Raw genomic sequence first — 57,671 nt, forward strand, 5'->3', positions numbered from 1 at the left:
TTGATATCTTTATTTAACTCCTCATCTTAATCCCATCCATATAAATTTTTCCTATGGTTTTATATTCCTATTGCCTGAGCCACAGCGTATTGTCTACAGTGAGATATAGATAACTCTATCTTTGTTATTCCCTTTTCATTAGATATTCGTCTAGCTTTTTCATGTAAAGTTACAATAGGTTTTCCCAGTTTATCTCTAACTATTTCTATATCCAACCACTTAAATCCTCTAACTCCCGTTCCCAAAGCCTTTACAACGGCTTCTTTAGCAGCAAAACTTCCTGCAATAGTATATATATTATTGTTTATGGTTTTAAAGTACTCTATTTCATTTTTTGTGAAAATTCTTTTTATAAATTTTTCATTTTCCACTGCCCTTTGTATTCTTTCTATCTCTATAATATCTATTCCTGTTCCTTTAATCATTTTTTGTCACCTCGTACTTATCAATTATTTAAATTATACCCAATTATCTGAATAAAAAAAACCTTCAACAACTGTGGTCATTGAAGTTTCCCGCTATGTATTATAAAAACTGTTTATCTAATTTGTCTGTTTCTTCATGTCCCAATGTTCCATGTAAATATAAATAAAGATCATTCAGCCTTTTTTCCTTTGTGAATTTTTCTTCCCACATTTTCCCTAGGTCTCTTCTTATTTTCACTATCTCTTTGTCCAAATAACTAACTCTTTCTCTTCCTTCACTAATGTCTTCATATGAAATTGCTACTGTTTCTTTAAGCAACTCAAAATTGGTGTCATAAATCTCCCTAGGAAGCATTTCTAATCTGAATTGTAATTCATCGATTTTATCATTAACATCTAATATCTTATCCTTGGTATTTTCTAATTCATCTAAGGCGGCGGTATTATTATTAGAATTAGCTTCATCAGAAAGCTTCAAAACCTTATTCATTAATATCCTTTTTTCTTTGTTAACTTTTTTAAGCTCTTTAGTAGTTTCCTTTTCTTCATCGATTAATTCTTCTAGTTCATGGGTTAATCTTCTTATGGTCTTTGTAGGTCTCTCATTGAATAATTTTAGCCATCCATTATCTTTAATCAAAATTGGTATTTTATTTTTTTTTATGATTTTTTCATCAATATCTATTTCTTTAAACATATATATTATCTCTCCTAGGATTTTGTAAATTCATATTTTACTTTAATAGGTTCCCATTACTCCCTATATATATTCTCGTCAAAGATTATAAATATCTTTAGCCCTTTCTCAAATAATATTAATACCTTTGAAATTGTTTATGAATATATCATGAATATTAGCAAAGATTATTAAAAAGAACAAATATATAGATTTACCCTAAACTCTCTATAGGAATTTTGAAAATTAATAAAAAAGGAGTTTTTATTATGAAGCCTTGGATACCTGATAGAGTATATTTTGAACCAGCTTCCCTCGAATATCCTTTGGGTAAAAGGATATTTAAGTTTTGTGAGCAAAATGCTATTGAAATCCTAACAACCACTTCCCATAATCAAGTTAGGGGCATCCCCGGTGAAGATGAAAAAGCTAAGTTTGCCGCTTCAAAAAAAACCTTAGTAGTAGGAACCAAAAAAAGTTTGAAGCTAGATGTTTGCAGACCCTCTGCCCACTATCAATTTTCACTTATGACTAACTGTCCTGGTAATTGTGAATACTGTTATCTTTTTTCTACTCAAGGTAAAAAGCCCTATGTAAGGGTTTATGTGAATACGGAAGATCTCTATGAAACAATAGAAAAATACATAGAGGAAAGACTTCCAGAAATAACAGTGTTCGAGGCTGCAAGTGCTGGCGATCCCTTGGCAGTTGAACATATAACCGGTACTCTAAAAGAAACTATAGAATTTTTTGGAAAGCTAACTAAGGGAAGATTAAGGGTAGTAACCAAATTCTCTAATGTTGAATCCATATTAAATGCAGATCATAGGGGACATACTAGGTTTAGGTTCTCCATTAACTCAAATTATGTTATAAATAGCTTTGAACATAATACAGATAGTCTTGAAAACAGACTAATAGCAGCCAAAAAAATAGGTCAAGCAGGCTATCCTTTAGGATTTATAATCGCACCAATAATACGTCATGAAAATTGGAAAATGGAGTATAAGGATTTGGTTGAAAGGCTTCACACCCACATAGCCTTTGCTAAAATGGAGGATATAAGCTTCGAACTTATTCAACATAGATTTACTAGCAATGCCAAAAAAGTTATAATTGAAAGATTTCCTAATACTAAGCTTGATATGGATGAAAGTATTAGAAAGAAAAAATATGGTAAATATGGAAGAGTTAAATATGTTTATACCAAAGAAGAAGCTAAAGAGATAAAGGAATATGTCAGTAATTTGATCATGGAAAATTTTCCAAATGCAAACATAGAATACTTTACATAAAACAAAGCGTCATAGGACGCTTCAGATTGTTGACAAAATGGCAGACTTCCTAAAAACGTGAATTCCTTCGTTGCTACCTATGCTAAGAGCCCTTAGGATATCTTAAAGCATTGCTTCAATCAGTCTTCTTGTATATTCATGATTGGGGGTATTTAGGATTTGATTTTTATCTCCAATCTCAACAATTTTACCCTTATACATTACAGCTATTCTATTACATATATGCTTAATCACCTTTAAATCATGGGAAATAAATAAGTAGGTTAGATTTAATTCATCCTTCAACTTTAATAATAGATTTAATATTTGACCTTGTACCGATACATCTAAGGCCGACACTGGTTCATCACATACTATAAGTTTAGGCCTTGTAGCTATAGCACGTGCTATCCCTACCCTCTGTCGTTGACCTCCACTTAACTGATGTGGAAATTTTTCTTTATCACTGCCAGATAAACCTACCATTTGTAATAATCTTGTTACCTCATAATCCCTTTCTTTAAATGGAACTATATTATGTATTTTTAATGGCTCCATCACTAATTCCCCGATAGTCATTTTAGGATCCAAGGTTCCATGGGTATGCTGAAAGATTATCTGAATATCTTTTCTAATTTTTCTCATTTTTTTTTCTTCTATATCAGTAATATTAATGCCATTGAAAAATAACTTACCCCTATCGCTTTGCAAAAGCTTTAATATTAAACTGCCTGTAGTACTTTTCCCACTACCACTCTCTCCTATTAAACCTAGAATTTCACCTTCTTTAATTTCAAAGGAAATATTATCTACAGCTCTTATAACGGTCTTGGGAGCAAAAACACTTTTTTTGATTATGAAATGCTTCGAAAGGTTCTCTACTTCAAGGATATTTTCGCCCATTCCTCCACCTTCTTTCCCCATTCTAAGGTTCAAAATTAACACATCTTATCTTTCTATTTTCAAGCTCTATTATTCCAGGAATGGATTTTTTACACATATCATTTCCCATCCCGCATCTGTCATAGAATGGGCATTCATCCTTGAATTCAAAGGGACTTGGCGGTCTCCCTTCTAGTGTGAACAATACATCCTCCATCTCATCCAATGAATTTACACATTCTAATAAAGCTTTGGTATAGGGATGTAATGGTTTTTCTAGTATATCTCTTATGCCCCCTTGCTCCATAACCAATCCACCATACATAATTGCAACCTTGTCACATAAGAATCTCGCCACATCAAAATCATGGGTGATTATTATTATGGAGGTGCCATACTTAACATTAATGCTTTTCAATAATCTAAGAACTTTTTTTCTCAATGATGCATCAATAGAACTTGTTGGTTCATCGGCAATTAACAGCTCTGGTTTGCATATGACCCCTATGGTTATCATCACCCTCTGACACTGGCCTCCGCTGAGCTGAAAAGGATACATATTATATATTAAGTCAGGATCATCTATTCCTACATTCTCCATTACTCCTAATACTATATCTTTAGAACACTGTAATCCATGGACTTTTAAGGCCTCTTCAATTTGCTTCCCCACCCTCCTATAAGGATTAAGGGATTGGGCAGGATTTTGGAATATATATGATATATTCTTTCCCCGAATCTTTCTAAATTCTTTTTCAGTAAGGGCTAAAAGATTTTTACCATTAAAGTAGATTTCACCTTCATCGATTCTTTCTTCCTCACTATCTATAAGTCCCATAATAGAATTTGACGAGACTGTTTTCCCACTACCGGATTCTCCAAGTATGCCAACTATTTCTCCCCTGTTCACTTCTAAATCAATGCCTCTGACTACTTGCAAGTAATTTTTACCATTGCGAAAGGATAACTTTAAATTATCTATTTTCAATAAACACCTACCATCCATAATCAGCCCCCCTATCTTGAAACTGGAGCAAGTTTAAATAAAATCAAAGGTTTTCTGAGAGTTATTCATAGCATCCGTAGATTCTTTCAATGCTTTACTGGAATCATATGTAGTTGTTTTAGTATTTTCTATCCCACCTTGGATTTCATTTATAATAACTTCTATCTCTTTTGTGGAATTAGATTTTTTTGCTAATATATTTATACTATTTAGTAATTATCCTGCCAATGTATCGGTTATGTTAAATTTTGTAGTTAACTGCGACATGGATTCGATGGCTTCTTTATTTACCTCATGGGTTTTATTAGAATAATGATAATATTTTTGGGTTTCTCCCCATACTAAAAATCTTCCAATTTTGTGGGTTGCTTTCTATATTTTTCATACTCATTATAACATATCCCAAGTCTAGAATATAAAAAATATGGTCAAAGACTTGAAAATTTCAATATTCACCAGAAATTTCATACTAATTTTTTATAAAGCTAAAAAAACAATATGGAGGGATAGATCATTGAAAATAAGATTTTTAAATTGGTATTCATCCCAAAAGAACACTTACATCCACCTAAGCCACAAACCATGTGATGGAGGATAATTTTTTATGCATTTTGTAGTATAGAATTTATTTGTTTGATATAATATTATAAAATAGAGGAAATTGCATAACTCTTACTTGGCTAAGTTGCATATACGAATATCATCCTTGATTTAATTACTTAAGATATAAGCATATTTGATGGTATAGCTTTTAGGATTTTGAAACTACCTGTGGTAGATAGTTTTTGCAGAAGGTAATTATGCAATTTGCTCAATAGTTAATTGTGCGAATCCCATAATTACTTTATATAAATACCATTTAATATATATACCCTATTATTTAGCAGAGGTGGTGTTTTGTATTAACAGTATTGGAAACAAAATAAGATTTCTGAGAAAAGAACAGAATATGACACAGGAAGAGCTTGCCGGTGATAATTTCACCAAAAGCTATATCAGCCTTATTGAAAGGGGAAAAATAAACCCTTCTATGAAGGCATTAAATTATATCTCAAAAAAGCTGAATAAACCGGTTTCCCTTCTACTTGATACTGAAGGTAGTATAGTGGATTCCAATAATCTGTATAAAATCTCTCATATTATTGAAAAAGGCAAGAAACTAGTAAATAACTCAGAGCTTGATTTAGCATTTATAGAGTTCAATCGTTTATTTGAAAATCTTGATAATCTTACAAACTTCCATAAGGGTTTAATTTACTATTATTTAGGCTATATTTACTTTAAAAAAGAAACCAACAATGAATGCTTTGATTTTATTAGTAAATCTATTGATTTCTTCAAAAAAGCTTTAAAAAACTTTGAAGACAATGATCCAAAGGATAACTTTGATATATATATTAAATTAGCGGAAAGTGAATACATACTTAACAATAAAAATAAATCCCTAAAATATTTCTTAAAAGCTAAGGATTTTGAAGAAGAATATAGAATTAATCTCGACGATTATTTCTATGTTATGCGTAATATAACTATCCTCTATACTCAAAAAGGAAATTATTCCATTGCCATCGATTATCTTAGGAAAATAATAGACTTATCAAAAAAAGAAAACATTATTAATGAACACGTCCTAGGGTCATATATCACTTTATCTACCTGTTATTTTTCCTTAGAACAATATGATGATTCCTTAGAAATGTTAAAAAAAGTACTTCCCATATATGAAAACTTACTTGACGATCCCAGACTTCACTCCCGTATATATTTTAGGATGGCAAAAATATATGTAGAAAAAAATGAATATGATCTTGCATTGAATAATATCAGTAACTCGGTAGAAATAGCAGAAAAAATAAAGGAAAATAGTATTAAAGTCGTTACCCTCCTATCTAATAGTCTTTTAAAAGCTAAAATACATTTTTACATAAATGAATATGATATAGCATTTAATGAAACGAATTCTATTATGAAGGAAATCGAATCCATAAATCGTACTGATAATGAATATATCTCCTTAAAAGCAGATGTTAATACTTTAATCGGTGAGATTTATCTTAAGAAAAAGAATTATGAAGAATCAGTAAGCTATTTTGATAAAGCCATAGGGCTTTATTTAAAGATTAAGGTTGGTTTTAAGCTACCTGTTATTTACAAGCTCCTTGGCAAGGCATACTTGGGACTAAATAATACTGATCTGGCTCAAGAATATTATGATAAAGCCTTTGAATTGCTTGCAAAAAATAGGATTTAATAAAGGGGTGGTCTTTGGGCCAACCCCTTTATTTTATTTACTTTATATATTGACTTAAGGGTTCTTGGTAGAAGCAGCAGGGAAAAAATTCGGATTTTTAGGAAGCCTGAATGTAACAAAGGTTACATTTCTACACTGGATAGGTTTTTTCTTCATCATTTACCAAATCCTTATCTATGCTGTACTTTTGAGCTTCACGATATTTAAAATACTCCATGGCTACCTGTGGAAATAGCCCATAGGACAATACATCCTCCTCTTGTTCCATATATTCCTTTATTTCTTCCTTCATAGCCGCCAGTTGGGGCTTAATTAAATCTCCGGGTCTACATGTGATAGTCTCTTCATCCCCAATAATTTTTCTAACAATTTCTTCTTTCAATTTAATTGTGGGCTTTCCATACATCCCCTTTACATATGCTTTTACTTCCTTAGGTACTATTTTATACCTTTCTCCGGTTATTACATTGAATACAGCTTGAGTTCCAATAATCTGGCTTGTTGGTGTAACTAAAGGGGGATAACCTAGATCTTCCCTTACTCTTGGAACCTCTTTAAGAACCTCATCAAACCTATCAAGGGCATTCTGCATTTGTAATTGATTAACTAGATTGGATAGCATTCCTCCGGGCACCTGATAAATTAATGTATTTATATTTACACCTAGGACTTTAGGATTTAACAAACCACTAGCCATATACTTTTCTCTTATAGGGCCAAAATACTCGGCTACTATATTTAGTTTATTCATATCGAGTTCCGTATCAAATTCTGTTCCCCTAAGTGTTGCCACTATTGGTTCCGTAGGGGGCTGAGAGGTCCCTAAGGCAAAGGGGGAAATAGCTGTATCGATTATATCTGCCCCGGCTTCTATTCCCTTTAAATATGTCATACTTGCTAGGCCACTTGTGGCATGGGAATGAAGCTCTAGTGGTATACTAATAGCATTTTTTATGGCAGCTACAAGTTCAAAAGTAAAATATGGCGTAAGAAGTCCCGACATATCCTTGATACAAATAGAATCTGCTCCTAGGTTCTCCATTTCTACAGCCAAATCAACGTAGGTCTTTATAGTATGTACTGGACTTATTGTATAGGCTATTGCCCCTTGAGCATGGCATCCTTCCTTCTTAGCAGTTTTCAATGCAACTCTGAGATTTCTTGTATCATTAAGGGCATCAAAAATCCTTATGATATCAATACCATTATAAACCGCCTTCTTTACAAATTCTATCACTACATCATCGGCATAATGCTTATATCCGAGAATATTTTGACCCCTTAGGAGCATTTGGAGCTTAGTTTTTTTCACAAATTTTCTTATGGCTTTTAATCTCATCCAAGGGTCTTCATTTAGAAATCTTAAGCATGTATCGAATGTAGCTCCTCCCCACATTTCTAAAGCATTATACCCTACTTCATCTAGCCTTTCCAAAATAGGTAATATTTCTTCAATTCTAAGTCTTGTGGCTATTAAGGATTGGTGGGCATCCCTTAAAACAGTCTCAGTTATTTTAACCGCTGACATTGTTATCCTCCTTATGTACAAAGTAACTAAGTCACTTTGTTGTTTTAAATTCTAAGTCTTTAAGTGTCTCTATTAAATGAATAAATAGCATAATTACTTTGTATAAAAATCATCTATTATATATGGGTTTCAAAAGCTTCAAATCTATGGCATATATTATGTAACTTAGGCAAATCAGAGTTATGCAATTTCCTCAATTATATTTATACCTTGATATAAGTATTCATATTTGAGAATTAAACAAACCCAAAGTATATATTAAAATTCTTTGAATTAAATAGGTTATTTATACAAAAAGAACTCTGCTTTATTTTACAGAGTCCTTCTACTAACTATTTTGAACTTATTTATGCTAAACCTTTTCGTATTTTGTTTTTTAGGAGTAAGAATATAAGAATCGTCAGCCCTAGTATCCAAGCCACATAAATTCCTAGTTGATGCCAGGTTATGGTTTTTAGAAGTATTCCCTTCAATCCTACAAATGACCAATAGGTAGGTGCCCAATATAATAAGAATTGTTTACCCTCTGGTAATAGTATTGCTCCCATAATTGATATGCCAACAACTATAAACAGCATCTTCATATTGGCTATACCTGCAATTTGATTTGGACTGGTTAAACCTATTAGGAAACCAATTACAATCCCAATAAGTGAACTTACTAGGGTCATAATAATCATCATGCCTAGATTAATATTGAGCATATTTAGTATCCATAATATAAGAAAAACATCGATTACCGGTACTACTATACCAATTATACTTTTTCCCAATATAAATTCAAATCTATTCATGGGGGATACATTAAGGGCCCTGATTGTTCCCGATTCCTTTTCCTCTATAATATTAAGTCCTATCAATATACCTCCTATGGTAATTGCCATTATTATTATAGATATCCCACCTATCCAAGCTACAGGAGCCATTAGTACACCTATATCACTGACAAAATAGTTTACTTCAATCACATTGTCCCCAACTATGCTTCTAATTATCTTTTTAGGAATTTCCTTAGTATCATGGGATTCATTACCCTCTAAAATCACTATAAATTTGCCTTCATCATTCTTAGTAATTCCAGCTATATCGTCGATTTTATTAACCCTATTTTCTATTTCTTTCAATGAAGAATACATCTCTACTTTTCCATATTTTTCAAATTCTTCTATTACTTTATTCCCTACCCTATCGTCTACAGCAAATTGCAGTGAAGCGGAAGTGGCACTTGGTATAAATAACCGTAACCCTATGGCCAATAATATAGGGGCAATAATCATATATACAATCAAAAAATCCCTTATACTACTGGAAGCATCTCTTTTAAAAATAGAAACTATTCTCTTCAATATCTACACCTCCCTAATTTCGTGTCAAATTACGTGTATAGGCAAATATCGCGATGACATAACTTATTATAGAAAGCATAATAAAAGTAATTGCTGTAGAATATATTAGATCCATATTACCAGTTGGAAATACAGCCTCACGTAATGCAAATTGCAATGAATAGGTAGGTAATATTTTAATATATAATGGGGCAAAGCTTGGAATAAAATAAGAAATAAATGGTAGTGAGAAAATTATGCTAATAAATATAATCCATATTATTGACTGTGAAATATTTTCAAAGAAGCTAGCAATTATTAATCCCAGTGCCGAAGCAAAAATACTTGCCGCAGTTACAATAATGAACAGACTTAAATAATCTGCACTTAGTCCAACAACTAAAAAAGTACTGAGAATCGTAGATATCCACCCCAAAATGATCATCAAGGTCATTTTCGAAGCAAGATATTCGGGTATTTTCCCCGGTGAAACTCTATAGGCCCTAATAGTACCTTCATCTTTTTCCATGAATATGAAGGCCGCAATCAGTACAAGTCCAAGGAGGGATGGTTCCATTGTTAAAAATATAGGGAGTACATTTTTGTTTAGGGGTATCTTCCCATGCTCCACTTGATTTTTAAGAAATACGGTATCTATATCCATATCTTCCCTGACTCTTTTATCTATATCATCCTTCATAGATAAAATCAAAGTATTAATAACCTCTTTATTCTCGTATCCCTGTATAACAAATTCTACACTTGGCCTATTATTAATTTCTTTTATAATCATTCCTAAGCTGTTAAAATTCCTTTTCATACCTTGAATCATTTCTTCTTTTGTATTTGCTCTATGGATATTACTATGCTTTGCCTCGGATTCTTTAATTACCTCATCTAAAATGGCTTCATACTCTCCATCATACTCAAAATAATAGTAAACCATAGGCTTTATTTCTGCATTCTCTGGAATAACGAAATTGATTATACCTACAAAAATTAAAGCAACGGCAATAACTGCTAAGAAAAAATGATTTCTAAAACCCGTTATTATATCCTTTTTTAATAGGCCAAAATATCTTCTTAACATCTACTCAAGCCCCCTGCCTGTGACCTTAATAAATATTTCTTCGAGGGTTGCTTCTTGGGAATGCATAGTTTCAATCTTTCCACTATTTATTATATTATTTAACTTCAATTTATCATTAGGATCTATCATAGAAAGACTTTCCTTTTTAAGCCTTCCATCTTCCCTATACTCTATCTTTACTAACTTTTCTCCATACCTTAATTTTAAATTTCTTGGAGAATCTATAAGCTCTATCTTGCCTTCATTGATTAGGGCAATTCTGTCACATAGCTCCTCGGCGATATACATATTGTGGGTGGTTAAGAATATAGTAGTGCCTTCATGTTTTTTCTTTGTTATGATTTTTTTTATATGACTGGCTGTATTGGGGTCTAGTCCAGATGTGGGTTCATCCAAGAACCATATCTTAGGATTATTTAACATTGATCTGGCAAAAACAAGTCTCTGAAGCATACCCTTTGAATAGCCGGAGGCTTTCTTATAAGCAGCATCTTCAAGCCCTACCATTCTTAATAGCTCAATTGGCTCTTCGGTTTTTACACTAAACATTTTTCTATAAAACTCTAGATTTTCAAGACCGCTTAATTTTTTATATACATTTGGATGTTCAAAGGATACACCTAGTAAGTTAAATAATTCCTCCTTTGGCTTCCTTATATTATATCCATGAATACTTGCTTCCCCATTTTGAAGTGGTAAGAGTCCTATAAGTATTTGTTGAGTTGTTGACTTCCCCGCTCCACTAGGGCCTAAAAAGCCAAATATCTCACCTTTTTCTATTTGGAAGCTAATATCCTCAACGGCATAATCCCCATCATTACTATAGGAATGGTAAAGATTTCTTACTTCTATCACTCTACTCCCTCCTTCTATTAATCTAATATCCTATTCAGTATTTGAATGCTATTAGTACTATTATGCACTCTAAATCTTTAATTATATATCAGTGGAGTTGTTTAAATAATTGGTTGATTCCATGCATTCTTATTTCACACTTTATTCTTTATGTCATATTTTAGAGTATCCAGCTTTCATGGAACTCCATGGATTTTAATGATCCTAAAGTTCTTCTTCAATGTACTTAAAAGGCACAGGTTTAGTAAACTAACCCTGTGCCTTAGGCTTTGTAAAAGCCTGTCATTTTTTAGACTTATTTTCTTTTAACTTTTGCTTTTCTATTTTTTTCCCTAGAAGGTTTTTTATCCATGCTTTTTTTCTTTTTATTCCCCTTTGATTTAGTCCCCTTCGCAGGTTCAATATTTATCTGATTACCCTTAATAGTATTTTTACTCATTATGGAAAGAACTTCATCCGCATATTCCTCAGGAATTTCTACAAAGGTATAATTTTCAAAGATATCTATACCCCCTATATTTTTACCAGAAATACTAGTTTCTCCAGCTATTGCCCCAACTACATCCTGTGGTCTTATTTTTTTATCCTTACCAATGTTTATAAACATTCTAACCATGCCTTCTTCGGCACCAGTTCTTTTATTGCCACGGTTGCTTCTGTCGGAACCCTTTCTATTGTATTTCTTTTCCGGTCTAGTATCTATTTCCTTTGCATCCTTCATTTCCAGTTCCATTTTAAGAAGAGCTGCTGCAATTTCAATAGAAGAAAAATCATTTTCTATTAAGTCTTCTAATACTTTTATGTATTTTTCAAGCTTACCTTCATTAATTTTCTTCTTAATTTTTTCTAAGAAAATACTTGTTTTTATGGTTTCTATATCACTAATAGTAGGTATAGGATGCTTCTTGATTTTCTTTTTTGTATATTTCATAACGTTTCTTAACAAATAAAAGTCTCTTCCAGTTACAAAAGTAAATGCACTTCCAGTTCTTCCTGCACGTCCTGTTCTTCCTATTCGGTGAACATAGTATTCCTCGTGGGTAGGCATGTCGAAATTGAATACGGATTCCACATCGTCAATATCCAATCCTCTAGCGGCAACATCAGTAGCAACTAAAACTTCAATATCGCCTCGTTTAAATTTATTCATAACATTTATTCTTAGGGACTGCTTCATATCCCCATGAATTTTATCACTAGCATAACCCCTAGACTGTAGAAGGTCTGTAACCTCGTCAACTTTTCTTTTTGTATTACAGAATACTAAAGACAGCTTAGGGCTATACATATCTATAAGTCTAGTCAATGCTTCAAGCTTATCCTTTTCCTTAACCTCAAGGTATAGCTGATCAATATTTGGAGTAGTAAGTTCCTTATGAACTACCTTTACCACCTCAGGATTTTGTTGATATTTATGTATTATTTCCATTATTACCTTAGGCATTGTTGCCGAGAATAAAAGTGTTTGTCTATCCTCACCTATACTTTCCAGTATAGTTTCAATATCCTCTCTAAATCCCATATTAAGCATTTCATCGGCTTCATCTAGTATCATCATTTTAAGATTTTCTAATTTCAAAGTTCCCCTTCTCATATGGTCCATAACTCTACCTGGAGTACCAATCACAATCTGCGCTCCATTTCTAAGTCCCTTAATCTGTCTATCAATAGGCTGTCCACCAAACACCGGCAGAGTCCTAATACCCCTTTTGTACCTTGCTATTTTTGCTAACTCCTCTGCCACCTGAACAGCCAACTCCCTAGTAGGACAAAGTATTAGTGCTTGGGTTGCCTTTTTTTTAGCATCCACCATGTCTATAGCCGGTATTCCAAAGGCCGCTGTTTTTCCCGTTCCCGTTTGTGCTTGTCCAACCACATCTTTTCCTTCTAAAACCAATGGTATTGCCAATGTTTGTATGGGAGTAGCTTCTTCAAACCCCATATCCTTTACCGCTCTTTTAATTTCCTGCGAACAATTAAGTTCCTCAAATCTAATCTTATCCATATTAATCATTCCTTTTCTTAGTATTTTGCTTTTCTACTCATATGTGATTATTAATCTTCACATAGTTATAGTAATGCTACTTTAAAGATTAATAATTTTCACTAAAAAATGTAGAAGCATTCATTATTTCAGTAAAATTTATCTTAAGTTTTAGTGTAGCATGACTATACTAGAAATAAATGAAAAAGATAAGGAAATGCTTTTGAACAATTTCGTATAGAAAACTTGCTAAATACAATAAAAAAATCTTCCCTAAATCATGGGTGATTTATGGCAATAAAATTTTACGATTTTAAATTTTTTATTGAGTAAGGCTTAGTTCTCTCAAAATACATAGGAAATTATTCATCATAGGACCTTTATCTATAATTTCCACAATGTATTGGGCCAAAATCTAAATCCAAGTCTATCAATCAAAGATTTTGTTCAAATTTTTATATGTATAAATCGCATCTATCAATAAAAATACAAAAGATTTATTACGATTCTATACACATAATGCAAGAATTTATTGCATTTAATCTCATTTACGCTCTTTTTCATTTATTAAGCTCTTAATTTATATTGCTGCTTAAATAAAACAACTTTTTCTATTATACTATTTATTTTATACTTTTACTATTTTTTTTTATTAATCTTGATCATATTTATTTTTTCCCTTTGTAAAAATTTAATACTTTACAAACTATAATCATATGCTATAATGAATAATTGATAAGTGTTTTCTTGGTACCCACTTCAAAAAAAACAAGAGCAAAATGTTTTATTTTTGTCTCTTAAGTGGCTCCGGGAAACATAGAAATATGTTGAAGGGAGTTTTTTTAATGAAAAACATTTCAATTAACACTTTAGTAAAAACCGCAATTGTCGCTGCTATCTATGCGGCAATCACCATAGCTTTAGCTCCTATTAGCTATGGCGAGCTTCAGTTTCGTCTTTCAGAAGTACTGGTATTATTAGCTTTTATAGATCCACTTTATATACCTGGACTTGTACTTGGATGTATTTTGGCCAATCTGGGTAGCCCATTAGGTCCTATCGATGTTTTTGCTGGTTCCTTTGCTACTCTATTATCAGTTATAGCAATTTATCAAACTCGAAAAGCTTGTGGTAATAGTTTTAAAGCATTAATCCTAGCTGGCCTATGGCCTGTAATATTTAATGGACTAATAGTTGGCTGGATGCTAAATTATGTACTTAAACTGCCTTTCTGGGCATCTGCAGCATATGTAGCCCTAGGTGAATTTGTTGTAGTCAGCATTGTAGGTGTAGTAGTATTTAGAAATATTCTTACCAGAGAAAATTTCGTTAATATTCTTCGATTAAGTAAAGACATTAAATAGTAAATAAAAGCCTTAACACAAAAGCAATGATGTTAAGGCTTTTATTATATTATTCACTTAGGGCTTCTTTGTTCTCACCTAACAATTTTTTATAATAATTAGCCGTTTCACTATAATTATCCAATGCCTTCTTCCCCTGTGGATGAAGCCCATATATTCCCCTATCAACTTTTTCAAACCATCCATAGAAATTTTTAGAAAGAATACTTTGAGTTTTAGCACTTGTACCAAGTTCTCTTAGTTTTTTAGGTGAAAGCTCTCCATGCTTTTCCAAGCAGCAGGCTATATGTATTGCATTTTCTCTATAGGCAGTCATGACCTTTTCTCTAACTGTTCCTCCTACATTATAGCTACCGGAACGTCCATTAATTTCTCTAATAATACTTTCCTTCATCCTATTACTCTTTTTATATTTATAAGCGGATGGATGAAAGACTATCTCAACCTCTGTAGTAGTTTCTAGAAATGAAACCATGATAAGTCCAAGTTCTAGTCTCTTTAATAGATTGCATGTATCCCTCCAATGTTTATTTCTTTTAAAGCCCTTTGGTCTAGGTATGGCTACATACACTCCATTAGTTATCCTTTGCCGTTTTGTCGCTTGTATGAGAAGTTTTAAATTAATGCTCCTCTTAAGCTCAATTATTATTATTTCTTCTGCCTTAACCCCGACAATATCGCAGTCCTTAACTTCGCTTTGAACCTCATAACCTTGATTACTTAGATAGTTATTGATGGGATCATACAAATCCTTCTCTAGTATATTATTTAAAATTTTATTAGTCATTAGTCCTCCAAAACATACCTAATCCCAGATCATATTCTTTACTATGATTTTATTATAAACCAAATAATTTCTCAAGTTCTGTAAACTTCTTATCATGAACCCCTACGACCCTTAGGCTTTCCTAAAATTTCTGAATAGATAATTCCTGCAAGTACTTTGTCCGGTGTAAAAGAAAGAATCCCTTTCTTTTTAGAACTTACTTTATTTCTTTTTATTGATGTCATGCCTATTTTACCTTGAAGAATTTTATTTTCTTTCTTTTTTTCATTCATAGGATATCAGCTCCTATTCATCCTGCATATCTATATTATCTTCATTATTCATATTTGAAATGGCTTCCCTCATACTTGTATCTGCTACTACATTTTTCATATTATAATAGTCCATAACTCCTAATTTCCCTTCTCTTAGGGCTGTAGCCATAGCCTTTGGTACTTCCGCTTCGGCTTCTACAACCTTAGCCTTCATTTCTTGAACAGCTGCTACCATTTCCTGTTCCTTAGCTATAGCCATTGCCCTTCTAACCTCCGCCTTAGCTTGGGCTATTCGCTTATCAGCCTCAGCTTGATCGGTTTGAAGCTTGGCTCCAACATTTCTTCCCACATCTACATCTGCAATATCAATTGATAATATTTCAAAGGCAGTTCCTGAGTCTAACCCTTTCTCTAAGACATTTTTGGAAATAAGATCTGGATTTTCTAAGACTGCCTTGTGGGTCTCAACAGATCCAACTGTAGTTACAATACCTTCACCTACACGGGCAATTATGGTTTCTTCACCGGCACCACCCACAAGTCTATCGATATCTGCCCTTACAGTTACCCTAGCCTTAGCCTTCAACTCTATTCCATTTTTTGCAATTGCTACTACAATTGGGGTCTCAATAACCTTTGGCTTAACACTCATCTGAACAGCTTCAAAAACATTACGTCCTGCTAAATCTATAGCAGTAGCTTTTTCAAATTCCAAACTAATATTTGCCCTTTCCGCTGCAATTAAAGCATTAATAACACTATCTACGTTACCACCAGCCAAATAATGTGCCTCTAATTGATCACTTGATATATTTAATCCTGCCTTTCTTCCTTTTATAAGAGGTTTTATAATTCTATCTGGTTTTACTCTTCTGAGCTTCATTCCTATCAAAGTAAAAATACTAACCTTTACATTTGATGCTAATGCTGATATCCATAGCCCCAATGGCACAAAACTAAAGAACATAGCCAATAGTACTACAATAACTGCTATAATTATAATTGTTGGAAAAATAGCGGTCATAATTATTCCTCCCCAGGATTTATATTTTGTTTTTCCTTGACTTTGCGTACAACTATACGTCTACCCTCTACCTTTATAACTTCAACCTTTGTCCCCTTAGAAATGAATTCCCCTTCCGATACAACATCAAGCTTAACTCCATCAAAATCCACTGTACCAGCTGGTCTTAATATAGTCAATGAAATACCCTGTTTCTTCAAAAAATACTGCATGTCATTGGTGCTTATATATCCGTCTTCTTTTTTCATGGATGTCTCTAAAACCATGCTCTTTGGAAGCTTGCCTTTGCTAATAGAATGTAGAATAACTGTAAATATTATACCTAAAATAGCTAGAAGGATCATCATCAAAAGCAATGCTTCTAGTAATGTATCCGCCGTTACTATGATCCCTATTATAAAACATGTTATGCCTGCTATTCCCCATATACCAAACCCCGGGGCATACACCTCTATTAAGGTAAGAACTAATCCTAGCCCAAAGAAAATTGCCGACAAAAGACCTAAACCATCAACCAGCTCAGCAAATACCATATACTATTCCCCTCCTTTCACCATTAAATCCATTAATAACTATATAGTCTAAAGCCATAGTTTATTACAATTATTTGGGCATTACAATCGTATATCCTATAATATTTACTATAACCAATAATAGATATATAAGATTTATGGGATCTCGTATTCTGCCATGATTTCTTGTTGTTTTCCTGTCTTTAGCATATATTTTTTCTAGAAAAGATCCCGTAAAATGGGGTAAAGAATTTTTAGTACCTAAAGACATCATTGACAAATCACATTTAACATTAAAAATATTATAAAGAAGAAATGCCATGGCAATTAATCCCCAAATCATAAAAAACATTTCTAAGTCCTTTGGTTTATACTTAAAATAGAAGTAAGCTTCTATTCCAGCAAAAATAATCATTCCCAAAGACCTTTTGATTATTCTACCCATATAACCTCCTCCTAGTACATAATGAAAATTAATATTTAAATTTATTTTTTCTTCATAATCTCATTAACCCCATTTATGTCACATTATCCAGTGGGCAAATTGCATAATTACCTTCTATAAAAGTCATCTACTATATAGAGTTTTAAAATCCCCAAAGCTATACCACCAAATATGCTATATCTTAAATATTCAAATTAAGGATGATATCCCCATATGCAATTTCCTCTAGTATTTATATTTTCTACATATCATTAATAAATACCTTTGTTCCTATTAAATTTTTCATTTTATATACTAGGAATGCTATACTATTATATATAATTGAACTATAGGTTAGGAGGAGTAAAATGCTTGATTTGAGTTTAGCTTTGGAAAGAGTGAAAAAATGGGCTAGAGAGGTTGGAGATATTCAAAAAGAATATTTTAAAAGCAGTAATTTATTAATAAATACTAAATCAACGGGTATAGATTTAGTAACAGAAGTGGATGAGCTTTCGGAAAAACATATATTGAATTGTATAAAGGAAAACTATCCTCTCCATGGAGTCCTATCTGAAGAATCTGGTCAAGACCATGTAGATTCCGATTATTTGTGGATTGTCGATCCCCTTGACGGTACAACAAATTTCGCCCAAGGATTACCTATATTTGCCATATCAATAGCACTGAAATATAAAGAAGAAACTATGCTAGGGGTTGTATATGCTCCCCTGGTTGATCAGCTGTTTGAAGCTGTTAAGGGTAAAGGTGCATATCTAAATGGAGAGGATATCTTTGTGGGTAATAAAAAGGATTTAAGCAAATGTGTTTTAGGAACTGGCTTTCCCTATGATAGAGCTATACACAAAGATAATAATGCCAATTATTTTGCCCATTTTGTTCCTAAAGTAAGGGGGCTTCGAAGGATGGGAGCGGCAGCCTATGATTTAGCTAATGTAGCCGCAGGAAGCCTTGATGGTTTTTGGGAAATCAACCTAAGCCCCTGGGATATAGCAGCCGGTGAACTCATCATAAAAGAAGCGGGTGGAAAGATAGTCTATCTTAAGGATAAAAGAGGCATTTCCTTATTAGCTGGCAATGAAAATATTTGTCAAAAACTCATTAATGAAATAGAATATATTGATAATCTATTATAAATCAATTTTATGAATACTTCTATATGGTAAAAAGCCCCTTGATAAAAAAGATTATCAAGGGGCTTTATTTATTTAGCCAAAGCTATTTCTTCAGTTTTTGAACCATAGTACTCTTCTAGAAGCACAGGCACTCTATATCTCAAGGATTTTTTCATATCAAGTATTCTCTGATTTTCTGAACCCCTGAACTTAAGTAACAAATTCTTTTTTTCAAGTACAAAACGACCATCTATAAGAACATCTATTTGCTTCAAAAATTCAATCCATCCGTCCCTATACATTTTACCTCGTTTATTTAATAGTTCCTCAAAGGTATAACCTGTATAGCACCATATATCTAATCCCATCTTTTTGGCAGCACATGCTATTTCAAAACATTCTTCGGGCTGCTCAAAGGGATCTCCTCCAGAAAATGTAACTCCCCTATGGAGCTTCAATTCCTTAAGTTCTTTAATGATATCTTCAGTATCCATTAAAAATCCACCATTAAAATCATGGGTACCAGGATTATGACACCCCCTACAATTATGCCTACAGCCCTGAGTCCAGATTACAGCCCTAAGCCCTGGGCCGTCTACAATGCTATCCCTTGTGATCCCATGTGATAGCCTAATAAGCATAAAAACACATCTCCTTACTATCTCATTCCATGTTTTCTTCTATCCTTAACCTCCGCAAGCTTAGCATCATTAAATCTATCTATAGTACCAACTAGATATCCAGTAATTCTTCTAATTCTCTCAAATTTTATTCCATCGGCTTCAGTTCTTCCACAACCCGGGCAAACATTATGTATAACTCCATTGTATCCACAAACTGGATCTCTATCCACTGGATGATTTATACTACCATAGCCTATACCCGCTTCATGCATTGCCCTTACAACCGTTTCAAAGGCCTCAAGATTATCGGAAGGATTTCCATCAAGTTCAATATATGTAATATGTCCTGCATTAGTCAGCTCATGATAAGGAGCTTCTAATCTTATCTTATCGAATGCACTAATTTCATGATAAACAGGAACGTGAAAGGAATTAGTATAATAGTCTCTGCTATTAATCCCTTCTATTTCTCCAAACTGCTCCTTATCGAGTCTTGTAAATCTCCCTGACAATCCTTCAGCAGGAGTTGCAATTAATGAGAAATTAAGCTTATATTTTTGTGAAGTAGCATCTAGCTTATCCTTCATAAACTTAACTATCCTAAGTCCCATTTCCTGTGCTTCTTTACTTTCTCCGTGGTGCTTACCTATTAGAGCCTTTAAACATTCTGCCAGTCCTATAAATCCTACAGTTAAAGTTCCATGTTTTATTATCTCGCTTAAGCTATCTTCCCAAGATAATTTGTCTGAATCAATCCAGACACCTTGCCCCATAAGGAATGGAAAGTTTTTAACCTTTTTAGTTTGCTGTACCTGTAATCTTTCAATAAGCTGATCTATCAATAAGTCTACCTTAGAATCCAGATCATTGAAAAATCCTTCAATATCCGGGGTATCATTAGTAGAACAACCATATTTTATTCCAAGTCTTGGTAAGTTTATTGATGAGAAAGAAATATTACCCCTTCCAGTAACTATCTCTCTCGATTCATCGTATACATTTCCAACAACTCTAGTTCTACAGCCCATGTAGGTTGCTTCGGTTTCTGGTCGTCCGGGAACATAGTATTGAGCATTAAATGGAGCATCTATAAAACTAAAGTTAGGGAATAATCTTTTTGCTGAAACTCTACAACCCAGTTTAAATAAATCGTAGTTAATATCTCCTTCGTTATAATTTACCCCTTCTTTAACCTTAAATATTAGTATTGGGAATATAGGAGTTTCTCCATTACCAAGGCCAGCTTCTGTAGCAAGAAGTAGATTCTTTATAACCATTCTACCCTCTTCAGATGTATCTGTACCAAAGTTAACACTGCTGAATGGCACTTGGGCCCCTGCCCTTGAATGCATAGTGTTTAAATTATGTATAAAGGCCTCCATGGCTTGATAAGTTCTTCTATCGGTCTCTTTATATGTATGTTTTTTAGTGAACTTTTGTATTTTTAAGGCCTCTTCATCATTTATTTTTAATCTATCCCTTAAGATAGCTATTTCTTCAGTATTATATTTTTCATTTTCCTTAAGTCTTAATTCCTCACCCGAGGATTTTTCACATTTTTCAATTATTTCATCAGCTATATCCTTTGCTTCTTTATCATCCAAATCAAGATTAAATGATAAAGCCTTCATCATGTTCCGAGCATAAAGCTTCTTATAGGTCTTCTTCACTCCAGGTGCCAAACCAAAATCAAAGGTTGGTATACTTTGTCCACCATGCTGATCATTTTGATTTGACTGTATAGCTATAGCTGCTAGTGCAGCATAGCTCATAATATCTTGGGGTTCTCTTAAGAAACCATGTCCAGTTGAAAATCCATTTTTAAAAAGCTTTAATATATCTATTTGAGTACATGTCAATGTCCCCATATTTAAAAAATCTAAGTCGTGAATATGTATATCTCCATTATCATGGGCAAAGGCATGATCCGGCTTTAACATATGTGATTTACAAAACTCTTTAGAAACAGTGCTTCCATATTGAAGCATGGTTCCCATAGCAGTATTCCCATCAATATTGGCATTTTCTCTCTTTGTATCACTCTCCGTAGCATCCTTTAATGTAATTGTTTCAATGGTTTTCATAAGTCTGGTTTTTGTTTCTCTAATTCTTGTTCTTTCCGCTCTATAAATTATGTATTCTTGACTTGTTTTTGCATGCCCATTTTCTATTAGAACCTTAACAACTGAATCCTGTACCTGCTCCACTGTTGGAATTTCATTTCCATATTCTTTATTTAGAAGAGCTACTGCTTTTTCAGTTAATCTTTCTGCTTTATCATAGGACGCATCTATTCCCTCATTTTCAGCAATAACCTTTGCGGCTTTATAAATGGCAGCAGTAATTTTTTCTGGAATGAAGTTAATTATTCTTCCATCCCTCTTCTTAATCTTTTCGCTCATATAATTCTTCCTTTCTTCTATATATTGTGTACATCATATCTATATATACTATATATAGGACGGCAAGCAACAAAAAATACCCTCTACGCTAAAAAAAGGGCCAATAAATTTATGTCATTTGCTATTTGTTACTTAAATTTTATCAAAACAAAATCCAAATCTCAATAAGAAAAAAGACCCATAATCCACAGTAATTTCACTCTATTTTTCATATATCTCTTTTTTCCTCCATAATCCTCTCATTTTTATATTAGTTGCAACCATAAAAAGCAAAAAAGCGTGTCTACACGCTTTTTCACCACATTTCTTATTGTTTATTTATAACTAATATATATTTTTATAATTATAGATATTCCAGTTAAACAGTTAATTTATACACATCAAAAATCCCTAGAAACATTGGATATTTTGAGATGTATAAATTAAGTTTAGCTTTAGGAAATCTATATAGATAAACAACATTAACATTTAAAATAAATTTCAAAGAAAATAATGAACACTTCTACATTTTTTCTTTGAAATCTATTCAACCTTGAAGCTGTTTATCTCTAATACCCATTGATATTTTAATTATTTAGAATTGTCTATATATGTATATCCAAAGAACCAGTTTCCTAAAGACTCTTTTTGCCAGTCTACAACTCGCTTATTAACTAAAAACTTATCTGTATAATAGAAAATTGGCATAATGACCTGTTGATCAAATAGTATTTTTTCAGCAGCATATAGTGCTTCGTCTCTTTTCTCAGGATCATTTTCATTCCTTGCATTAAGAAGAAGATTGTTGTATTCTTCGTCCATCCATTGAGCTGAATTATTTGTATCCTGTCCTTCTAAAATTTCTAGCATTGACATGGCATCGGCATAGTCCACAAACCATCCGAATCTAGCCGCTCCTGTATATTCTCCATACCTCCTAGAACTAGCAAAAACAGGCCATTCCTGATTAGTTATGGTTACTTCTATATTCAAGTTTTTCTTCCACATTTCTTGAATAGCCTCTGCTATAATTTTATGGGTTTCCGATGTATTATATAAAATTTCTATTTGAGGAAAACCTTCCCCATTTGGGAATCCGGCTTTAGCTAAATATTCCTTTGCTTTTTCAACATCTGCCTCTACTTTAACACCATAATCCCCCATTGAAGAGAATTCATTTCCTCTTGTATCCTTTAATCCAGGTGGCACATATGTAGTAGCAGGTACTTCAGCACCCTTTGTCACATTCTCACATATTTGTTTTCTATCGATTGCTAGGTTAAGAGCTTTTCTAACATTCACATCATTGGTTGGAGCTTTGCTGTTATTGAATACATAGAAATATGTTCCTATTTTAGGCTTAATATAAAACTCATCACTTTCACTACTTAATATAGGAATTTCTTGAGTTGGAATATTACTCATTATATCAATATCACCGGATTGATATGCCATTAATGCCGTAGATTCATTTACTAGAATATTTGCATTAATTCTATCTAGTTTTACTTTATCCATATTCCAGTAATTTTCATTTTTCTCTAAAACAAAGGTATCTCCACTGGCATATTTAGTAAGCTTAAAAGGTCCATTGGTTACAAGTATATCCGTATTGGTAGCCCAACCTTCAGGATCCTTTTCAACTATATCCTGTCTTACTGGTAGATAAGTATAGAAGGAAGTAAGGTTTAAAAAGTATGGTGTAGGTGATTGCAATTCAACTTCTAAGGTTAAATTATCAATGGCATTAATTGCTACATCTTCCCTTTTACCTTCTCCACTAAAGAATTCATGTCCACCCTTGATGTAAAACAATAGCATAGCATAATCTGAAGCGGTTTCGGGATCCAGAGCCCTTAACCAAGTATATTTAAAATCATTGGCAGTAAGTGGCTTTCCATCAGACCATTTTGTGTCCTTTAAGTGAAACGTATACTTTAAACCATCATCGCTTACTTCATAGTTTTCTGCTATGGCAGGAACTAGTTTTCCATCTACTTCTCGCATTAAACCTTCATAAATATTGTTTATAATATTCCCTGCTACTGCCTGGGAATTCAAAGTAGGATCAAGGGTTCTTGGCTCATCTGGTAAACAAAAATTCAATACCATCTCTTCTTTGCTTTCTTGGGAATCTGTTTTTTCTTCTGGTTCTTTAGTAGTTTCCTTACTAGTATCGTCTAGGCTTGCCTCTTTTCCCTTAGATGAACATCCAGTAAACAAGCTTAGAATCAATACAAAAACTAGAGATATAGCTATTAATTGTTTCTTCAATGTATTTCCCCCTATTAATTTATTTATATAATCAACAGCTGTGAAACTGCTGAAAATAATTTAGCCCTATTTTTATAAAAAGTTTATTTCTGCCTATTCAATAGTATTTTATTAATGAATAGCTGAAATATATTTTTATGTTCACTATATACATCAACCATCATTTCAGGATGCCATTGCACTCCTATTAAACATGTATAGTCACCATGCTCAATACCTTCTATTATGCCATCATCAGACCAAGCAGTCTCTATAAGACCTTCTCCCAACAGCTCAATAGCTTGATGATGTAAGCTGTTAACATCTATAGTTTTTTCTCCAAAGGCTTCATATAGACTACTTTCTTCCTTTATTGTTACCCTATGGCACTTGCCATACTTAGGAAGCATTAATCCCATATGCTCTTGCTTAGTTATATTTGATTGATATATATCTTGATATATTGTCCCACCAAAAAATACATTAATCAATTGAAGTCCTCTACATATCCCTAAAACTGGCTTATCCATATCTAATGCTTTTTTCAATAGTTTGATTTCAAATTCATCTCTCTCTGATACTATTTTTCCAAGCCCCTTCTTTATTGATTGCCCATATAAATAGGGATAAATATCGGAGCCTCCTGTAAACAGGATACCCTCTAGGCTTTCAACTAACTGCGAGATATATTTTTCATCATTTATGACTGGTATTGCTAATGGTACCCCTCCTGCATCCTTAATGCATCTAGAATAGTCCATTGTTGACATTAACATATCTTGACCATTTCTACCTCTACATCTTTTGTCATCCAATTCCCTATCCATTACAAAATAAGTTGTAACCCCAATTAAAGGCTGCATTTAATATCCCCCCTATTGCCCTATGAGAATTATGTCATGATCCTTGCCATCGTTTTTTCTAATGCTACTAGTATTAACTTAATACCTTAGCTCCCCCAAGATCAATATTTAAAGATTTTACTTCCCATTTATTATTTAAAGTACTTAAGAATTTTTCAATGTCAGCATAAAACTCTGAATTGCTGTCATCAGTCAAAGCCATTAAAGTAGGTCCTGCCCCACTTAAAAACATTGCCAATGAACCTAGGTCTTCACATTTGTCCTTTATTCTATCAAACCCATTTATAAGCTTTCCTCTATATATTTGATGTAACTTATCATCACAAGAGACTTTTAAGAGATGAAACTCTCCATTGGTTAAGGCCGTTATAAGTAAGGAAACTCTACCTACATTAAACACCCCATCCTTGTAGGGAATTTGTTTAGGCAAAACGCTTCTTGATTCCTTAGTAGAAAGTTTAAAATCTGGAATCATTGCATAAAATTTCAAGCCTCTTGCTACATTTACTTTGCTATAGTGTATATTATTACCATCTTGTATGGCTACAGTCATACCTCCAAGAAGAGCAGGAGCCACGTTATCGGGATGTCCTTCAATCTCAGTTGCAAGATTTAGAATCTCTTTTTGGGATAAAACACCGCCCGCAATCTCATTGGCCCCAATTACGCCTCCTACTATACATGCCGCACTACTACCTAGTCCCCTCGATACAGGAATATCATCTTCGATTACTATTCTAATTCCCCTAGGCTTGTATCCCAATTTTTCAAAGCACTTCATCATAGAGACATATATCAAATTATCTTCATTGGAGAATTCTTGACAGCATCCTTCTATGACCAATCCCCTTTCAATTTCTTCAAAGTAAAATGTATTATACAGGTTCAAGGCCACCCCAAGACAATCAAAGCCCGGCCCTATGTTGGCACTTGTTGCTGGTACTCTTACTTTTATCATTTAGATCACCTATTTCCTTAGTATGTCACATATAACTGTTTTGATTTCTTCTTTCCTGCATCTTTTATCATGAATGACTTCTTTGTTTTCTAAACCCTTTATTCCCTTTGGTATAGCCAGACCAGTGATCTTTGAAATTTCTTTAACAAGCTCAAAGTCACTTTGATTGTCTAATGGCTTGCCTATTGATTCCATTACACTTCTAGTAAACTTATATGGGCTCGCCGTAGAAGCTATTATAGTCTTTGTTTCATCACCCGTCTCCTTCTTATATCCCTTATATACAGCGTAGGCCACAGCCGTATGGGTATCCATAAGATAATCAGCTTTATCATAAACCTCTTTTATGGCCCCATAGGTCTTTTCATCATCTATGTAGCCGCCATAAAAGTCCTTAAGTCCTTCCTTCATTCCATGGGATATTTCATATATTCCATTTTCCTTAAGCTTCATCATTAAATCACTAATTAATTCATCATCGTGTCCACTTAGTTCATAAATAAACCTCTCTAAATTACTTGAAATAAGTATATCCATAGACGGTGAAGCAGTTTTCTTAAATTTTCTTCTTATGTCGTATATTCCTGTGTTTATGAAATCATATAGGACATTATTTTCATTAGATGCACAGATGAATTTATTCACTGGCAATCCCATTTTTTGAGCATAATAAGCAGCTAAAATATTCCCAAAATTTCCAGTGGGTACAACCACATTTATGCTTTCATTTTTTGATATCTTTTTTTCTCTAAGTAGGTTCAAATAGCCATAAAAATAATAAACTATCTGTGGTACCAATCTTCCTATATTTATAGAGTTTGCCGAAGAAAACATATATCCAGCTTTATTTATTTCTTCATTAAAGTCCTTGTCACCAAAAACTTCCTTAACACCTCTTTGGGCATCATCGAAATTCCCTTCTATACCCACTACAAAGGTGTTTTCTCCCCCCTGGGTTACCATTTGTCTCTTTTGTATCTCACTTACTCCATCCTGAGGATAGAACACTATGATCCTTGTTCCTTCCACATCGGCAAATCCTTCAAGGGCTGCTTTTCCTGTATCCCCTGAAGTAGCTGTTAGTATTACTATTTCCTTCGTAATATTTAATTTTTTACTAGCCGTCTTCAACAGATGGGGAAGTATAGAAAGAGCCATATCCTTAAATGCTAGAGTAGCACCATGAAACAGTTCTAGAAAATGTACTCCTTGCTTTTCCACTAATGGAACAATATCCTTTTCTTGAAATTTTTCATCATAAGCTTTATCTATACATTCCAGTAACTCATCATCATCAAAATCTGTAAAATACTTTTTCATTATATAGAATGCTAATTCCCTATAATCCATTTCCATTAACTCTTCAAATGACTTTTCAACCCTAGGAAATTCTATAGGAACATATAACCCTCCATCATGGGCTAAACCCTTGATTATAGCTTGTGAAGACATAATCTTCATACCTTTATCTCTAGTACTTTTATAGAAACAAGCCGTCATTTCATCACCTCAAGTTATTAAATAAATGTAACTTGTTATATTTTACAACATATTTGTAAATGATACAACAACAAATGTCATTTATATTCAAACAATTTTATTCACAGTTCCTCTTAAAGTTACAAGTTCCATGTCATAAGCTACAAATTTTAAAATCATTATTTTGAATATTAATAAAACCGAAAGGATATTTATTCCTTACGGTTCTATTTAAGGTCATTTATCAAAGAAAAATCTGCTCAAGAACAAAGGAAGTGCATATCCCTAGGTTTTTATATACAGTTTTTTATGAAAAACGACTTTAATTTTCAATACCCTTCCTTGCCATTACTCCTTTGGTATAATAATGTTTTATTTCCTTCATCTCCGTGACTAAATCCGCAATTTCCACTAGCTGCTGGGGAGCATAGCGGCCTGTGAGAATGATTTCTATATTAGGGGCTCTTTTTTCTAACATTTCTAAAACATCTTCAATGGAGAATAATTTAAAATATAGTGCTATATTTATTTCGTCTAGAATAACTACATCATATTCTCCCTTAGAAATAATCCCACTGCACTTTTCAAGCCCACTCTTAGCTGCGTCTATATCCTCCTGCTCCGGTACTCTATCTATAAAGCAGCTTCTTCCCAGCTGCTCAATCTTGAAATTAGGAAGATACTCTTCGGCTTTTACCTCACTATACTTCATACCCTTGACAAACTGTCCCATATAAACCTTTTTTCCTGCACATGCTGCCCTCAATGCCAATCCCAATGCAGCAGTTGTTTTTCCTTTACCATTACCTGTATATATATGTATATATCCTTTTTCCATATTAACCCTCCCAACTATATATATATCATTATTATTATTTTTCTATATTATTATTATAATTCCTTCTATATATGTTTATCTTTTATAACATGTTATTTTACAAAAAAAAACCGTCTATTTCCCGGGAAATCCGCAGAAAATGACGATTTTTATTATATCCTAATCTAATTTTGACAATTCTAAGGCTAGTTTCGCCCCAACCCGTGCATTATTATACACAAGCTGTATATTTGATTCAAGACTTTTTCCAGATGTGATATTTTTTATTTTAGAGAGTAGAAATGGAGTAGTTTCCTTACCCTTTATCCCAAGTTTTTCTGCTTCTTCAAGGGCATTTTCAATAGCTTTATTAATAGTATCATAATCCATTTCATATTCCTCTGGGATCGGATTACCTATAACAAATCCTCCCTTTAGGTTCAAGTCCCATTTTGCTTTAAGGGCAGCTGCCAATTCCATTGGAGAGTCCACCCTATAGTCTACACTAAACCCACTTCTTTTAGTGTAAAAGGCTGGAAATTCTTCAGTACCAAACCCAACTACAGGAACTCCGTGGGTTTCAAGATATTCCAACGTCAATCCTATGTCTAGTATAGACTTTGCTCCTGCACATACAACTGCTACATCGGTGTTGGCAAGTTCTTCAAGGTCGGCAGAAACATCAAAGGTCTTTTCAGCACCCCTATGAACTCCTCCAATACCCCCTGTCACAAAAACCTTTATTCCCGCTAAACCAGCTGCTATCATGGTTCCAGCTACGGTTGTAGCTCCATCAAGTTTTTTGGAGATAACAAAGGGAATGTCCCTTCTACTAACCTTGGCTACATTCTTACTTTTTGCCATGTGTTCTATTTCTTCTCTGCTTAATCCAACCTTTATTTTCCCATCCATGATTCCTATTGTAGCTGGAACCCCTCCATTTTCCCTAATTATTTCTTCTACTTTTAAAGCCGTTTCTACATTTTGTGGATATGGCATGCCATGGGAAATAATAGTTGATTCTAGGGCCACAACGGGTTTATTTTCTTTTAAAGCTTTATCCACCTCTGGATGTATCTCTAAATATTTTTTAAGCATCATTTCATCTCCTCACTTATCCCAGATTATTCATAGGGATTTTCAAACTCCCTATGAATAATCTGGAATCATCATCTCTTTTATTTTTTTTATGGATATGTTTGGATTTATGGTATTTTCATGACTCAGTGCAATTATTGACGCAGCCATGGCAAAGCTAGCACTATCATATATCTTAAAATCATTAAGATAGCTGTATACAAGTCCTGCAATAAATGCATCCCCTGCTCCCGTTGCATTAATCATTTTAATTTTTTGTGGTGGAAGATATCCTGTATTCTCCCTGTCACCATAGTATACTCCATCCTTCCCCAAACTAATAAATACTCTTTTAACTCCTGAATCCAAAAAATATTTTATGGCCTTTTCTACATCTCCATTGTTATTAATCTTTATGCCAGTTAATTCTTCAGCTTCAATTCTATTTGGCTTTATGGTATGAAATGCTCCAATAAAATCCTTTACTTTTCTTCCCTTTACAGTGGATACTGTATCTAAGAAAAAATCTACTTCCTTAAAGTTTGTAACTAAATATTCTATAACTTCCTTCTTAATATTTGTATCAACGACTACGCATCTAGAATTTTTAACAACATATGATTTTTTTCTAATAAAATCGATATTTATTTCGTCAATAATATCCATATGGGATATGGCAACCTTCATATCTCCATTTTCATCTAATACCGACAAATATGTTGAAGAAGGCATGTTTTTCATTGTCAGGGAATTCTCCATATCAACTCCCGACAGCTTGCACTCATCTAATATCTTTCTACCGTACAAATCATCGCCTATAGCGGTTATAAGCTTTGTAGATATATCCATCTTTGCAAGGTTTTCAGATATATTTCTACCTACCCCACCAAGGGAAATCTTGACTTTACCAGGATTTGAATCTCCCATATTAAGTACACCAGTAGGAAACCCTACTAAGTCAATATTTGCTCCTCCAATGACTGTAACATAATCCTTTTCCTTTAATATATATCCTTTTCCCTTAATATAACCTTTTTTCATAAGATTTGTTATATGGACAGCTACAGAGGAACGAGCAATCCCTAAGGTATCAGCAATCTCTTGTTGAGAAACCATCGGATTATTACCTATTAAATTTAATATCTCCTTTTCTCTACTGGTCAAATTACTCACCTATCTCCAATTAAACTTTTGTTTATATTCTAAACCTATGTTTATAATACTATTATTTTATCATTCCGTCAAGCCCCAAAATATTTCTACTCATATCCCCATTCATTTAGTTCTTTCTTCTATTTCCTTAAGCCTTTTCTTTAATTCATTGATCTCTTTTTCAAGCCAAAGATTCTCAAACTCCACTTGAAATACAGCTAGAAAGAGAAAAGTCATGATCAATTGACTAAAGGTCACAGCAGGCTTACCATCTACAAAGCTATACAGAAGAAATAATCCTCCTAATATAATAAAGGGCAATCCCAACTTTTTAATCACAACAAGCAGTTCTATTATTCCCTCTTTAGTTAATCTATTAAACCTTTTATAATTCATTATATTCCCTCCCCAAGTACATTATTGATTCTATAAAATTCTGAAAATTCCTCTTTCAACAATAGGAATACTATAAAGTTGCAAAAAATAAAATATCGTCGACCTTATATGGATATTCCTAACATAGGTCAACAACATTTATTAAAACAATCTTTTAATAATCCCATCGGGTATTTTGATTTTCCTTCTCTTTTGTATTTCAATAAATTCCTTATTTATTTCTTTTTTTAGTAATTCACTATTATATCCAAACTCTTTAGTCAATATTTCTATGGCCTGCTTTGCGGCTTTAACCTTCCACCTAGTAAGGGAAGGAAAATATGTTAATAGAAAAGCACAAAACCTGCCTCCATCCCTTTCCTTATATGCTCCATAGTGACAATCCTCTAAATCTATTCCATAGATTTTATCACTGACAATGAAATTCCTAAAATTTATATCTTCAAAAATATATCCTTTTCCTATAGTTTCCTTTGTGAGACTATAGAATTTTTGAAGCCATGTAAATAATTCAAAAAAGGCTTCATAGTTTTTTTCATTACCTATATTTTCACCTTGATTATTTTCCAAATCAACAAGTGTATCTAAGAAAGTATCCCCGTCTATATATTCCAATAGTATATAATCAGCACCTTCAAAATAAATTTTCGGAACACTTAAGCCATTTTCAAGAGATACCCTCAAAAGAAAGGTTTCCTTTGATTTATTTTCATTAGAATTAATATATTTCTTTAACACACTAGGTATCACCAGTCCATTTGATTTCCTTAGTTCTACTAGATACACTTCATTTTTTCTACTTTGAAATTTCCTTTTTATTATATATGAATCTATATCCTTAGGCATAATAATCTCATCTTTACTTAGCATCTTCCTTACCTATTTCAATCCTAATTTTTGAGCCTCTCTCATAGCCATCAAGCTCACTAACTATTCCCTGTATAGTATTTGATAGTATGCTTTGCACAAAGGGTACAATATCAATTTTTTTATCATTAATAAATAGGCTCACATTGCTTTCTGACAGTATACAATCGCTTCGCTTTGCTTCCCCTTTAAGAATCTTAATACCTAGGGTTCTACAATCATAACCACAAGCACTACAACATTTAGACTCAAAATCGGGAAGCTTGACAAATACTTTTTCCTCAATCGTATCAACCAATTCATCCAGATTGTCCAAACTATTTATTACGGGTATACCCTTGTAGGAATCAATATCATTGGAAATTCTACCTGATATAGCAAAAACACTTTCATCTAATTTTTCCTCTATTTCATCTATGCTTTTTGCAGTAAGAATTTTGGGTAAATTATAGTCAGTAACTCCTTCTAATACCACATATTCCTGATCATAAAAGCTCAGCATCTTTTCTACAGAAATTTTCTTTGGGAAAAGAACATCGGTTTCAAAATATCCTCTAGCTGTTACAAGCTCTGCTCCAGCCATCCTATGCCTATATGTGTTACTGCCTACCATATCTATGGCAAAGTCTTCGTAGTGTATTTCCTTTACCGACCCAACTGAATATTTTCTCATTTTTAATTCCCTAATTATATTTTCTATAGTAGTTGTTTTCCCAGAACCTGTAAATCCAAACACTGAAAATACTTTCATCTTTTCATCCCCTTTTTTACTTTTGCCTTTATAGGGTCACATATAAATAAGCTATAAAGGCCGATGTCATTATACTGGCTATGGATATTAAGTAATCCCTTTTATTCATCTTTAGTCTTATATAGCTGGTTCTTTTATTAAAAGCTCGAAAACCCCTACATTCCATAGCTATAGAAAGCTTCTTAGATTTTACAATTGCTCCTGCAACTACAGGTATAAATATATGGGAATAGAGTTTTATTTTTTCATTTATTGATAGCTTATCCATATCTATTCCTCTAAGTTGAATTGCTATAAGGGTATCTTCAAGTTCTTCCCTTAGTAAGGGTAAAAACCGTATGGCTATGGATACCATAAAGGCAATTTCATAGGGTATCTTCCACTCAACAAGACCTTGAAGTATCTCCCGGGATGTAGAAGTCATGAGTATAGCTGCAGATATCAATATAATGGATATTCGAAGAAGAAATTCTAAGGCCCTAAAGATTCCCATATCCGTCAATAAAGTAAATCTTCCTAGGGCTAGTATTGGAGTCCCACCCTTTATAAATAAACTTTGAATAATGATCATAGCAATGAATACACCTAAAATTTTTCTTAATTTCTTAAATACTATAAAAACCTCACTCTTTAAAATCTGGCTGACCACAAGGGATATTCCAAATATCAATATTAGATACTTCAAGTCCCCTATAAGCACGGATAACGATGATATGGATATGACAATGATTAACTTAGTTCTGGGATCCAGTAGTTTATCTTCCATCATCAATTATTTCACCTCTTGCCATTTCAATTCTTCGTGTGGCATGTGATTTTACAAAATCAAAATCATGGCTAATGATTATCATACCTACTCCATCACCTATAAGCTCCATAAGATATTTAGAAAGCTTTTCCTTTCTAATTTTATCTAGTCCAGTTGTAGGCTCATCAAGTATCAAAAATTTAGGTTTATTCATAAGTATTGCTGCCAAAGCTAATCTTTGCTTTTCACCATAACTCAAATTAAAGGTAACATCATGTCTTTTCGGGCTTAGATCAAAGAAATCCAAAAGTTTTTCCATTTTATCATAGGACTGATGGATGTCTCTTCCCTTAAGCTTATCCACAAATAGCAGCTCTTCAGTGACTGTTGAGGTAAAAAGCTGACGGCTAGGATTTTGAAACAAATATCCTATTTTATTGCCAATTTGTCCTAGATTTAATTTTCTTGTGTTATTGCCACAAATAAAAACATCTCCATCCATGGGTTTTAATATTCCTGCCAACAACTTCCCTAGAGTCGTCTTTCCTCCTCCATTGTGTCCAGTTATAGCTGTAATATCCTCTTTAAATATATTTAAGGAAATGTCGTTAATAACTTTTTTTCTTCTTGGATATCCGAAGACAATATTCTTTGCATCAATATAAGTCATCTACTACAATTCTCCTTTAAATTCATTTAATTTTCCGTTTTTTAATAAAATCACTCTATCTGCCACATCTAGGTTATTAAAATCATGTTCTATCATTACTATGGTTTTTCCATCATCCTTCAATCTTCTTATAACCCTTTTTATTATTCCTTTTCCCCTATCATCTATTTGTGCCATGGCTTCATCGAAAACTAAAATATTGGGTTCTAGGCTCAATACTCCTGCAAGGGCGATGAGTTGCTTCTCTCCTCCTGAAAGATTATTAGGATTATGGTACCTATATTTCTCCATTCCCGTAAGCTTTAGAACCTCATCAATCCTTACTGCAATCTCTTCCCTTGGAATACAGAGATTCTCTGGCCCAAAGGCAATCTCATCCTCAACAGTGGGAGAAAACAATTGGGTATCAGGGTCTTGAAAAACTACACCAATTATGGTTGCAAGCTTTGCCATATTCATATCCCTAACATTTTCTCCAAAAATTTTAACATTCCCCTGTAGATTCCCTTTGAATGTATTTGGAATGATACCGTTTAATGTGTAGCATAATGTGCTTTTACCATTGCCACTTAATCCCACTATAGCTAGAACTTCTCCCCTTTGTATATTAAGATTAATGCCATTAAGTATGTAGTCACTTTGTCCCTTATATTTAAAGTAAAGATTATCTATTTCAATAGCGGGTATCACTTAACATCTGCCTCCACTGCAAACTTGCACCAATGTTGACTAATTTTATCCTTGCTTATAATCATTTGATAGGGTCCCTTTCCACCATCTTCCCTATTCCCTATGGATTTACCTTCTCTCATATAAGCTAAATACACATTATCGTCCTCAAGTATTTTATCAATTTCAACTGCAACCGTATAACCATCAATAGCTGTTACAACCAAAGTAGATTTTTCCTTAATGTCTACACCATACTTTTCAAATAAGTTCTTAAGTGGAACCCCAGTATAAGTATAACGGATAGGCTCTTTTCCATTTGTCTTAAGATTTGCACTGAATTCCGTTTCTCCAAGTGTTCTTATTTCCTTCATATTTAGTTTTGCTATCTCCTTACCATTTTCCTTAATAACAAACTCAGCGTTTTCCTGCAATTCCTTTTTAACTTCTACGGTTTTTAGATTCATATATGCTGTACTGCCAACTATTACAGCTAAAATTATAATTACCAAGGTTATTTTTCTATTCATCATTCCCCGCCTCCCTCAAGATCAAAATAAGGTACAGTCATATCTTCATATCTGAACATTCCATGGGTTCCTCCCTTGGGTGTGGAGTGCATTCCATGGTCAGAGGTTATTATTATCCTCCCATTCCACCTAGTAGATAATTCTCTCACATATTCATCAACTATTTTTAGGGTATCCATTGTTTCCTTTGCAAAGTCCCCCTTTTCATGGCCCATATCGTCTATACTGTGAAAATGAACTAATGCTAAATCAAGCTCTTCCTTCAATTCCTTTAATGAAGTCTCAAATACTTCGTCGTCCTTTGTTCCGTTTTTATTTCTATCGATATTTAAAATTGGTTCTATTTCCGTATTTAAAATCTTTATATCCGCTTCAATAAGTACTGCTTTCTTATCCTTCTTCTGTGCAAACCCGAATATGGATTCTGTTTTCAGCTCCTTATACTTTCTATCATATACTCCATTTATATTTGGAGGTTGTCCAGTGATCATTGCGGCAAACCCTGCATTTGTAACTGGCTTAAATACCGTTGTTGCCATCTTAGGCTTCTCTAGGCTTCCCATAAAGGGGATGTAGCCCTTTGATAAAGCATATTCATATTGATGGTACCCAAAACCGTCTAAGAAAAGTATTAAAACCTTTTCCCCATTTTCAATATAATGTAGGGCATCATAATAGGTATTCATTATACTATCCGCTGGTATCTCAGTCATGATACCCTTTATGCCATGAATTTGTTTTCTATTATCTGGATCAATATAATGAATCCTATTACCAATTAATTCAAGGTATCCTTCACTATCAATCCTTTCATAAGCACCGTTTTCTCCCATCATTAAAAATGGCCCCTCATTTGAATTGACAATTTCTTTTATTGGAAGCAGTTTTTTCTGCTTATATAGTCTTACATCATATTCTCTTCCGCCTTCGGCTTTAGTTGACTTGCCATCAAAGTATGGATATAAAGTAAGCTCTTTAAGATATAACTGTCCCGGAGTAATATTTATAAGATTTTCTCTTGTGGTAATGACATTGAACCCATAATCCCAAGAATTATCCTTTGAAACAACTACTATTTCTTTCATTCCCTTTATTCTACTGTTAATTGGATGATTTTCTGTTATAGATTCCCAACCATTTTTATCAGAAAACTTCAGGTAACAATCATCCATATTTTTACTTGCTATTTGGGCAAATAAACCATCCTCACCCACCAAAAGTATATCGTAGCTTTTAGCAGCAGGCTTTGCCATATATATAAGCTCCTTAAGGGGAATAAGCCTTTGATTTAAAGCCTCTTCCTTTGCCCCTGTGGATTTGAAATCCGCTACTGAAACCACCTCGTTTACATCCCCTATTACGGCAAGCCCAGGAATATATGTAGATACTTCTTCTAAGCTAGGTGTTGTCATTCTTCCAATTAAAGCCCCTAATATCAAGGAAGCCGCACCTATGATTAGCAGCATCGTAAAAGGAATAGATGGTTTTAAATTTTTATTCATGGGTCTACCTCCCTATCCTTCTATTTCCAACAAATTAAATTTTCCAAGTCCCTTAATAATGTTGTAGGCAATTATACCTCCAATTCCCCCCGATAGTGCTGCACTGCTTAATGACAATATTAAAGGAATAAGTGGAAGTCTAAAAAAAACTATGTTTGACAAAAAGGTTCCACTAATGTTGGCAGCTATTCCAGCTAGAAAGCAGTCTAATATTCTATTTCCTTTACCTCTTATAATAAATAGTAAGATATCTACCATAAAGCCCGGTAATGTATAGGTTGCTATACTCAATATTCCATGGGTACCATAAAGCCCAGTTACTATTATCATTATGGCTTGAACAAATGCTATCAAAGTGGCACTGCCTCTTTTCCCTACAAGCCCAGCCCCAAGTACTATCCACATCATGTAAAATCCTCCGGCAATGGCTCCTCCAGGTATATATAATGGTCCCGTTATAATATGAGCCAGTGGTACAACCACTGGCTTTGTTGCTATTCCTAATGCCGCCATCATAGCTATTATGATGAGTTCAAATACAGAGAAACCACTAAGAAATTTACCCATAGTTTTTATCTCCTCTATTATTTAATAACTTTTATTTTAGCGACTCCCTTTATCCACCAATTTGAACCTTTACCGTTAATAACTAATTGAACCCTATTATCCTCTTTTAGCGCTTCCCCATCTACCATTACCCCTAGAATAGTACCTTCACTAATTACTAAATCCTTTGTTAATTCCTTACCATATCCATCTACAGCTTCAACTGTAACTGAATTATATTCTCCAGCCCCTAATTGCTCTAGTACTTCCTTAAGTCCATATCCCTTCCATGTTTGTTCCTTTTCACTTCCATCTTTTTTCTTCATCGTAGCTTTAATCTCTTTGACTCCAATTTCCTCTGCATCTAGATCGGTAAAGCTTATTGCTTCATCCTTAATGCCTGCTACACTTATAGTCCACACCGCTTCCTGAGTCGTAGCATTCTCCTCCACCTTACATCCTACAAAAACAGTTAACATTAAAGCTAGAATTAAAACAAAACCCATTATTTTTTTCATTTTCATCTTAAGTCCCCCTAATTATAGAATATGATCTATTTCTTAGCTTCTATTTTAATAATTCCTTTTATTTTAGTATTTTTAGGCATTCCCTCAAACATTAAAGTAAATCCACCCTTATTTCTTGGATATACTAACCCCTTTTCTATATGGTCAGCGGATATTTCAGTCTCATATCCATCCTCAGCTATACATAAATACTTGTCTCCACTATTAAGTCCTGCTTCTTTAAATAGGCTTTTTAGTGATACTCCTTTTTTATCTTCAACTGCTTTGTTTTCAAATGCATTTAATGCTTGAGTCAGTGAAACATATATAGTATCTCCATATGTTAAAAGGAGAATATTTTTTACATGCATTCCCTTGGGAAGCTCCGGTGATAGAAATAAGGGAATATCTTTACCAGTTACTTTAATATATCCAGACTTTAATACCTCTATGTCTTCATGCTTTTCTAATCCATCTACAGCCTTTAAGGATGCTCCTTTTTTATCAGTAACCCCACTGAATGCATTAAATAAGTCAACCACTTTTATAGCTTTGTCCGTACTTTCATAATAGGTATAATCCTCTTGCTGTAAACTAGAAGCTGCTGTCTCTATAAATACTATCTTATTTATAGTACTTTGTTCTTCCTCAAGAAGCTCGATTCCAACAAGATTTTTTACCCAATACATGGATCTTTCATCGGGTATAGCCGACATTAATGGTAAGGCTTTTTCATCTAAGGGTTTATCCTCCACTTCATAGGCTAAAACCACATCTCTTTTTTGGAGTATTTCCTTAGGAACTACTATGGAATAACTATCACCAGCTATAAACCGAATGCCCCCATAATTTTTTTGAGAGGCTCCATAAAGCTCCAGCAACCCCTCAAGAGAAATCCCCGTTACCTTTTTCTTTTTGATTTCTCCACTCGATGTGATAGACTCCATTTCCTCTATTACTGGGGCTAGCTCCTTGAGTTTTTCAACGCTTATCTTCTTATCTCCATCCTTAAATCCTTTAATAGATATTTCTACTACTTCCTTCATTTCATTATTTTGATTACCTTCACTGGTTTTTATGGCCTTATTAGTGCATGATACGGAAAATATTAGTAAAAGAATGAGCGTAAGTAGTCCCACTTTTTTTATCAAATTATTCATTTATTACTCCCCCTGATCCTTTGATAATTATCCATACAAAGATTAACCCCTTTAATAACGGTCTCACTGGTAATTGTTGCCCCAGTTATAGCCACAATTTCTTTTTCTTCTTTACTAGACATTTTTACCATCCTTAGTGGAGTAGCCACAGACTTTTCTTTAAATCTCTCTAAAAACCATTCTTCAGTTAACAAGCCTCCATAATCCTTAGATTCCCTATGTTCTAAGACTTGTATATGTCTAATTTTTTCTGTTTTACAATTAATTGTAACCATAATCTTTATTTCATCCACATATCCTTTTACTTTAACCAATTGAATTAATTCTTCGGTTTTGTCATCTATTACTTTATAAACCCCATAAACATTCTTATTCTCATATTCGTCCAAATTTTTTACTGTCTGATTTTCTTTAGTTACTGCTTGTACATCTTTATCTATCTTTGCACCACAAGATGATAGTAAAATAGTAATCATGAAACAAATAATTAGTTTAATTCTTATGACATCTCCTCCTCTTTAATCTACCAATGGTAGTTACAGCTATTGGTAGTTCTAAGTTTTCAAGTGATTCTCCGATGAAAAAGAATTTCTTAAAGCCATTAATAGATAGACAAAAAATAAATACAACTACTATCCCTTGATGGAAGAAGTTGTATTATGATCTCTTCTTTGAAACATTAAACCCAAATATTCACATTCTCCTTTCCACCCTGGGAGGCATAGCCGTTTCCAGTTACACCCTATTGGCTTATCAGCCCTAAGTATGAAACCCTATAGGCCAAACAGCTCGGAGAAATATTCCATTTGAGTATAATATTACATTATTGTTAGTATAATGTCAATGTAAATGTTAACTTTATGTTAATGATTTGAATTTTTTTTCATTTAATCAATTTATAACAAAATTTTCATGCAATCATAATATATATTATATTAAATATAATTATAACAATAGAGCAAATTGCATAATTACCTTCTGCAAAAACTATCTACTATATATAGTTAAAAAACCTTAAGAACTATAACATCAAATATGCTTATATCTTAAGCAATTAAATATAGGATGATATTCGCATATCAGGCTTAGCCAAGTAAGAGTTATGCAATTTCCTCAATATATTAATTTCCAATAAAAATTTATAACTGTTTTCATTACTGAAAAATAGAATAATAGTAGGAAGGTATTAAAAAAAACATCAAAAAGAAAGAAGGTATGCTTGAATGGATAATGTCATAATCAAACCTTCCAGTGGTGGTTTTTTAGTTATTAATCTTACTAAAGTTAATAAGTATGGATTTGAAAAGGCACATACCCATATAAAAAGTAAAATGGTGGCTAGAACTATAAAAACCAACGTAATGTATAACCGATTTCCTAAGACTCGAAATCAATATTTGCTTACAAGCCACATAAGAGTAAGTAACAATGAAAATTATATAAAAAAAATTGAACAATTACTATATACAAGAAAAAATAAGGGTAATCAAAAATATATAAATTGTCAAAAATAATAGATATAAAATCATTTAAGTGTATTTTCAATTTTATTTAGTATGTAAAAGCCTTTATCATTTAAAGTGTTTTGTCTATTGTATAGCATGTCAGTTCCATCAATTTGTCTAAATATACCACCGGCTTCTTCAACTATACATTGCATTGCAGCAGTATCCCATTCCTTTGTTAAACCATAGCGATAATAGACTTCGGCTTCTCCCCTTGCTATTAAGCACCCCTTTAGGGAGCTGCCTGCACTTTTAACTTCTGATATTTTAGAATGATTACGTTCAATAATATATTTCAATTTATCACTGGCATGGGATCTGCTCTTCATCACTCTTATATTTTCAATTTTATCTGAAACTGATATTTTCTTAATACTTGATTCTATTTGATAAAATGCACCTAAACCCTTTGCAGCATAATAAAGCTCCTTTGTAACTGGTATGTATATAACCCCAAGCACAACTCTATTTTTATATGCCAGTGCAATGTTAACAGTAAATTCTCCATTTTTCTTTACAAATTCCTTAGTACCATCTAAGGGATCAACTATAAAGCACCAATCATTATTTAATCTTAATAAATCATCCCTGCACTCCTCTGATAGAATGGCATGGTTTGAAAATTTACTACTGAGTCCATTAATTATTATTTCATTGGATGCCTTATCGGCTATTGTTATTGGAGATTCATCTTCTTTATACTCTACATCAAAGGGATTATTATAGATTTTCATTATAGCTTCTCCAGCACTAACAGCTAATTCTTTAGATATGTCTAGTTCTTTAACGAAATTCATATTATCATCCTTTCACAATGAAATTATACCTGAGGAAATTGCATAACACTTACTTGGGTAAGCCTAATATGCAAATATCATCCTTAATTTAATTACTTAAGATATAAGCATATTTTATGGTATAGCTTTAAGGATTTTAAAACTACATGTAGTAGATGTTTTTTTATATAAGGTAATTATGCAATTTGCTCACCTAACTATAATTTCAAATTACTATAGGGTTTAGATAGTATAGAGAGTTAAAGTTAAAGTTTAACCATAACTTGAACTTCTCAATCTAGATTATTCAACTAATGTGTCATGTGTTAAAGCTTTACATTAATTTTACCATAATATTATGGAGGTCATAATCATGATGAGTGAAAAACTTTATTATCTAAATAACATGACTTTTTCAAACTCAACTATTTCACATATGACATTTGATGAAGTTTTCATCAATATATTAAACTTTATTGAAGCTGAACCCACGGCTAAATATAAATTAGCTATTGGGACAGATTCACAGGTCAAATCCTCAACCCACTTCATATCAGCCATCCATCTTCATAGAGTTGGCTTAGATGGTATAGGTAAGGGGGCATGGGGATGTATAAAGGAATATATAATTCCAAGGAGAGTAAATAGCCTTAGGGAAAAAATTTCAATAGAAACCTCTTTAACCCAAGAGCTACTATTTTTATTTGATTATAATCGGGTATCACAAATACTAGATATCCTAATCCCATATGTGGACAAAGGCGCAAATTTTTCACTGGAAGCCCATATTGATATAGGCAGAAAGGGTGCTACCAGGGAATTAATCAATGAAATGGTTGGCAGATTCTCAGGTATGGACGTAGAAACAAAGATTAAACCCGACTCCTATGCCGCATCCTCATATGCAGACAGATATACAAAATAAATATATATTTAGATTACATAACTCACACATGTATATGTTTTGTTAAATTTAGAATTTTATGATTAGGTTTATTATTAATTATAGATAAATCTCTATAAATTAAAAGGCTACCTAAAAACCTGAATTTCTTCGTCGTTGCCTAGGCCAAGAGATCGCAGCATATCTATATACGCTGCGATCTCTTGCCTTCAGCACGCCTCGAACTTTAGATTTTTAAGTAGCCTTATTCTATAAAAAAATATTAGCTTCCAATAATTCTAAATCCTTCTGGTAGTGGATCTTCCGGGTCTAATACTAATTGAGTGAAACCCATAATATGTGCAGTACCCGATACTTCAGTAAGAACTGCATCATAGTGTCCAACTTTTATTTCTTCGATTATTTTCCCTTCCATAACAGTATCAATAATACTATTATTTACTAGAATATCATCCTTTTTCATTTCTCCTGTATGATAGTGAAGTGCTACTCTACCGCCGGTTCCAGTACCCGTTGGAGATCTGTCGACTTGTCCATCGGCAAAAATACAAACATTCTTTGTTAAAACTTTATCCCCATCCCTTTCTGGCTTTTCAAAGAAAATTGTTCCATAAAGCCAGTTTACTCCCGATGTAGGATGATTAAATTCCATCATTTCCATTACCCTGTGCTTAATTTCCATACCAACCTTAACCAATTGCTCCGTATATTCAGGAATTACTTTTAATCCAACTTTAGCTGCATCAAGATATACGTAAAATGCTCCACAATAAACAACATCTGCTATTATATCACCTATGCCCTCTACATTGACTTTAATATTTTCAGCATAAACAAAGCAAGGGACATTTTGAAATCTTACTCTTTCAACCTCTCCATTTTTCACATCGGCATATGCAGTAATTCTTCCCGCAGGAGCATCGATTTTTACAATGTTTTGTCCTTCCTTGGCTACGATCATTCCAGTCTGGATAGCGACCTTTGTAACGGCAATTATTCCATGGCCACACATGGAACTAAGTCCCTCATTATGGGTAAACAATACACCAAAATCTCCATCTTCAGTAACGGCATCAACTAGGATACAACCATACATGCCACTGTGTCCCCTTGGTTCAAGCATCATTAGCTTTCTTAAGTTATCATAATTTTTTAGCATATAATCTCTTTTTTCAAGGATTGTATTTCCTATAATAGGAGGTAGTCCAGAAGTAACTATTCTTAGTGGTTCTCCTCCAGTATGAGCATCGATACAATCAATTCTATTTTTAAAATGCATCATCTTCAAAACACCCCTTAATTTAAGCCCCTATTATTCATAGAAAATTTAAAACTCTGCTACGTCCTTTTGTTTCTAAGACATTTATCAAATCCTCCACATAGCGTCTAGGTATGCCTTCGAGCTTGATGGACGTCTTAGGAATCAAAACTACTTTCATCCTCTCAAACATTCCATGAATAATTTCGGTTAAAGTATTATTTTTTGCCCTGCATTATTTTCTTGTGCTTTATTATAAATTAATTTAGCAACTACAACATCAAATAAAGCCATACCTACGGATTTATAAAATATGGTTTTATTTGTGATTTCCTTTTTATTTATTAAAAAACTACCCACAGTCTGAATTTGGTCGTCCCTGAGCAAGTTATTACCTAGGGGAAACTTCAAATCTCCAGATTCTTCCTTTGCAAATTCAGTGTCTATGTATACCTCATCTACTAAAGAGAATAATGCGTCGGGATACTCTCTCATATTAGGCTTATAGGAACCTATCCCAATAAAGGTCTTTCCCTTTAGAAGCTCTGGAGCATCAGGTAATACAGGCTTGTCGGATGTTGTGGTCGTGATAACAACCTCTGATTCCTTTAGTAAAGACTCAATTGAATCAGAGATTTCTATACTTACATCTGGAAGCAATCCCTGTAGTTCATCTACAAAGAATCTAAGCTTTTCTGGGAAGATATCAAAAATATTTATCTTTTCAATTTTTCTTGACTTGCATACAAATAGTAGTTGATAAAATCCTTGTACTCCAGCACCTACCAAACCCACCGTTTTTGCAGTTTTAGGAGCAAAATGTCTTACTCCAACTCCTCCTACAGCTCCAGTTCTAAGTGCAGTTAGTATCTTTCCATCCATCAATCCCAACGGCTGACCAGTCTCATGATCATTTAAAAGCATCAAACCATCTATCACAGGCTTATTTTTGCTTCTATTTTGCGGAAAAAGTGTAAGTATTTTTGTTCCAAACATATCATCTAGAAAACAGGGCATATATAGAAGTGTATTGTCCCCATGATTAACATGTATACGATTAGGCATGTCAAAGTTTTTACTTTCATAAATACGAAAGGATTCTTCGATCCCATCCATTATCTCATCATATGAAACTAAACCTAAGATGTCTTCCTTATTTAAATATATCACTTGCATCCCCCCTTTTAATAAAACTATTTACCGACTCGGTTTTAAAATCCATGGACCTCAATTCATTATGGTAGATTCAGCGTCCCATCCTTCGTTTACTAAAAGTTCCTTTGTATTTAAATGTTATTTATAATGTCCATAGCCTAATTATATTCTTTATTTTCAAAAAAGTCTATAAAATCCAAAGCTCGTGGCTATATCATGAGGTATCTAAAATCGAAAATAAATTCATTCATTCTCATCTTTCTAACAATATAAAAAGTCGATCTAGGCTAATACCACCACAGGTCGACTTTTTTTGTATTTTAGGCTTATTCAATACCTACTGCTTTATCTATATCAAATAAATATATATAGCTTTCCTTAACTATTTTCCCAGATATTCTTTCAAGTGCTTCCTTATATAGCTCCATCTGGGCTCTGTATCTTTCTACAATACCTTCAACATTACCATCAAATACATTTCCAGTTTTATAGTCAACTAGCACTAGCTCCCTATCTTCTTCAAAATAGCAGTCAATAATCCCCTGTATAAGAAGCTCTTCCGTGCAATCATCTAAATCTTCAATAACCTCAGAAGCCAATTTTTTTAAAATAAAAGGTGCTTCCCTATAAACATTATTAGACTGTAATATTCTATTCCCTATGCCGCTTTCAAAAAATTTAAGTATTTTTTTGGGGTCAACCACTTCAGCTTCCTCAGGGGTAAGTAATTCCTTTACAACCATTGAGTCTAACTGCTGTTCAATTTGAGAAATACTCCTTGTATCTTTTAAATCTAAATGCTGCATCACAAAATGTATAATAGTACCCTTTTCAGCCTTTGTAAACACCTTCTTCCCCTCTATAAATCTTGGACTTTTAACTAAAGAAGGTATTTTATATACTATATCTTCAATATTCTTTGCAGATGCCTTCTTGATATCACTAACAGCTAGCTTTGACGGTATTCCTACATCACATTTATGGGGATATTCCCATTTGAACCTCCCTTCTATAAGTTTTTCATATTTCCCATCATTTACAGGAGCAAACTTTTCAAGACTTTGTCTGTACTCCTTATTCATTTCAATTTTTTCAATTTCTTTATAATATATATCCCTTTTATTAACTAAGTTGATGGTCCATCTTGATTCTTCAAGCTCTTCAATCAAAGACCCGTCAAAAATACCATTTTGAGTTCCCCTTAAAAGCTCACCATCCCTATGTTTTACAAGGGTAGAACATATCCAATCTAAATAGGTTTGTCCTTTAACTAGGTTATAAAGGGCCGTACCCCTTAGCCATCTTTTTCTTTCCCTTTCAAATTCCTTTACAGACCCAATAAGTATTAATTTATCTATAGCTCTAGTTAAAGCAACATACAAAACTCTCATTTCCTCAGATAAATTCTCGACCTTCATCTTCCTTTTTATGGCCAATTGTGGAAGGGTCTGGCTATATACCCTTTTATCTATATCAATAAACTTTGGACCTAATCCCAAATCTTTATGCAGCAATATATCCTGCTGGATATCCTTTAGATTAAATCTTTTTCCCATACCACTGCATATAACTACGGGGAATTCAAGACCTTTGCTTTTATGTATACTCATTATTCTAACAACATTTTCATTTTCTCCTAGGATTTTAGCACTACCCATATCTCCTTTACTCTTAGTGAGCTTATCTATAAATCTTAGGAAAAGAAATAGACCATTAATGGCACTCTTTTCAAATTGACTTGCCCTATCTACCAATATCCTTAAATTGGCTTGTCTTTGCATACCTCCTGGCATAGCCCCAACATAATGATAATATCCAGTTTCTATAAGAAGCTTCCATATAAATTCATCTAACTTTAAATATCTTGCCTCAATAGACCATCTCTCCAAATTTTCCAGAAAAGCTTGTAGCTTTACCTTTAGTTCATTATCACTATTTGATACATAATTTTCGATGGCTTTATAATAGCTTCCCTCCATATAATTTAGCCTTAATCCAATTAATTCCTCTATTTCAAAGCCTCCTATTGGAGATCTCATAACGCTAAGCAGGGGTATATCCTGTCTTTTATTGTCTATGAGTCTAAGCAGATCTAGAAACATATTTATTTCAATGGTATCAAAATAGCCCGAATTATCGTCGGTATATACGGGAATACCTTCTTTAGTAAATACCTCCATAAATACTGGAGCCCACATTTTAGGAGACCTTAACAATATAACTATGTCCTTATACTCAATATTCTTGTATTCTTTTTTCTTTGCATTATAGGTCTTTTTACCAATTAGCTCCTTTATTCTACTTGCGACATACCGTGCTTCTCCTTCTATACTAGACATTTCCTCTAGTTCTTCAGGAACTTCCTCTGTGGATTCGATTAGATTTTCTATAATATTTAATTCTATGTTCGTATCCTCGATATCTTCAAAGTCTAGCCCTTTATATAAATAAACATCCTCTGAATAATCAATTTCTCCTAGATTCTTGGACATAATATTTTTAAACAAATAATTTATTCCATCCAGAATCTGGGGTCTAGTCCTGAAGTTTTGAGATAAATCTATTCTTTGGTTAAGCCCCTTGCCTTCCTTCCCATAGCTTTCATATTTCCCAATAAAAAGGGAAGGGTCTGCCAATCTAAATCTATATATACTTTGTTTAACATCACCGACCATAAATAGATTGTTCTCACCCTTTATACACTCTAAAATCGTTTCCTGCACAATATTACTATCTTGATATTCATCAACAAATATATGTTCAAATTTTTTCCCATATTCCCCTTGAACTTCATCATCTTGTAAAATATCCAAAGCATAGTGTTCTAAGTCATTAAAATCCAAGATTCCCTTATCAAGCTTTTTTTCACTATATTTCTCACCAAATTTAATCACTAAGTTCCCTAAGTATTTCATAGTGGGATAAATCTTATTAATTTCATATAAGTATTCATCAAAGCTCTTAATTAATAGCTTCTCATTTATAGATTTAAGACTTTCCTTATACTTATCTCTCAATTGTTTAACTTCTTTTTGTATATTTTCGTCTACCTCTTGCTTTCTATCACCTCTTATTGTTTTAAGCTTTGAATGCTTTATATCCTTAACCCTTATATAAAATCCTTCAACGCCGGTATTTAAGCTTGTAATAACTCTAGATAAATTTTCCCTGTCATCCAGGAGCGCTTCTGTATACTCCTTTGGTCCACTGGGTCTATTACAAAGCTTAATAGCCTCTGTTATAGCATCCATACCTCCTTGAAGCTCAATTCCAAGACTATCCTTTATAGTTTGAATCCACGAACTCTTTTCAAACTCTTCCATAGATATATTAAACTTTTCTATATTTGATTCAAGCCATTCTTGAGGATAGGGCTTACTTTGAATAAATCCATAAATCTTGAGTATTAATTCTTGAAGCTTAATATCTTCTCTATTACTTCCAAAGCCTTCTACTAATTGTATAAAGTATTCCTTTGCCTCTTTATATTCTTCTTCAAGAAGCTCCTCTAGTGCTTCCTGAATTAAAATACTGGTCTCAGTCATATCCCCTATTCTAAAGGAGGGGTCTATATCTACTAAATGAAAATTTTTTCTTACAACATCAATACAAAAAGAGTGTAGAGTCGTGATATAGGACCTTCCTAGTAATGTGATTTGTCTTCTCAAGTGTTCTTCATATTCAGAACCCTTTTCTATCTCTTTAACGATGGCATCAAGTATCCTCTCCCTCATTTCTCCTGCAGCAGCATTGGTAAAGGTTACTATTAACAATCTATTTATATCAATCATATCCTCTGTAATAAGCTTTACAATTCTTTCAACCAAAACAGCTGTTTTCCCGGAACCTGCAGCGGCTGATACCAGAAGATTTTTCCCTCTGACTTTTATGGCTTTTTCTTGGTCCTTTGTCCATTTAGGCATCCCTATCACCTCTATCCTCGCCCTCTATTTTTCTCAAAACCTCTTCATCCCTTAGCTTTCTTATGACCCTAAAATCATTATTTTGAAGATTCCTGTCAAACTGACATATGGAGCCATATTGACAGTAACTACAGGAAATATTATTGTCAATCTTGCAGGGCTCTATATTAACATTTCCCCTAAGTATCTCTCCTGCTATTTCGACAACAAGGTTTCTAACATGTTTTATGAGGCTGTAAAGCTTTTCTTCCTCTAGCACCGATGAGCTTTTACTAAAGTCTCCATCCTTCTTTAAATTAGCGGGAATAACCAAGGATTGCTTGGCATTTTCTATATCTTTATCCATAGCCTTTGCTATCTTAATATCCTTAGCAAGAATACCATCTAGCCTAAGTTTTTTCATTATTTCCTTTTCAATTACTTCTACATCATTTTCATTGGATTCTATCATGGGATCATCTAATTTAAAGTAAAACACTCCACCGGGATGGGCAGCATCCATTTTCAACTTATCCTTATTTTCAAGTACCGCATCAAGATAAACGATAAGCTGTATTTGCAGCCCATAATATACATCGGACAAGCTGAACCTCTTATTTCCAGATTTATAATCTATTATTTTTACATAGCTTCCATCTTCGTTTTTAAGCAGGTCTATCCTATCGATTCTACCCTCTAGCTTAATCTCTTCACCGTCTGGAAGCTCAATAATAATAGGGGGTATCATGCTGAAAGCCCCTTCTCCAAATTCAAGCTCATATAGGGAAGGAATGAAGTCTCCCCTCTTAACATGTTCAGTTAATGTCCACGCAGCTCTTTTACTCACTCTTTTCAATTTATTTACAAGATATTTATATCTATAGGTGCTTTCAAGTATATTGTAACTAAAGTTTGGGGCTATATCATCTATAATGCTTTCCACAATTTCATCACATTTCCTTTTATCTATCTCTTTCCAGTTCAAATTTTCAAAGGACAGCTTCTTTGAGAAATTTTCCATGGATTCATGGAAGAGTTTTCCTATATCCGGTATATTTATCTTGTATTCCTTTCTTTCTCGGGGCTTAAGACCATAATTTATAAAGTGGGCAAAGGGACAATTCACGAACTTCTCCAGTCTTGAAATACTAGATTTCAAAGGAGCATTATAAAGATTTCTTGCCCTTTCCTCTCCAATATAACCCTCTTGATTATTATGAAACAGTCCTTCTATCATCATGGTACGCCTCTTATCCCATTCTTCATTTCTATAATACCACTGGTAGACCTCATCCCATAGCTCAGATACAGGATTCTCATCTATCTTAAGTCTTAGATTCTCTATCATATACTTAAATGTGGGAATAGGTACAGAAACCAGACTAAGCTGTCTTTCCTCGTCTAGCCCTACATCCCCCTTTACTATATCACTTTTTGTTTTTAGTCTAGGATAAATCTTCTTGATTTTATCCATTAAAATAGAAGGCCTTAAGGCTTTTCCCTCACTATCCGATAAAGGATAGCTCATCCATAAATATTCAGTGGGCTTTGCTAGGGATGTATAGATAGCAAATTCTTCCTCCTTAAGTCTGGTTTCACTATCGGATAGAAGTCGTATGCCCTTCTCTTTAATCAATAGCTTTTCCTCATCCATTAGTAGACCATCATCCCCCTGTGCAGATGGCAAAATCCCATCATTTACACCTACAACAAAAAGGGCCTTTATATTGTGACTCCTAGATCTATCAAGATTTCCAACTAGAACCTGATCTATTGTTGGTGGTATAATACCTACTTTATACTGGGAAAAACCAGCCTCTAGAGTTCTCTTGTATTCCTTTAGATTTACCTCCATATCACCTAATATCTCGACCAACTGATTTAGTACTTCCATGATTATATTCCATATCTGGGCATATTCGTTTACGTATTCTAACCTATTCTTTTCCCTCAGCACTTCTATCCATAAATCGAGTTTCTCTTCAATACCTAAAAGGACTAAAAACTCAAATAAATATTCACTAAATTCAGATACTGATCTTTTTCCCTTTAATTTATCTTTTATGGTCATGAAGGGAGTTATGAACTTTTTACGTATTTCATCGATTTCATTTAACTCCTCTGGATCTACATCCTTGTATTCAAAATCATTAAACCATCTGTTACCCTCAATACCATACCTGAGTACAAAGTTTTCAAGTTTCTCTGCTTCCTCCTTATTCAATGCACAAAAACCGGTCTTCACAAATCTGAAAATATCATCATATCTATAATTCCTGCTGAGTATATCTATGGCCGATAATATGAGCTTAACTATTGGATTATTCATTATACTTCTTTTTTCATCTATAAAAAATGGAATTCCATACTCGGCAAAAACCCTTTTTATCGTTAGTCCATAGGTTTCCATGGAACCATTTACCAAAGCAATATCCTTCCATCTATAACCCTTATCCCTTACTAATGAAATTATTTTACAAGCGGTATATTCGATTTCTGTATATTGATTTGTACCGGAAAAAATCTCAATACACTCCACTGCTTTATCGTATTTGTTATAGGGGAAGCCATAGACTTCTCTCTCAAGGTGTTTAAGCTCTGGGGGCTTAATTGCTTCTTGTTTTAATATGGTTTGAGTCTCTTTTATTCCATGGCTGTGGGCCATTTCTCTAATCTTGCCAAAGGTTTCATCGGTTGGAGTGAACAAGCCTTTATCCTTGGCTTTTATATCATCGTTCCTGGTCAAGGCTATATTTACCTTTTCTGTTTTAAGAAATAGCTTTTCCAATACCCTATATTCCTGAACTGTAAAACCACTAAATCCATCTATCCAAACCTCAGCTCCATCTAAGAATTTGGCTTCATCAATCTTATCAATAAGCATACTGAGTTTATCTTCTTCATCGGTATACCTTCCATCCATATATTCATTGAATTTCTCATACATCAAACTAATATCCTTAAGCTTTCTTGTAAGCATACTTTCCTCTTCAAAGGATTCAAGGACTTCCTTAAGCACCTCGGGATATATGTCATTTCTTTTGAATTCAGTAATCAGACCACAAAAATTTGACAAAAATCCTTCCTGCTTGCTCGCCTTGCGATAAACCTCAAGTTCCCTAGAAAATTTGTCAAATAGTCTTTTCAATACCATTATCTTCCCAAGCTCATTTATATCTATCTTCTTTAATCCTCCTACTTCATCAAAAACCTTATGGGCAAGTCTATCAAAGCTTATAACCTCTACCCTCATTATCCCCGATAGCTCATTTGTAGTTATAAGATCATATTCTGTTTGCAAAGTAAATTGCTCTGGTACTAATAAAAAAAGCTTGTTTGCCTTCGCTTTTTGTAATTTATATTTTATTTCTTCAAATATCCTTTTAGTCTTTCCGCTCCCGGCTCTTCCTAATATATATCTTATTTTCATAAAATCACCCCATGAACAAAGACGACCAAAGTCGCTTTGTAGTTCTAAGTTCTATGTTCCAAGTGTGTCCGTCATTCTTTCGGGTATTTTTCTATTGTAAAATTCTAACCTACTAGCCTTCAACCTTCAACATCTATTTATAGAGCAAATTGCATAATTACTTTCCATAAGAACCCTCTACTACATTTAGTTTTAAAATCCCTAAAGCTATACCATCAAATATGCTTATATCTTAAGCAATTAAATCAAGGATGATATTCGTATATTAGGTTTAGCCAAGTAAGAGTTATGCAATTTCCTTTATATTTACGATTATATACAATTTCTATATTAATTCTACTAATCCTCTATGGTATTAATGGAATTTTTTTGTGAAGGAAAAAAACTTTTTATTTCTTTTTATCAGTTTTTGTCTGAAAATTACTTTAAATTCTGATTTTTCTTTGATAGAATAGTTAAATAATATAGTATTTCTATTAAAGATTATTTGTCAATCTGATTGGAAAACATATATAGAGAGTTTAGGGTAAATCTTGATTTATGCATATTAAAATATCCCATATTTCTGGGGATTTTGGATATTTATAAATTAAAGTTTTGACTGGAAGCTCTATATGATAAGGGGAGTGTTGAAATGAATCTAGACTTTATCAAAAAACAAGATCCTGAGGTTTATGAAAGCATAAAACTCGAAATGGAACGTCAATCTAATAAAATTGAAATGATAGCTTCAGAAAATTTTACTAGTAAAGCTGTTATGGAAGCCATGGGCTCTCAGCTTACTAATAAATATGCAGAAGGCTATCCTAGTAAAAGATACTATGGTGGATGTGAATATGTAGATATTACTGAAAATCTAGCTAGAGAAAGAATGAAGGAAATATTTGGTGCTGACCATGCAAACGTACAACCCCATTCTGGATCTCAGGCAAATATGGCAGTTTATTTCTCTGTTTTACAGCCCGGAGATAAGGTTTTAGGAATGGATTTGTCCCATGGTGGACATTTAACCCACGGTAGCCCAGTAAATTTTTCGGGCAAGCTATACGAAATTATTTCCTATGGTGTCAACGATGAAGGATACATAGATTATGATGAAGTAAGGGAGATAGCATTAAAGGAAAAACCACGGATGATAGTTGCAGGTGCAAGTGCATATTCTAGAACAATTGATTTTTCTAAATTCAGAGAAATTTGCGATGAGATAGATGCATATCTAATGGTTGATATGGCTCATATAGCTGGCTTAATAGCTGCTGATCTACATCCTAATCCAGTGCCCTATGCGGACTTTGTTACTACAACTACCCATAAAACCCTTAGGGGTCCTAGGGGTGGTGCAATCCTTTGTAAGGAAAAATATGCTAAGGCTATAGATAAAAGTATTTTCCCTGGAATACAGGGGGGCCCACTTATGCATATTATAGCTGCAAAGGCTGTATGCTTTAAGGAAGCAATGTCTCAAGAATTTAAGGATTATCAGAAACAAGTTATTAAAAATTCCAAGGCCCTAGCTAAAGCCCTTCAAGAAAGGAATTTCAATCTAGTTTCCGGGGGAACAGATAATCATTTACTTTTAATAGATCTTAGAAACAAAGGCATAACTGGTAAAGTTGCAGAACACCTGTTAGATGAAATAGGTATTACTGTAAATAAAAACACAGTACCAAATGAAACTGAAAGTCCCTTCGTTACTAGTGGTATAAGAATAGGTACTCCTGCCACCACCACTAGGGGCTTCGGAGAAGCTGAAATGATAGAAATAGCTGAAATTATCAACTGTGCCATAAAAAATAAAGATGGTGATTTGACTGAAGCTAAGGATAGAGTTAAATCACTTTGTGATAAATTCCCATTGTATTAAAATATATGGGCATGTCTTAAGGGCTAGTCCCCTTAATTTAGCCTAGGGTGTCTTAGAATGAAGTTCGTCATTCTAAGATACCCTAGGCTTTTTCTTTAAATTGATATAAGCTATAATTGTCATCAAAATTGATATCCCCACAAAACATCCAATAATCCTTGTGGATATATCTATAAAAAATTCAAGGGGAAGCATTTGAATTAATACATCGGTCTGAGGATTTAAAAGCCATAAATCATTTGTAAAAAATAGCTTATGGAAATAAGTAAAATATTTATGAAAATCTATTTTCACTAGAATAAATAATATTATCATTAATATTATTGGTACTATTCCCGCCCATAAAACAGCCCCATATATATCCCTTTTCCTATTTCTAGAATATAAAACTATAGTTATTAAAGCTGCAAATGTAAGTACTAAGCTAATATTTTTAACCCTATGTCCTTTAATAAATAGTTCCTTTACATCTACCATATGCTGCTTCTCTCGCTGTCCAAAGACCTCTGCCAGTTCTCCATTGATTACAGCCTTAATATCTAAATTATCTTCATCGTCTTTCATATATGATATTAATTTATTGGCTGTTCTATTAAGATCTTCAAGGCTCATTTTAGTTGCACTTGCAATATCATATTTTTTAAATTCCTCCATATACATATCTTCGTTATAGGAATAATATTGCAAAATAGTAAGTAATATAGCCAACGGTAAAAATATGGCAAATAACATCTTAGATAATTTAATAATCACTTTTCCTATATTCATGTACAATTACCCCTGCTCTTTTTTTCTTTTAGCTATCTTATTCTCATACATCATCTTATCAGCATTATTAATTGCTTCTAATATATGCTTGCTACCATTATACTCATCATATCCAATACTGAGTGTAAGCCTATGATTGAGTATGTCATTATTATCGTTCCACTCATTGAGATTCTTCTCTACTCTTTTTATATATTTTTCAGCATTTATTTTCCTACTGTCACATAAAGCCACTAAGAATTCATCTCCACCATATCTTACAGCCAAGTCGCTTTCTATAGTTGAGTTCTTTAAAAACTTAGCGACAACCTTCAATACCATATCCCCAATATTGTGTCCATAATTATCATTAACATATTTAAACTTATCTATATCAATAATTAAAATCATCATGTTTTTATGATTGTTTTTAACATCGTCGGCAATGCTTTGAATGTATTGATTAAAATAGTGCCTGTTATATAATCCCGTTAAAGAATCCTTTGTAGCCATTTCTTCCATTTCCCTATGGGCAAGCTGAAGTTCCTTAGTTCTTTCACCAACTATCTCTTCCATATTTTTATACATGTATTTTAATTCATATGACATTTTCTTTATTTCATATCCTAAAAGCTCCAGCTCGTCGTTTGTATTTATATCTAAATTTACATCAAAATCGCCTTTTCCAATGCCCTCAACAGCTTTTACTATTTTAATCATTGGTTTAGTAATATAAGATGAAATCATTATAACACTAATTATTAACACTAAGATAGTAATAATTCCCTCTATTATAAAAAGATTTCTGAAACCTATCAAGGGTCTTAGATGGTTGCTTTTTTTAATCTCCATAAATATAAATATTTTTTTGTTCCCAACGCATTTCAATCTTACTGGATACCATACTAATATGTTTTCTTTAGTAGTCCTTATACTTAATTTTTTCGATGAAATGATGTCCTTGGACATTTTAGTATAGTCTTTGCTAAGACTCTCTCCAGTATTTAAATCCCTTTTGCTCCCCCATTCTTTTTTCTCGTCGGGATGAAATAGATAGTACCCATTGGAATCTAAAATTATTGTATTATTATATCCATTGTCCAACTTAATTCTTTCAATATCATTAAATAAATACTCAATATTTAAATTTAAAATCAAAAAGCCTCTTAAATTATCATTTGTATATACCGGTGTAACATATCTGATTGTAGGCTTTACTGGAATTTCTATTTCTCCTTTTTCCCTGTTAAGATCAATATCGGAAATATATATTTCCCCTTTTTTTAACTTTAATGCTTCTTGATAGTAATATCGATCTCCCTTGTATTGAAGTTCTTCGTCGGGCACTATATTTACCTTCCCTTTATTGTTGTTAATTCTTATTATTTCATATCCACCTTTATTAACAAACCTAATTTGATCATATTGAATATTGTTTTTTGAAAAATGATAGTAAATATTTTCAAGTTCATTTTTATATTCACCACTTATATCCTCAGTAGAATATGCCGATTTCTCTTCAGTCATTTCTTCCAAAAATAAAATATCCCTTTTAGTAATGCAAAAAAACTTTACAACCATTTGTTTTATATTATTTAAAAAAAAATTGATTTTTTCTTCTTCGTTTTCAATAATATACTTTTTTGTACTAGAATATCCCGAATATCCAACAAAGACTACTGGTATCATTGATATTAGCAGTATAAATATTAAAATCCTTGTTCTCAAACTATATTTAAACATAATACTCCCTCCTATCAAAAGAATTCTTGGAAATTCTAGCTTCAAATTGATAACATCAATCATTATATACTATAATAATACACATTTCTATTTATTTTTACAAACTTCTTTATTGCAGAAACTTAAAGGACCTACCTTCGTTCAAAGATAAGTCCTTTTTAGTAAATATAAAGGGTTAAGCCACATAAAAAAACGAACTAGTCAAATTGGTAATTAAAGGGTTATATAGTATGATGTGTTTATTTTTCAAATATACCTAAAGGGGAATTCTCACTATGAACTCCGATCCTTTACCTTCCTCACTTTTAACTTTTATTTCCCCACTAAAGGAGATAACTATATGCTTTACTATGGCAAGTCCAAGACCGGTTCCACCCACTTTTCTCGACCTAGCTTTATCCACTCTATAAAATCTTTCAAATAATCTTGGTATATCTTTTTTTGGAATACCCATTCCCGTATCTTTTACTTTTAAAAAGATATTATTTTTTCTTTTATAAACTAATACTTTTACTTCTCCATCCTCAGTAGTATATTTTATTGCATTGTCTACTAGATTAAGTACCAATTGCTTAAACCAATCCTTACTTCCATAAAGAAAAGGTAGGTTTTCTTCAATTTCGTAGGAGTATCTTATATTTTTTTGTTTTGCAAGTTCTTGTGCCATATGACTTACTTCATATATCACATCGTTAATTGATATATCCACCTTTTTTGCAAAACCTATTCCATTACTTTCAATATCTGAAAGTGTAAGCAAATCGTCGATAAGTCTCGTTAATCTTTCCGTCTCTATTTCAATTATATTTAAAAATCTATCCCTTACCTTTTCATTATTGATAGCTCCACTTTTCAAAGTTTCAATAAATCCCATTATTGATGTTAATGGTGTTTTCAATTCATGGGAAACATTTGCTACAAAATCTGTTCTCATTTTTTCGAGTTTTCTAACCTCGGTAACATCCAATATCAATATTAAGGTTCCAATAATCCTATTAGGGTCATCATTAAGCTTTATAAATTCTGTATAAATCTTTAATGTCTTTCTTGTCGGCTTTTCTAATCTAAATTCAACCTTACTAGATGTGTTTTTATCTAAAATCTCTTCTAATCCATCTTTTAATTTCTTATTTTCTATCTCAACTAGAATATGTTTACCTAATACATCTTCTACACCAATATTAAAAAATTTCTTTGCCGGGGAGTTTATCAAGATAATATTCTTATGATTATCTACTGCAATTAACCCTTCCTTCATACTTCCTATTATAGATTGTAGTTTAGTATTTTTATCTTGAAGCTCGGATATATTTGTGTTGATAGTTTGGCTCATGAAATTAAAAGTATCAGCCAAAATTTTGATTTCATCTGTACTTTCAACATTTACTTTACTGTCAAAATCTCCATTAGCCATTTTCCTAGCCGTATTTGTAATTTCTTTTATTGGTTCAGTTATATGGTTTAAATATCTGTAGCCTAAGGGTATTGCAATGACTAATCCAATAATGACTGAAATTATTATATTTCTTATCAATCCAAAATTAATCTTGTTAATTTCGTTAAGGGGGTATGCAAGCCTTGTGACTCCATATACTATACCTCCCTTTTTCATAGGAACAGCTACATATAAATAATCCAATTT

General features: G+C 33.1%; 50 protein-coding genes and 1 riboswitch (1 of these 51 only partly in view). Of the genes, 7 read left to right on the forward strand and 43 right to left on the reverse strand.

What is annotated here, in order from left to right; genetic code table 11:
- Positions 1 to 59: 59 nt before the first annotated feature.
- Together acpS and N4A68_10120 are read right to left on the reverse strand one after the other, a co-directional pair.
- Positions 60 to 425 carry a holo-ACP synthase gene (acpS, locus tag N4A68_10115; protein MCT4564646.1) on the reverse strand — a complete coding sequence of 122 codons (366 nt, stop codon included), beginning with the start codon at positions 423 to 425 and terminating at the stop codon, positions 60 to 62.
- A gap of 100 nt (positions 426 to 525) precedes the next feature.
- Positions 526 to 1,122, reverse strand: a complete 597-nt coding sequence (locus tag N4A68_10120) for a hypothetical protein (protein MCT4564647.1) — start codon at positions 1,120 to 1,122, stop codon at positions 526 to 528.
- A gap of 248 nt (positions 1,123 to 1,370) precedes the next feature.
- On the opposite strand from N4A68_10120, the gene splB reads away from it, so the two are divergent.
- The gene (gene splB, locus N4A68_10125) at positions 1,371 to 2,396 is read left to right on the forward strand and encodes a spore photoproduct lyase (protein ID MCT4564648.1); all 1,026 of its coding nucleotides are present in this window, start codon (positions 1,371 to 1,373) and stop codon (positions 2,394 to 2,396) included.
- Positions 2,397 to 2,498: 102 nt separating this feature from the next.
- On the opposite strand, the gene N4A68_10130 is transcribed toward splB, so the two are convergent.
- Positions 2,499 to 3,278 carry an ATP-binding cassette domain-containing protein gene (locus N4A68_10130; GenBank protein MCT4564649.1) on the reverse strand — a complete coding sequence of 260 codons (780 nt, stop codon included), beginning with the start codon at positions 3,276 to 3,278 and terminating at the stop codon, positions 2,499 to 2,501.
- A 22-nt stretch (positions 3,279 to 3,300) separates the two neighbouring features.
- Complete coding sequence (locus N4A68_10135) at positions 3,301 to 4,263, reverse strand: ABC transporter ATP-binding protein (protein MCT4564650.1); 963 nt, start codon at positions 4,261 to 4,263, stop codon at positions 3,301 to 3,303.
- An 892-nt stretch (positions 4,264 to 5,155) separates the two neighbouring features.
- Between N4A68_10135 and N4A68_10140 the strand changes: the two genes are divergently transcribed.
- Positions 5,156 to 6,514 (forward strand): helix-turn-helix transcriptional regulator, encoded by a 1,359-nt coding sequence (locus N4A68_10140; protein ID MCT4564651.1) that lies wholly within the window; start codon positions 5,156 to 5,158, stop codon positions 6,512 to 6,514.
- 130 nt (positions 6,515 to 6,644) lie between these two features.
- On the opposite strand, the gene N4A68_10145 is transcribed toward N4A68_10140, so the two are convergent.
- The 5 genes from N4A68_10145 to N4A68_10165 form a co-directional block, all read right to left on the reverse strand.
- Positions 6,645 to 8,042: an oxaloacetate decarboxylase subunit alpha gene (locus N4A68_10145; protein MCT4564652.1), complete on the reverse strand. Its 1,398-nt coding sequence runs from the start codon at positions 8,040 to 8,042 to the stop codon at positions 6,645 to 6,647.
- Positions 8,043 to 8,389: 347 nt separating this feature from the next.
- A complete protein-coding gene (locus N4A68_10150) occupies positions 8,390 to 9,388 on the reverse strand; it encodes an ABC transporter permease (protein MCT4564653.1) in 999 nt (332 codons plus the stop codon).
- A gap of 13 nt (positions 9,389 to 9,401) precedes the next feature.
- Entirely contained in the window at positions 9,402 to 10,457 is a 1,056-nt protein-coding gene (locus N4A68_10155; protein ID MCT4564654.1) for an ABC transporter permease, read from the reverse strand.
- On the reverse strand, positions 10,458 to 11,312 hold the full coding sequence (locus N4A68_10160) for an ABC transporter ATP-binding protein (protein ID MCT4564655.1): 855 nt from the start codon (positions 11,310 to 11,312) through the stop codon (positions 10,458 to 10,460).
- Between the two features lie 295 nt (positions 11,313 to 11,607).
- Positions 11,608 to 13,317 (reverse strand): DEAD/DEAH box helicase, encoded by a 1,710-nt coding sequence (locus N4A68_10165; protein MCT4564656.1) that lies wholly within the window; start codon positions 13,315 to 13,317, stop codon positions 11,608 to 11,610.
- 824 nt (positions 13,318 to 14,141) lie between these two features.
- Here N4A68_10165 and N4A68_10170 point away from each other — a divergent pair.
- Entirely contained in the window at positions 14,142 to 14,660 is a 519-nt protein-coding gene (locus N4A68_10170; GenBank protein ID MCT4564657.1) for a QueT transporter family protein, read from the forward strand.
- A 49-nt stretch (positions 14,661 to 14,709) separates the two neighbouring features.
- Here N4A68_10170 and N4A68_10175 read toward each other — a convergent pair whose 3' ends face one another.
- The 5 genes from N4A68_10175 to N4A68_10195 all read right to left on the reverse strand — a co-directional run bounded on the left by N4A68_10175 (position 14,710) and on the right by N4A68_10195 (position 17,682).
- Positions 14,710 to 15,447: a DUF2161 family putative PD-(D/E)XK-type phosphodiesterase gene (locus N4A68_10175; GenBank protein ID MCT4564658.1), complete on the reverse strand. Its 738-nt coding sequence runs from the start codon at positions 15,445 to 15,447 to the stop codon at positions 14,710 to 14,712.
- Positions 15,448 to 15,539: 92 nt separating this feature from the next.
- Complete coding sequence (locus N4A68_10180) at positions 15,540 to 15,719, reverse strand: hypothetical protein (GenBank protein MCT4564659.1); 180 nt, start codon at positions 15,717 to 15,719, stop codon at positions 15,540 to 15,542.
- A gap of 13 nt (positions 15,720 to 15,732) precedes the next feature.
- Positions 15,733 to 16,725: a flotillin-like protein FloA gene (gene floA / locus N4A68_10185; protein ID MCT4564660.1), complete on the reverse strand. Its 993-nt coding sequence runs from the start codon at positions 16,723 to 16,725 to the stop codon at positions 15,733 to 15,735.
- Between the two features lie 2 nt (positions 16,726 to 16,727).
- Complete coding sequence (locus N4A68_10190) at positions 16,728 to 17,258, reverse strand: hypothetical protein (protein ID MCT4564661.1); 531 nt, start codon at positions 17,256 to 17,258, stop codon at positions 16,728 to 16,730.
- Positions 17,259 to 17,328: 70 nt separating this feature from the next.
- Positions 17,329 to 17,682 carry a hypothetical protein gene (locus tag N4A68_10195; protein MCT4564662.1) on the reverse strand — a complete coding sequence of 118 codons (354 nt, stop codon included), beginning with the start codon at positions 17,680 to 17,682 and terminating at the stop codon, positions 17,329 to 17,331.
- 347 nt (positions 17,683 to 18,029) lie between these two features.
- Between N4A68_10195 and N4A68_10200 the strand changes: the two genes are divergently transcribed.
- A complete protein-coding gene (locus N4A68_10200; protein ID MCT4564663.1) occupies positions 18,030 to 18,818 on the forward strand; it encodes an inositol monophosphatase in 789 nt (262 codons plus the stop codon).
- Between the two features lie 68 nt (positions 18,819 to 18,886).
- Here the strand turns inward: N4A68_10200 and nrdG are convergent, their stop codons facing one another.
- The 21 genes from nrdG to N4A68_10305 form a co-directional block, all read right to left on the reverse strand.
- Complete coding sequence (nrdG, locus tag N4A68_10205; GenBank protein ID MCT4564664.1) at positions 18,887 to 19,438, reverse strand: anaerobic ribonucleoside-triphosphate reductase activating protein; 552 nt, start codon at positions 19,436 to 19,438, stop codon at positions 18,887 to 18,889.
- A gap of 17 nt (positions 19,439 to 19,455) precedes the next feature.
- Complete coding sequence (locus tag N4A68_10210; GenBank protein ID MCT4564665.1) at positions 19,456 to 21,822, reverse strand: anaerobic ribonucleoside triphosphate reductase; 2,367 nt, start codon at positions 21,820 to 21,822, stop codon at positions 19,456 to 19,458.
- A gap of 570 nt (positions 21,823 to 22,392) precedes the next feature.
- Positions 22,393 to 24,075 (reverse strand): peptide ABC transporter substrate-binding protein, encoded by a 1,683-nt coding sequence (locus N4A68_10215; GenBank protein MCT4564666.1) that lies wholly within the window; start codon positions 24,073 to 24,075, stop codon positions 22,393 to 22,395.
- Positions 24,076 to 24,158: 83 nt separating this feature from the next.
- Positions 24,159 to 24,917 carry a gamma-glutamyl-gamma-aminobutyrate hydrolase family protein gene (locus N4A68_10220; GenBank protein ID MCT4564667.1) on the reverse strand — a complete coding sequence of 253 codons (759 nt, stop codon included), beginning with the start codon at positions 24,915 to 24,917 and terminating at the stop codon, positions 24,159 to 24,161.
- A 73-nt stretch (positions 24,918 to 24,990) separates the two neighbouring features.
- Positions 24,991 to 25,875: a homoserine kinase gene (gene thrB, locus N4A68_10225; GenBank protein ID MCT4564668.1), complete on the reverse strand. Its 885-nt coding sequence runs from the start codon at positions 25,873 to 25,875 to the stop codon at positions 24,991 to 24,993.
- A 9-nt stretch (positions 25,876 to 25,884) separates the two neighbouring features.
- Positions 25,885 to 27,375, reverse strand: a complete 1,491-nt coding sequence (gene thrC, locus N4A68_10230) for a threonine synthase (GenBank protein ID MCT4564669.1) — start codon at positions 27,373 to 27,375, stop codon at positions 25,885 to 25,887.
- Positions 27,376 to 27,676: 301 nt separating this feature from the next.
- Complete coding sequence (gene cobO / locus N4A68_10235) at positions 27,677 to 28,192, reverse strand: cob(I)yrinic acid a,c-diamide adenosyltransferase (protein ID MCT4564670.1); 516 nt, start codon at positions 28,190 to 28,192, stop codon at positions 27,677 to 27,679.
- A gap of 159 nt (positions 28,193 to 28,351) precedes the next feature.
- Complete coding sequence (locus N4A68_10240; protein MCT4564671.1) at positions 28,352 to 29,269, reverse strand: pseudouridine-5'-phosphate glycosidase; 918 nt, start codon at positions 29,267 to 29,269, stop codon at positions 28,352 to 28,354.
- A 51-nt stretch (positions 29,270 to 29,320) separates the two neighbouring features.
- Positions 29,321 to 30,412 carry a PfkB family carbohydrate kinase gene (locus N4A68_10245; protein ID MCT4564672.1) on the reverse strand — a complete coding sequence of 364 codons (1,092 nt, stop codon included), beginning with the start codon at positions 30,410 to 30,412 and terminating at the stop codon, positions 29,321 to 29,323.
- A gap of 111 nt (positions 30,413 to 30,523) precedes the next feature.
- Positions 30,524 to 30,796: a hypothetical protein gene (locus N4A68_10250; protein ID MCT4564673.1), complete on the reverse strand. Its 273-nt coding sequence runs from the start codon at positions 30,794 to 30,796 to the stop codon at positions 30,524 to 30,526.
- Between the two features lie 141 nt (positions 30,797 to 30,937).
- The gene (locus N4A68_10255) at positions 30,938 to 31,666 is read right to left on the reverse strand and encodes a hypothetical protein (GenBank protein MCT4564674.1); all 729 of its coding nucleotides are present in this window, start codon (positions 31,664 to 31,666) and stop codon (positions 30,938 to 30,940) included.
- Positions 31,656 to 32,414: a molybdopterin-guanine dinucleotide biosynthesis protein MobB gene (locus N4A68_10260; GenBank protein MCT4564675.1), complete on the reverse strand. Its 759-nt coding sequence runs from the start codon at positions 32,412 to 32,414 to the stop codon at positions 31,656 to 31,658. Before N4A68_10260 ends, N4A68_10255 begins: the two co-directional genes overlap by 11 nt.
- Positions 32,415 to 32,442: 28 nt before the next feature.
- Positions 32,443 to 33,183 carry an energy-coupling factor transporter transmembrane protein EcfT gene (locus tag N4A68_10265; protein MCT4564676.1) on the reverse strand — a complete coding sequence of 247 codons (741 nt, stop codon included), beginning with the start codon at positions 33,181 to 33,183 and terminating at the stop codon, positions 32,443 to 32,445.
- Positions 33,170 to 33,832 (reverse strand): energy-coupling factor ABC transporter ATP-binding protein, encoded by a 663-nt coding sequence (locus N4A68_10270; GenBank protein MCT4564677.1) that lies wholly within the window; start codon positions 33,830 to 33,832, stop codon positions 33,170 to 33,172. Before N4A68_10270 ends, N4A68_10265 begins: the two co-directional genes overlap by 14 nt.
- Before the next feature lie 3 nt (positions 33,833 to 33,835).
- Positions 33,836 to 34,522: an energy-coupling factor ABC transporter ATP-binding protein gene (locus N4A68_10275; protein ID MCT4564678.1), complete on the reverse strand. Its 687-nt coding sequence runs from the start codon at positions 34,520 to 34,522 to the stop codon at positions 33,836 to 33,838.
- A complete protein-coding gene (locus N4A68_10280; GenBank protein MCT4564679.1) occupies positions 34,519 to 35,034 on the reverse strand; it encodes a molybdopterin-dependent oxidoreductase in 516 nt (171 codons plus the stop codon). Before N4A68_10280 ends, N4A68_10275 begins: the two co-directional genes overlap by 4 nt.
- The gene (locus N4A68_10285) at positions 35,031 to 36,533 is read right to left on the reverse strand and encodes an alkaline phosphatase family protein (GenBank protein ID MCT4564680.1); all 1,503 of its coding nucleotides are present in this window, start codon (positions 36,531 to 36,533) and stop codon (positions 35,031 to 35,033) included. The genes N4A68_10280 and N4A68_10285 overlap by 4 nt, the downstream gene beginning before the upstream one ends.
- Positions 36,534 to 36,545: 12 nt before the next feature.
- Positions 36,546 to 37,100, reverse strand: coding sequence for an ECF transporter S component (locus tag N4A68_10290; GenBank protein MCT4564681.1), 555 nt, complete (start codon positions 37,098 to 37,100; stop codon positions 36,546 to 36,548).
- 17 nt (positions 37,101 to 37,117) lie between these two features.
- Positions 37,118 to 37,603: a molybdopterin-dependent oxidoreductase gene (locus tag N4A68_10295; protein MCT4564682.1), complete on the reverse strand. Its 486-nt coding sequence runs from the start codon at positions 37,601 to 37,603 to the stop codon at positions 37,118 to 37,120.
- Positions 37,604 to 37,632: 29 nt separating this feature from the next.
- Positions 37,633 to 38,745 (reverse strand): molybdopterin-dependent oxidoreductase, encoded by a 1,113-nt coding sequence (locus N4A68_10300; protein ID MCT4564683.1) that lies wholly within the window; start codon positions 38,743 to 38,745, stop codon positions 37,633 to 37,635.
- The gene (locus N4A68_10305) at positions 38,742 to 39,221 is read right to left on the reverse strand and encodes an FMN-binding protein (GenBank protein ID MCT4564684.1); all 480 of its coding nucleotides are present in this window, start codon (positions 39,219 to 39,221) and stop codon (positions 38,742 to 38,744) included. The genes N4A68_10300 and N4A68_10305 overlap by 4 nt, the downstream gene beginning before the upstream one ends.
- Positions 39,222 to 39,429: 208 nt before the next feature.
- Positions 39,430 to 39,552, reverse strand: a riboswitch (molybdenum cofactor riboswitch).
- A 416-nt stretch (positions 39,553 to 39,968) separates the two neighbouring features.
- On the opposite strand from N4A68_10305, the gene N4A68_10310 reads away from it, so the two are divergent.
- A complete protein-coding gene (locus N4A68_10310) occupies positions 39,969 to 40,259 on the forward strand; it encodes a hypothetical protein (protein MCT4564685.1) in 291 nt (96 codons plus the stop codon).
- An 11-nt stretch (positions 40,260 to 40,270) separates the two neighbouring features.
- On the opposite strand, the gene cysQ is transcribed toward N4A68_10310, so the two are convergent.
- On the reverse strand, positions 40,271 to 41,047 hold the full coding sequence (gene cysQ, locus N4A68_10315; GenBank protein ID MCT4564686.1) for a 3'(2'),5'-bisphosphate nucleotidase CysQ: 777 nt from the start codon (positions 41,045 to 41,047) through the stop codon (positions 40,271 to 40,273).
- A 352-nt stretch (positions 41,048 to 41,399) separates the two neighbouring features.
- Here cysQ and N4A68_10320 point away from each other — a divergent pair, with 352 nt between their 5' ends.
- Entirely contained in the window at positions 41,400 to 41,951 is a 552-nt protein-coding gene (locus N4A68_10320; GenBank protein ID MCT4564687.1) for a ribonuclease H-like YkuK family protein, read from the forward strand.
- Between the two features lie 241 nt (positions 41,952 to 42,192).
- On the opposite strand, the gene N4A68_10325 is transcribed toward N4A68_10320, so the two are convergent.
- The 4 genes from N4A68_10325 to addB all read right to left on the reverse strand — a co-directional run bounded on the left by N4A68_10325 (position 42,193) and on the right by addB (position 51,675).
- On the reverse strand, positions 42,193 to 43,212 hold the full coding sequence (locus tag N4A68_10325) for a proline racemase family protein (protein MCT4564688.1): 1,020 nt from the start codon (positions 43,210 to 43,212) through the stop codon (positions 42,193 to 42,195).
- A 186-nt stretch (positions 43,213 to 43,398) separates the two neighbouring features.
- Complete coding sequence (locus N4A68_10330) at positions 43,399 to 44,358, reverse strand: ornithine cyclodeaminase family protein (GenBank protein ID MCT4564689.1); 960 nt, start codon at positions 44,356 to 44,358, stop codon at positions 43,399 to 43,401.
- Between the two features lie 311 nt (positions 44,359 to 44,669).
- Entirely contained in the window at positions 44,670 to 48,266 is a 3,597-nt protein-coding gene (gene addA / locus N4A68_10335) for a helicase-exonuclease AddAB subunit AddA (GenBank protein ID MCT4564690.1), read from the reverse strand.
- Positions 48,259 to 51,675, reverse strand: a complete 3,417-nt coding sequence (gene addB / locus N4A68_10340; protein ID MCT4564691.1) for a helicase-exonuclease AddAB subunit AddB — start codon at positions 51,673 to 51,675, stop codon at positions 48,259 to 48,261. The genes addA and addB overlap by 8 nt, the downstream gene beginning before the upstream one ends.
- A gap of 634 nt (positions 51,676 to 52,309) precedes the next feature.
- On the opposite strand from addB, the gene N4A68_10345 reads away from it, so the two are divergent.
- Positions 52,310 to 53,539, forward strand: coding sequence for a serine hydroxymethyltransferase (locus tag N4A68_10345; protein ID MCT4564692.1), 1,230 nt, complete (start codon positions 52,310 to 52,312; stop codon positions 53,537 to 53,539).
- 72 nt (positions 53,540 to 53,611) lie between these two features.
- Here N4A68_10345 and N4A68_10350 read toward each other — a convergent pair whose 3' ends face one another.
- The 3 genes from N4A68_10350 to N4A68_10360 form a co-directional block, all read right to left on the reverse strand.
- Positions 53,612 to 54,307 carry a TIGR01906 family membrane protein gene (locus N4A68_10350; protein MCT4564693.1) on the reverse strand — a complete coding sequence of 232 codons (696 nt, stop codon included), beginning with the start codon at positions 54,305 to 54,307 and terminating at the stop codon, positions 53,612 to 53,614.
- Between the two features lie 6 nt (positions 54,308 to 54,313).
- Positions 54,314 to 56,029: a diguanylate cyclase gene (locus N4A68_10355; protein ID MCT4564694.1), complete on the reverse strand. Its 1,716-nt coding sequence runs from the start codon at positions 56,027 to 56,029 to the stop codon at positions 54,314 to 54,316.
- Positions 56,030 to 56,285: 256 nt separating this feature from the next.
- Positions 56,286 to 57,671, reverse strand: the 3' portion of a protein-coding gene (locus N4A68_10360) for a cell wall metabolism sensor histidine kinase WalK (GenBank protein MCT4564695.1). 390 nt of this gene lie beyond the right edge of the window; only the last 1,386 of its 1,776 coding nucleotides appear in the window; the start codon falls outside the window, past its right edge; the stop codon is at positions 56,286 to 56,288.

Source organism: Maledivibacter sp., from assembly GCA_025210375.1.
In the GTDB taxonomy this organism is placed as follows: Bacteria; Bacillota; Clostridia; order Peptostreptococcales; family Caminicellaceae; genus JAOASB01.

Coding starts and splice junctions, on each gene's coding strand:
- acpS (MCT4564646.1), bottom strand. CDS start 425: ATGATTAAAGGAACAGGAATAGATATTATAGAGATAGAAAGAATACAA.
- N4A68_10120 (MCT4564647.1), bottom strand. CDS start 1,122: ATGTTTAAAGAAATAGATATTGATGAAAAAATCATAAAAAAAAATAAA.
- splB (MCT4564648.1), top strand. CDS start 1,371: ATGAAGCCTTGGATACCTGATAGAGTATATTTTGAACCAGCTTCCCTC.
- N4A68_10130 (MCT4564649.1), bottom strand. CDS start 3,278: ATGGGCGAAAATATCCTTGAAGTAGAGAACCTTTCGAAGCATTTCATA.
- N4A68_10135 (MCT4564650.1), bottom strand. CDS start 4,263: ATGGATGGTAGGTGTTTATTGAAAATAGATAATTTAAAGTTATCCTTT.
- N4A68_10145 (MCT4564652.1), bottom strand. CDS start 8,042: ATGTCAGCGGTTAAAATAACTGAGACTGTTTTAAGGGATGCCCACCAA.
- N4A68_10155 (MCT4564654.1), bottom strand. CDS start 10,457: ATGTTAAGAAGATATTTTGGCCTATTAAAAAAGGATATAATAACGGGT.
- N4A68_10165 (MCT4564656.1), bottom strand. CDS start 13,317: ATGGATAAGATTAGATTTGAGGAACTTAATTGTTCGCAGGAAATTAAA.
- N4A68_10170 (MCT4564657.1), top strand. CDS start 14,142: ATGAAAAACATTTCAATTAACACTTTAGTAAAAACCGCAATTGTCGCT.
- N4A68_10175 (MCT4564658.1), bottom strand. CDS start 15,447: ATGACTAATAAAATTTTAAATAATATACTAGAGAAGGATTTGTATGAT.
- N4A68_10180 (MCT4564659.1), bottom strand. CDS start 15,719: ATGAATGAAAAAAAGAAAGAAAATAAAATTCTTCAAGGTAAAATAGGC.
- floA (MCT4564660.1), bottom strand. CDS start 16,725: ATGACCGCTATTTTTCCAACAATTATAATTATAGCAGTTATTGTAGTA.
- N4A68_10190 (MCT4564661.1), bottom strand. CDS start 17,258: ATGGTATTTGCTGAGCTGGTTGATGGTTTAGGTCTTTTGTCGGCAATT.
- N4A68_10195 (MCT4564662.1), bottom strand. CDS start 17,682: ATGGGTAGAATAATCAAAAGGTCTTTGGGAATGATTATTTTTGCTGGA.
- N4A68_10200 (MCT4564663.1), top strand. CDS start 18,030: ATGCTTGATTTGAGTTTAGCTTTGGAAAGAGTGAAAAAATGGGCTAGA.
- nrdG (MCT4564664.1), bottom strand. CDS start 19,438: ATGCTTATTAGGCTATCACATGGGATCACAAGGGATAGCATTGTAGAC.
- N4A68_10210 (MCT4564665.1), bottom strand. CDS start 21,822: ATGAGCGAAAAGATTAAGAAGAGGGATGGAAGAATAATTAACTTCATT.
- N4A68_10220 (MCT4564667.1), bottom strand. CDS start 24,917: ATGCAGCCTTTAATTGGGGTTACAACTTATTTTGTAATGGATAGGGAA.
- thrB (MCT4564668.1), bottom strand. CDS start 25,875: ATGATAAAAGTAAGAGTACCAGCAACAAGTGCCAACATAGGGCCGGGC.
- thrC (MCT4564669.1), bottom strand. CDS start 27,375: ATGACGGCTTGTTTCTATAAAAGTACTAGAGATAAAGGTATGAAGATT.
- cobO (MCT4564670.1), bottom strand. CDS start 28,192: ATGGAAAAAGGATATATACATATATATACAGGTAATGGTAAAGGAAAA.
- N4A68_10240 (MCT4564671.1), bottom strand. CDS start 29,269: ATGCTTAAAAAATATTTAGAGATACATCCAGAGGTGGATAAAGCTTTA.
- N4A68_10250 (MCT4564673.1), bottom strand. CDS start 30,796: ATGAATTATAAAAGGTTTAATAGATTAACTAAAGAGGGAATAATAGAA.
- N4A68_10255 (MCT4564674.1), bottom strand. CDS start 31,666: ATGCTAAGTAAAGATGAGATTATTATGCCTAAGGATATAGATTCATAT.
- N4A68_10260 (MCT4564675.1), bottom strand. CDS start 32,414: ATGAAAGTATTTTCAGTGTTTGGATTTACAGGTTCTGGGAAAACAACT.
- N4A68_10265 (MCT4564676.1), bottom strand. CDS start 33,183: ATGATGGAAGATAAACTACTGGATCCCAGAACTAAGTTAATCATTGTC.
- N4A68_10270 (MCT4564677.1), bottom strand. CDS start 33,832: ATGACTTATATTGATGCAAAGAATATTGTCTTCGGATATCCAAGAAGA.
- N4A68_10280 (MCT4564679.1), bottom strand. CDS start 35,034: ATGATGAATAGAAAAATAACCTTGGTAATTATAATTTTAGCTGTAATA.
- N4A68_10285 (MCT4564680.1), bottom strand. CDS start 36,533: ATGAATAAAAATTTAAAACCATCTATTCCTTTTACGATGCTGCTAATC.
- N4A68_10290 (MCT4564681.1), bottom strand. CDS start 37,100: ATGGGTAAATTTCTTAGTGGTTTCTCTGTATTTGAACTCATCATAATA.
- N4A68_10295 (MCT4564682.1), bottom strand. CDS start 37,603: ATGAAAATGAAAAAAATAATGGGTTTTGTTTTAATTCTAGCTTTAATG.
- N4A68_10300 (MCT4564683.1), bottom strand. CDS start 38,745: ATGAATAATTTGATAAAAAAAGTGGGACTACTTACGCTCATTCTTTTA.
- N4A68_10305 (MCT4564684.1), bottom strand. CDS start 39,221: ATGATTACTATTTTACTATCATCTTGTGGTGCAAAGATAGATAAAGAT.
- N4A68_10310 (MCT4564685.1), top strand. CDS start 39,969: ATGGATAATGTCATAATCAAACCTTCCAGTGGTGGTTTTTTAGTTATT.
- cysQ (MCT4564686.1), bottom strand. CDS start 41,047: ATGAATTTCGTTAAAGAACTAGACATATCTAAAGAATTAGCTGTTAGT.
- N4A68_10320 (MCT4564687.1), top strand. CDS start 41,400: ATGATGAGTGAAAAACTTTATTATCTAAATAACATGACTTTTTCAAAC.
- N4A68_10325 (MCT4564688.1), bottom strand. CDS start 43,212: ATGATGCATTTTAAAAATAGAATTGATTGTATCGATGCTCATACTGGA.
- addA (MCT4564690.1), bottom strand. CDS start 48,266: ATGCCTAAATGGACAAAGGACCAAGAAAAAGCCATAAAAGTCAGAGGG.
- addB (MCT4564691.1), bottom strand. CDS start 51,675: ATGAAAATAAGATATATATTAGGAAGAGCCGGGAGCGGAAAGACTAAA.
- N4A68_10345 (MCT4564692.1), top strand. CDS start 52,310: ATGAATCTAGACTTTATCAAAAAACAAGATCCTGAGGTTTATGAAAGC.
- N4A68_10350 (MCT4564693.1), bottom strand. CDS start 54,307: ATGAATATAGGAAAAGTGATTATTAAATTATCTAAGATGTTATTTGCC.
- N4A68_10355 (MCT4564694.1), bottom strand. CDS start 56,029: ATGTTTAAATATAGTTTGAGAACAAGGATTTTAATATTTATACTGCTA.